Annotated in this window: 40 protein-coding genes and 2 pseudogenes; 9 read left to right on the top strand and 33 right to left on the bottom strand. The window is 48.7% G+C overall.

Annotated elements, in window-relative coordinates; translation table 11 throughout:
* Window positions 1–11: 11 nt before the first annotated feature.
* From ROJ03_RS12655 to ROJ03_RS12610, 10 genes are all read right to left on the bottom strand, one after another.
* The gene (locus ROJ03_RS12655) at window positions 12–1,202 is read right to left on the bottom strand and encodes a glycosyltransferase (protein WP_313727427.1); all 1,191 of its coding nucleotides are present in this window, start codon (window positions 1,200–1,202) and stop codon (window positions 12–14) included.
* A 73-nt stretch (window positions 1,203–1,275) separates the two neighbouring features.
* The gene (locus tag ROJ03_RS12650) at window positions 1,276–2,412 is read right to left on the bottom strand and encodes an N-acetyl sugar amidotransferase (RefSeq protein ID WP_313727426.1); all 1,137 of its coding nucleotides are present in this window, start codon (window positions 2,410–2,412) and stop codon (window positions 1,276–1,278) included.
* Window positions 2,409–3,536, bottom strand: a complete 1,128-nt coding sequence (gene wecB / locus ROJ03_RS12645; protein ID WP_313727425.1) for a non-hydrolyzing UDP-N-acetylglucosamine 2-epimerase — start codon at window positions 3,534–3,536, stop codon at window positions 2,409–2,411. Before wecB ends, ROJ03_RS12650 begins: the two co-directional genes overlap by 4 nt.
* A 4-nt stretch (window positions 3,537–3,540) precedes the next feature.
* Window positions 3,541–3,984 carry a helix-turn-helix domain-containing protein gene (locus ROJ03_RS12640; RefSeq protein WP_313727424.1) on the bottom strand — a complete coding sequence of 148 codons (444 nt, stop codon included), beginning with the start codon at window positions 3,982–3,984 and terminating at the stop codon, window positions 3,541–3,543.
* A 1-nt stretch (window position 3,985) separates the two neighbouring features.
* Window positions 3,986–5,095, bottom strand: coding sequence for a capsular polysaccharide biosynthesis protein CapF (locus ROJ03_RS12635; protein ID WP_313727423.1), 1,110 nt, complete (start codon window positions 5,093–5,095; stop codon window positions 3,986–3,988).
* Between the two features lies 1 nt (window position 5,096).
* On the bottom strand, window positions 5,097–6,119 hold the full coding sequence (locus ROJ03_RS12630; protein WP_313727422.1) for a polysaccharide biosynthesis protein: 1,023 nt from the start codon (window positions 6,117–6,119) through the stop codon (window positions 5,097–5,099).
* Complete coding sequence (locus tag ROJ03_RS12625) at window positions 6,112–7,344, bottom strand: glycosyltransferase family 4 protein (protein ID WP_313727421.1); 1,233 nt, start codon at window positions 7,342–7,344, stop codon at window positions 6,112–6,114. The genes ROJ03_RS12630 and ROJ03_RS12625 overlap by 8 nt, the downstream gene beginning before the upstream one ends.
* Before the next feature lie 28 nt (window positions 7,345–7,372).
* Entirely contained in the window at window positions 7,373–8,638 is a 1,266-nt protein-coding gene (locus ROJ03_RS12620; RefSeq protein WP_313727420.1) for a sugar transferase, read from the bottom strand.
* 878 nt (window positions 8,639–9,516) lie between these two features.
* The gene (locus tag ROJ03_RS12615) at window positions 9,517–10,896 is read right to left on the bottom strand and encodes a hypothetical protein (RefSeq protein WP_313727419.1); all 1,380 of its coding nucleotides are present in this window, start codon (window positions 10,894–10,896) and stop codon (window positions 9,517–9,519) included.
* A 166-nt stretch (window positions 10,897–11,062) separates the two neighbouring features.
* On the bottom strand, window positions 11,063–11,932 hold the full coding sequence (locus ROJ03_RS12610; RefSeq protein WP_313727430.1) for a transposase: 870 nt from the start codon (window positions 11,930–11,932) through the stop codon (window positions 11,063–11,065).
* An 83-nt stretch (window positions 11,933–12,015) separates the two neighbouring features.
* On the opposite strand from ROJ03_RS12610, the gene ROJ03_RS12605 reads away from it, so the two are divergent.
* Both ROJ03_RS12605 and ROJ03_RS12600 read left to right on the top strand, forming a co-directional pair.
* Window positions 12,016–12,483 (top strand): helix-turn-helix domain-containing protein, encoded by a 468-nt coding sequence (locus ROJ03_RS12605; RefSeq protein ID WP_313727418.1) that lies wholly within the window; start codon window positions 12,016–12,018, stop codon window positions 12,481–12,483.
* A complete protein-coding gene (locus ROJ03_RS12600) occupies window positions 12,480–13,172 on the top strand; it encodes an IS630 family transposase (protein WP_313727429.1) in 693 nt (230 codons plus the stop codon). The genes ROJ03_RS12605 and ROJ03_RS12600 overlap by 4 nt, the downstream gene beginning before the upstream one ends.
* Here the strand turns inward: ROJ03_RS12600 and ROJ03_RS12595 are convergent.
* The gene (locus ROJ03_RS12595; protein ID WP_313727417.1) at window positions 13,169–13,678 is read right to left on the bottom strand and encodes a transposase family protein; all 510 of its coding nucleotides are present in this window, start codon (window positions 13,676–13,678) and stop codon (window positions 13,169–13,171) included. The genes ROJ03_RS12600 and ROJ03_RS12595 overlap by 4 nt on opposite strands.
* A 259-nt stretch (window positions 13,679–13,937) precedes the next feature.
* Between ROJ03_RS12595 and ROJ03_RS13075 the strand changes: the two genes are divergently transcribed.
* The 3 genes from ROJ03_RS13075 (at window position 13,938) to ROJ03_RS12585 (ending at window position 15,191) form a co-directional block, all read left to right on the top strand.
* Window positions 13,938–14,258 carry a helix-turn-helix domain-containing protein gene (locus ROJ03_RS13075; RefSeq protein WP_409530500.1) on the top strand — a complete coding sequence of 107 codons (321 nt, stop codon included), beginning with the start codon at window positions 13,938–13,940 and terminating at the stop codon, window positions 14,256–14,258.
* Between the two features lie 213 nt (window positions 14,259–14,471).
* Window positions 14,472–14,768, top strand: coding sequence for a hypothetical protein (locus tag ROJ03_RS12590; protein WP_313727416.1), 297 nt, complete (start codon window positions 14,472–14,474; stop codon window positions 14,766–14,768).
* A gap of 192 nt (window positions 14,769–14,960) precedes the next feature.
* Window positions 14,961–15,191 (top strand): hypothetical protein, encoded by a 231-nt coding sequence (locus ROJ03_RS12585; RefSeq protein ID WP_313727415.1) that lies wholly within the window; start codon window positions 14,961–14,963, stop codon window positions 15,189–15,191.
* 156 nt (window positions 15,192–15,347) lie between these two features.
* On the opposite strand, the gene ROJ03_RS12580 is transcribed toward ROJ03_RS12585, so the two are convergent.
* The 3 genes from ROJ03_RS12580 to aroE all read right to left on the bottom strand — a co-directional run bounded on the left by ROJ03_RS12580 (window position 15,348) and on the right by aroE (window position 18,940).
* Entirely contained in the window at window positions 15,348–17,168 is a 1,821-nt protein-coding gene (locus ROJ03_RS12580) for a nucleoside-diphosphate sugar epimerase/dehydratase (protein WP_313727414.1), read from the bottom strand.
* Between the two features lie 323 nt (window positions 17,169–17,491).
* A complete protein-coding gene (locus ROJ03_RS12575) occupies window positions 17,492–18,022 on the bottom strand; it encodes a transcription termination/antitermination NusG family protein (RefSeq protein WP_313727413.1) in 531 nt (176 codons plus the stop codon).
* A 33-nt stretch (window positions 18,023–18,055) separates the two neighbouring features.
* Complete coding sequence (gene aroE / locus ROJ03_RS12570; RefSeq protein ID WP_313727412.1) at window positions 18,056–18,940, bottom strand: shikimate dehydrogenase; 885 nt, start codon at window positions 18,938–18,940, stop codon at window positions 18,056–18,058.
* Window positions 18,941–19,184: 244 nt separating this feature from the next.
* Between aroE and ROJ03_RS12565 the strand changes: the two genes are divergently transcribed.
* Window positions 19,185–19,919: a transglutaminase domain-containing protein gene (locus ROJ03_RS12565; RefSeq protein WP_313727411.1), complete on the top strand. Its 735-nt coding sequence runs from the start codon at window positions 19,185–19,187 to the stop codon at window positions 19,917–19,919.
* 566 nt (window positions 19,920–20,485) lie between these two features.
* On the opposite strand, the gene ROJ03_RS12560 is transcribed toward ROJ03_RS12565, so the two are convergent.
* The 13 genes from ROJ03_RS12560 to ROJ03_RS12500 form a co-directional block, all read right to left on the bottom strand.
* The gene (locus ROJ03_RS12560; RefSeq protein WP_313727410.1) at window positions 20,486–21,262 is read right to left on the bottom strand and encodes a glucosamine-6-phosphate deaminase; all 777 of its coding nucleotides are present in this window, start codon (window positions 21,260–21,262) and stop codon (window positions 20,486–20,488) included.
* 72 nt (window positions 21,263–21,334) lie between these two features.
* Window positions 21,335–22,093 carry an SIS domain-containing protein gene (locus ROJ03_RS12555; protein ID WP_313727409.1) on the bottom strand — a complete coding sequence of 253 codons (759 nt, stop codon included), beginning with the start codon at window positions 22,091–22,093 and terminating at the stop codon, window positions 21,335–21,337.
* Entirely contained in the window at window positions 22,086–22,673 is a 588-nt protein-coding gene (locus tag ROJ03_RS12550; protein WP_313727408.1) for a TRAP transporter small permease subunit, read from the bottom strand. Before ROJ03_RS12550 ends, ROJ03_RS12555 begins: the two co-directional genes overlap by 8 nt.
* Before the next feature lie 14 nt (window positions 22,674–22,687).
* On the bottom strand, window positions 22,688–23,968 hold the full coding sequence (locus tag ROJ03_RS12545; RefSeq protein ID WP_313727407.1) for a TRAP transporter large permease: 1,281 nt from the start codon (window positions 23,966–23,968) through the stop codon (window positions 22,688–22,690).
* A gap of 68 nt (window positions 23,969–24,036) precedes the next feature.
* Entirely contained in the window at window positions 24,037–25,038 is a 1,002-nt protein-coding gene (locus tag ROJ03_RS12540; RefSeq protein ID WP_313727406.1) for a TRAP transporter substrate-binding protein, read from the bottom strand.
* A gap of 30 nt (window positions 25,039–25,068) precedes the next feature.
* Entirely contained in the window at window positions 25,069–25,761 is a 693-nt protein-coding gene (locus ROJ03_RS12535) for an FCD domain-containing protein (RefSeq protein WP_313727405.1), read from the bottom strand.
* A 4-nt stretch (window positions 25,762–25,765) separates the two neighbouring features.
* The gene (locus ROJ03_RS12530) at window positions 25,766–26,932 is read right to left on the bottom strand and encodes an amidohydrolase family protein (RefSeq protein ID WP_313727404.1); all 1,167 of its coding nucleotides are present in this window, start codon (window positions 26,930–26,932) and stop codon (window positions 25,766–25,768) included.
* Window positions 26,933–27,186: 254 nt separating this feature from the next.
* Window positions 27,187–28,080 (bottom strand): hypothetical protein, encoded by an 894-nt coding sequence (locus ROJ03_RS12525; RefSeq protein WP_313727403.1) that lies wholly within the window; start codon window positions 28,078–28,080, stop codon window positions 27,187–27,189.
* A gap of 110 nt (window positions 28,081–28,190) precedes the next feature.
* The gene (locus ROJ03_RS12520; RefSeq protein WP_313727402.1) at window positions 28,191–29,189 is read right to left on the bottom strand and encodes a LacI family DNA-binding transcriptional regulator; all 999 of its coding nucleotides are present in this window, start codon (window positions 29,187–29,189) and stop codon (window positions 28,191–28,193) included.
* A gap of 43 nt (window positions 29,190–29,232) precedes the next feature.
* Window positions 29,233–31,578: a TIM-barrel domain-containing protein gene (locus tag ROJ03_RS12515; RefSeq protein WP_313727401.1), complete on the bottom strand. Its 2,346-nt coding sequence runs from the start codon at window positions 31,576–31,578 to the stop codon at window positions 29,233–29,235.
* Between the two features lie 4 nt (window positions 31,579–31,582).
* Window positions 31,583–32,407 (bottom strand): carbohydrate ABC transporter permease, encoded by an 825-nt coding sequence (locus tag ROJ03_RS12510; RefSeq protein ID WP_313727400.1) that lies wholly within the window; start codon window positions 32,405–32,407, stop codon window positions 31,583–31,585.
* Window positions 32,400–33,290 (bottom strand): sugar ABC transporter permease, encoded by an 891-nt coding sequence (locus ROJ03_RS12505; RefSeq protein WP_313727399.1) that lies wholly within the window; start codon window positions 33,288–33,290, stop codon window positions 32,400–32,402. The genes ROJ03_RS12510 and ROJ03_RS12505 overlap by 8 nt, the downstream gene beginning before the upstream one ends.
* A gap of 90 nt (window positions 33,291–33,380) precedes the next feature.
* Window positions 33,381–34,637 (bottom strand): sugar ABC transporter substrate-binding protein, encoded by a 1,257-nt coding sequence (locus ROJ03_RS12500; RefSeq protein WP_313727398.1) that lies wholly within the window; start codon window positions 34,635–34,637, stop codon window positions 33,381–33,383.
* A 518-nt stretch (window positions 34,638–35,155) separates the two neighbouring features.
* Between ROJ03_RS12500 and ROJ03_RS12495 the strand changes: the two are divergent.
* A pseudogene (locus ROJ03_RS12495) lies at window positions 35,156–35,467 on the top strand (Panacea domain-containing protein); the annotation flags it as partial.
* A gap of 165 nt (window positions 35,468–35,632) precedes the next feature.
* On the opposite strand, the gene ROJ03_RS12490 reads toward ROJ03_RS12495, so the two are convergent.
* A complete protein-coding gene (locus ROJ03_RS12490; RefSeq protein WP_313727397.1) occupies window positions 35,633–37,345 on the bottom strand; it encodes a hypothetical protein in 1,713 nt (570 codons plus the stop codon).
* A 144-nt stretch (window positions 37,346–37,489) separates the two neighbouring features.
* Between ROJ03_RS12490 and ROJ03_RS12485 the strand changes: the two genes are divergently transcribed.
* Window positions 37,490–39,277 carry a hypothetical protein gene (locus tag ROJ03_RS12485; protein ID WP_313727396.1) on the top strand — a complete coding sequence of 596 codons (1,788 nt, stop codon included), beginning with the start codon at window positions 37,490–37,492 and terminating at the stop codon, window positions 39,275–39,277.
* A gap of 235 nt (window positions 39,278–39,512) precedes the next feature.
* Here the strand turns inward: ROJ03_RS12485 and ROJ03_RS12480 are convergent, their stop codons facing one another.
* From ROJ03_RS12480 to ROJ03_RS12465, 4 genes are all read right to left on the bottom strand, one after another.
* A complete protein-coding gene (locus ROJ03_RS12480) occupies window positions 39,513–39,917 on the bottom strand; it encodes an RloB family protein (protein ID WP_313727428.1) in 405 nt (134 codons plus the stop codon).
* A 400-nt stretch (window positions 39,918–40,317) separates the two neighbouring features.
* The gene (locus ROJ03_RS12475) at window positions 40,318–41,505 is read right to left on the bottom strand and encodes a BREX system ATP-binding domain-containing protein (protein ID WP_313727395.1); all 1,188 of its coding nucleotides are present in this window, start codon (window positions 41,503–41,505) and stop codon (window positions 40,318–40,320) included.
* On the bottom strand, window positions 41,502–42,761 hold the full coding sequence (locus tag ROJ03_RS12470) for a BREX system ATP-binding domain-containing protein (RefSeq protein ID WP_313727394.1): 1,260 nt from the start codon (window positions 42,759–42,761) through the stop codon (window positions 41,502–41,504). Before ROJ03_RS12470 ends, ROJ03_RS12475 begins: the two co-directional genes overlap by 4 nt.
* 27 nt (window positions 42,762–42,788) lie before the next feature.
* Window positions 42,789–43,556 carry a hypothetical protein gene (locus ROJ03_RS12465; RefSeq protein ID WP_313727393.1) on the bottom strand — a complete coding sequence of 256 codons (768 nt, stop codon included), beginning with the start codon at window positions 43,554–43,556 and terminating at the stop codon, window positions 42,789–42,791.
* Between the two features lie 243 nt (window positions 43,557–43,799).
* Here ROJ03_RS12465 and ROJ03_RS12460 point away from each other — a divergent pair, with 243 nt between their 5' ends.
* A complete protein-coding gene (locus ROJ03_RS12460) occupies window positions 43,800–45,443 on the top strand; it encodes a DEAD/DEAH box helicase family protein (protein ID WP_313727392.1) in 1,644 nt (547 codons plus the stop codon).
* Window positions 45,444–45,717: 274 nt separating this feature from the next.
* On the opposite strand, the pseudogene ROJ03_RS13070 reads toward ROJ03_RS12460, so the two are convergent.
* A pseudogene (locus tag ROJ03_RS13070) lies at window positions 45,718–45,909 on the bottom strand (AAA family ATPase); the annotation flags it as partial.
* Window positions 45,910–46,453: the final 544 nt, after the last annotated feature.

The following is a 46,453-nucleotide window of genomic DNA, read 5'->3' as shown; positions in this document are numbered from 1 at the left end:
TAAACTATTGGTTAATATTTTTCTTTATAGTTACAATACATAGCAGAAGGGGAATAATTCTCCATTGCAAATTCACGACACTTCAAACTTTGTTTCTCCACCTTGAATAAAAAGTTTTCCACATTTTTCTGTAATGCTTGAATATCTCCATATTCACAAAAAGCGCCATATTCATCTGGAGTTGTTTCTTTTGTGCCTCCTGTGTCAAATCCAACCACAGGAGTTCCACAGGCTAAAGCTTCCAAACAAGTCGTAGGGAAGTTTTCCTTTTTACTGCAGATTAAAAAAACATCTGCTAGGGAGTAATACTGTGCAAGAATATTCTGATCACTTATCCTGCCAATCAAAATCACATTATCCCCGTGCTGAAGTTCCTTGTCGTCAACTCCTACCATCAGAAATTTTATTCTATAGGATTTCATTCTATCCGCTAGCTTTAACACCCAAGCTCCTCCCTTCCTCTCATTCATTAAATCGGGAGCAACTGCTAAAACTATTTTCTCATCATTTATACAATATTCAGTTTTCAAAGCGTTTGTATCCCTTGGGTAAAACACTTGATTAGTATCAATTCCATTGTGTACCACCAAATTGGGGTGTTTTTGAAGGAATGATTGATTAACCCTTTCAAGTAACCATTTTGATGGGGTAACCACTATTAAATTTTCATAATCTTGGAACAATGCTTTCTTTTCTTTATACATCTTCCTTGTATAATCAAAAATCCATGAGGCAGGATACGCATGTAGTTGGGGACACTTAAAGCAAATAGTCTTCCATTTTTCACAATCATTTGCGTAGCCACATTTACCGGTATACATAAACTCACAGTGTAAGGTTAGAACTATCTTAATATTCTTACCTTTCAAATATTCAATAACGGGTTTAATGTTTACAAAATAGGCATGTAACTCATGGATGTGAACTACATCAGGATTAAATTCATCAATGAACTTTAGTAGCCGTTTAGTCGAAAAAAAAGAAAAATATCCTGTCCATCCGGTAATCCGAGTCATCAAAGCATGAAAATAAGTCTCAATATCCAGCCCGAATTTAAATACATTATGCTCAGTTATTTTAGGACCTCTGCCATAACATACAGCAGCTTCATGGCCATCTTGAGTCAAACTCTGATATAAGTCATGAACGATCTTGCCTGTGCTACTATATTTGTAGTTTACATCAATTAATAGTACTTTCATTTGTTTCCTTGTTCCATATTTATACGGGAGCATCTATACATGAGGTTAAAGGACTCTAAGGATTATTTCCTCATTACCTAAAGCTTCTTTTTTCAACCCCAATATACCGGGCAAACCCTAAAGCCATCTTTATCCACCAATAAGAGTTTGGATAATCTCGATATGTTTTATTCTCTCCATCAATGAGGTCCTGGAACTCTTTCTTGGTGATTCCAAGTTTCTTAGCAATAAAAGCCATGTCTTCCTGGGCGAGCTTTTCTGGATATGGGTCTTGTCCTAGCTGTTCAAGTGCTTGGTCTCTGGTTATTTCGCCTGACAAAACATGGTTAGAAAGATAGCACTTTCGTTTATCATATCCAAATTTCTTAATCAGATAATATCCTTCATAAAACCGGGTAAAGATATTTTCGTAATGTTTGTTTGCATAGGGCACCCATCCAAATCGCTCTTGAAGAAAGGCTTGGACTTCATCCTTTTCGTAAGGAACAAAATCAAGGGGAGCTACACGCTTCATCCCTTTGATATATGGATAATAAATTCGGTATTTTAACATTCCACAGAGAGGAAAAGTCTTAAATGGGATTTTCCCAAATTTCTTATGTACTGCCTTCAAGAATTTGAGATCATTGATATATACCCATTCCATAGGTGGCCTAATAGACTCCGAAGCAATATTTGAACCAGTTAAAACATGCTTAATACCATTATTGACTGCATAGTTATAAAGTCCTGAGAATATGGCGTGATCTTGAGGTAAATCTTGGTAAGGCACCTGTGATTTTAACATTGATAATTGAAAGTCTTTCATCTCTTCCCAATCAATGACCTCAGTGAAAACATCCAGTTCAAGAGACTTGACTATCTTTTCAATATTTTCGTCAGCAACAGGAAGGTTCCAACCAGTATCAACAACATAAATAAGAGGACGGAGATTCATGATTTCTTTTGCTACATAACATAGGTAGGAACTATCAACACCCCCACTCATGCCAATTATACAATCGTATTTCTTCCCTTTTCCTTCTTCTCGGATGCGAACTGAGATTTTTTCAAGCTCTTTACCGCCCTCTTCATTGGGGTTCCAGCTAGGGAGAATGTTCTTGTAATAATCAGTACAGAAGTCACAAACACCTTTCTCATCAAAAGTAATTGCGGGGTCAGTAGTGTCCATTACACAGTTTGTACAAATCTGGATTGTCTCGTCTTTCATTTCTTCCCCCACACTGTCTCATTCACAATCTTTGTATAGCTCTGAATCAGCCTAACCACCTTTATCGACACGTTGGTGTCATGGTAGTCATCAGGCATCTCTGTCTTTTCCTTATTGTCCCGCATGGTCACCGCCATTTCAAGGGCCTGTTCAATGTCATTGGTGGTAACACCACCAACGACTACAGTCCCCTTATCCAGGACCTCTGGTCTTTCCGTGCTGGTTCGGATCAGTACACCTGTAAAGTCCAGCATTGCCGACTCTTCACTGAGGGTTCCGCTGTCAGACAGTACACAGTAGGCATTCATCTGCAGCTTGTTATAGTCAAGAAACCCAAAGGGTTTGAGACTCTGCACCAAAGGATGGAACTTGAAGTTTCTCAGGTCGATGAACTTCTTGCTTCTGGGATGGGTACTGTATATGACAGGCATCTGGTACTTCTCTGCTATGTCGTTGATGGCAGTCATCAACGAGATGAAGTGATCCTCATTGTCTATGTTCTCTTCCCTGTGGGCAGAGACCAGGATGTAGTTGTTCTTCTTGAGGTTCAGTGTAGTAAGGACGTCACTTGCTAGGATTTTCTCCATGTGGTCATCCAACACCTCCCTCATGGGGGAACCTGTGACAAAGATGGTCTTGCCATCAAGACCTTCTGACAGCAGGTATCTTCTGGAGTGTTCTGTATAGGGAAGGTTTATGTCACTGATATGGTCCACTATCTTACGGTTTATCATCTCACTGACGTTCCAGTCCCAGCAGCGATTCCCTGCTTCCATATGGAAGATGGGAATCTTCAGTCTCTTGGCGCTGATAGCTGACAGGGCACTGTTGGTGTCACCTAGGATCAGCAGAGCTTCAGGCTTCTCTTTCTGAAGGACTTCATAGCTTTTGGCAATGATGTTGCCCATAGTCTCCCCCAGGTCCTTGCCCACACTCTCAAGATAGTGGTCAGGGGCACGAAGTCCCAGATCTTCAAAGAAAACCTGGTTGAGGGTATAGTCCCAGTTCTGTCCTGTATGGACGAGGATGTGGTCAAAATACTGGTCACATTTCTTTAGGACAGCACTTAGGCGTATTATCTCGGGTCTTGTTCCGAGTATTGTCATTACTTTCATCTTGGCCATAAAATCATCCCCCTAAAAAGTACGGCAGAAACTGGAGATATTGCGGTATATTGTTAAAGGCCCACTTCCCCAATGCAATTCTTTGTTGTTTGGTAAGTTCTTTTTCCATCATTTCTATTCCAGCAGGGGTACATATTCCGTCCTTATCCATATAATCCATTTGAATTAAAAAGCTTCTAGCCTGAGCACTATAATCAAGAGCAATAAATTTTTGTATATATGGGATATTCGTCGTGCGAATATCAAGCCCTGTTTGGATACAGTTATAATACATCAAGAGGAAAGGAATAGACTTTTTCCCTACCGGTTTAATAGATGCATCAGGGATCTGCCATTTCCTTCCAGTCATCCTGCAACCTGGGATTTGCCCATTTCTACAGTATTCTTGTATTTTCCTGACTGGAAGGCCCCATTTCTCAGCAAAAAACTTTGTAGAATAATAGCTCATATTACACCTCCTCAAAATAGGTGTCAGGTTTGTCCTTGTTAAATGGCTCGTTTGCCCACATGAAGGTAACCATATCAGAGGAACCAGTATTTGAGATGTTGTGGGTATAGCCCGGGGGTATATCTACAACCTCAAGATTTTCGGACGAGACAGGGTAGGCAATGATCTCCGAAGTGCCTACTTTCCTGAACCTAATGATCCCTTCGCCACTGACCACCAGAAACTTTTCATTCTTTGTGTGGTGCCAGTGATTGCCTTTGGTAATGCCGGGCTTGGAGATGTTCACTGAAAACTGTCCACGCTCCTCCGTCCGGAGAATTTCCGTGAAAGACCCTCTCTCATTGCTGTTCATTTTTAGAGGATAATTTAATTGGTCTTCTGGGAGATAGCTGAGGTAGGTGCTGTACAGCACCCTCTCGAAGCTGTTTCCCATATTGGGAACAGAGAGGTCAGTTCTACTTTTCTTGAATGTATAGAGAAGTTCGACAATAGTTCCAAGCTTGATGGTATGGACGGTCGGGACCTTGCAGTACCCTCCCTCCTGTACAGTGTCATTATTTAGGGCCTTAATAAAGGAGTTCACCACATCGTCGATGTAGACAAGACTCATCACCACACTGGGGTCATTGACCTGTATGGGAAGGTCGTGGGCTATGTTGTGGCAGAAGGTAGCAACAGCACTGTTGTAGTTGGGCCTGCACCACTTGCCGAAGACATTGGGGAGACGGAATACAAAGACAGGGGAACCTGTCTCCTTCGAATAGGAAAACATCAGGTCTTCCCCTGCCTTCTTGCTCTTGCCATAGGGATTGTCCAGTTCGGCCTGGATGGACGAGGAGATGAGGATGGGACACGTGTTGTTATATCTCTTCAGCGAGTCGAGGAGGAGGCTGGTGAAGCCGTAGTTGCCTTCCATGAACTCCTTAGGGTCCTTGGGTCTATTGACGCCTGCCAGGTGGAATATGAACTCACAGTTTGCACAATAGGTGTCCAGCAAAGAAGGGTCTGTATCAACATCATAGAGATACAGATCATCATAACCCCTGTTCTTGAGTTCATAGATGAGGTTCTTCCCGACAAAGCCGTTTGAGCCGGTTACCAGTATCTTCATACTAGCGGTTCTCCCAAGCTTTGATCTCTTCCTGGATGTACGGCAGGGTAAGCAGCTTCGCCTTGACCTGCTCGACTGTGAGCAGCTCAGTATTGTCCGAGTTAAACTCGGTCAATACGTTTCGCTTGCTGCTTCCATCCTTGAAGTACTTATCATAATTCAAGTCACGGTTATCAGCAGGGACACAGTAGAAGGATCCAAGGTCTCTAGCCACTGCACACTCTTCATTGGTAAGGAGGGTCTCATACATCTTCTCCCCATGGCGGATACCGATGACCTTGGTCTCGGCATCAGAATTGAAGAGTTCCTTCACAGCCTGTGCAAGCACTCCTATGGTGCTTGCAGGGGCCTTCTGCACCAGGATGTCACCGGTGTGGGCATGCTCGTATGCATACAGTACCAAGTCCACAGCCTCATCAAGGGTCATGATGAAGCGGGTCATCGCAGGTTCTGTTATGGTCAGGCTCTTGCCTGCCTTAATCTGTTCGACAAAGAGAGGGACGACGGAACCCCGTGAACACAATACGTTACCGTATCGTGTCCCGCAGATAAGGGTTCTGTCCTCTGCTACTGTCCTAGACTTAGCAACGAAGACCTTCTCCATCATAGCCTTGCTAGTACCCATGGCATTGATGGGATAGGCAGCCTTGTCAGTTGAGAGGCAGATGACCTTACTGACCCCAGCATTGATGCAGGCGGTCAGGACGTTGTCAGTGCCGATTACATTGGTCTTGACGGCTTCCATAGGGAAGAACTCACAGGAGGGTACCTGCTTCAGTGCTGCTGCACTGAAGACATAGTCCACGCCATTAAGGGCATCGCGGATGCTGCGGTAGTCGCGCACATCCCCGATGTAGTACTTGATCTTTTCATTGTTGTAGAGATGACGCATATCATCCTGCTTCTTCTCGTCTCGGCTGAAGATGCGGATCTCAGCTATGTCAGTATCGAGAAAACGGTCCAGGACGGCATTGCCGAAAGAGCCGGTGCCGCCTGTGATGAGGAGGGTCTTGTTTTTAAACATGGGTAGTATCCTTCACGAGAGAATGCAAGACATTCTCCAATTGGTCTATGAGTATTTCTTTTGAGTACATTCTATCGGAGTAAAGCTTCGCCTGCTTTCCCATTTCCAGTCTTTCTGGCTTAGAAAGGCTGGAAAAGGAGACTATGATGTTGAAAAGTCCCTGGGCATCTTCAGCATCGGTGACAAACCCCGCTTTTGCTTCAGAGACAACTTGCTGCACTTCTCCATCAGCAGATACCAAGATGGGTACCCCACAAGCAAGGTATGATTGCACCTTCGCCGGGATGGTCTTGGAGAAGATGGCGCTTTTCTTCAATATGACCAGGCCTGCATCAGAGGCAGAAAGAAGAGCAGGAATTTTCTCGGCTGGTTGTCGTTCGATAAAGACAAACCAATCTTCAAGGTTGTTTGTAACGACAAGATCAAGGAGGCGTTCCTTGTCACTGCCATCGCCTACAAGGACAAAGCGTACAGGGATACCTTGTTCCTTTAACAACAATGCGACAGGTATAAGAATATCCAAGCCTTGTGCCAGCCCTATGTTACCTGTAAAGGTAAAGGTAAGCCTCGATACATGTGCGAGCAAAGTTTGATCGAGGGGATCTCTCTCTAGTGGTTGATAAAACTCCTCTGCATACTGCGGCCAGAACAAAAGCTTCTCAGAAGGTACACCCCGCTCTGCTATAGCCTCTATAAAACTTCTTGATGAAGTCAGAACCTTATCGGTACGGCGGTAGATTCCATCTACCATCCTACCTATCGGTTTGATGACCATAGGAGAAGAGATACCGGTTATAACCTCAAAGCTCTCTGGCCAGAGGTCGAGGATGTAGATTGCACTGGGAATTTTCCTTCGCTTGGCAAACCAGACTCCCACCAGACTCTGGGTCATAGGGGAACTCATGTTCATAAACACAACGTCTGCTTTCTCTCTGGTTAAATGGGCGAAGAACCAACCAGAAACAACGAAGGAGATATAGTTCAGGGTAAGGCCTATAAATCCCTTCCCCCTTGGGATGACAGGAAGATGGATAATGGAAACACCCTGATAGGTCTCCCTTCTCTTGTGAAAGAAGCCATACCCTGAAAAGAACTTCCCTTTTGGGTAGTTTGGTATGCTGGTAACAACAGTAACAATGTGACCACTCGCTGCTAAAGCAACACATATATCGTTGATGCGCATCTGCTCCGGATAAAAGAACTGTGATTCAACCAGTATACGCATACTGCTTACCCTATAACCATGGAAGCGATCACCTACCGCCCTTCATCCCCAAGAAGGTTTCAAATGTCTTCATGATGATCTGGATATCAAATGACAGTGACTTGTGCTTTACATAGTACAAGTCGTATTCGGTCTTCCTGATGTACTCTTCCAAGGTAGTTGTGTGTCCGTAGTTTATCTGGGCCCAACCAGTAAGGCCTGGGCGAACCATATTTCGGAACCCATAGAATGGGATTGTCTCTTTCCACTTGTCATGGTAAATGCCCATTTCGGGCCTAGGTCCGACTACTGACATGGTACCATTGAGAATATTCATGAATTGGGGAAATTCATCAATCCGAGTCTTTCTTAGTATCTTTCCAACAAAAGTAAGTCGTTGGGTAATGGTACCATTAGGATTTCCAGAGTTTTCTAACTGCTTATCTTCCTTCAGGCTCCTAATCTTGTAAAACATAAAAGGTTCTTCATACAGCCCAACCCTTTTTTGCTTAAAAATGACAGGGAAGCCTGAATTTAGGACCACGAGTATGCCAAATAGCAGAATGAATGGGATGGCGATGATGCCCATGACCAAACCAAACACAATATCCATGATCCTCTTCTCTTGGGAGATGGGTGTCTGGTTGAAGAATATCTCGTAGTAGTCTCTGTACTCTTCAGCTATGGTCAAAGGAATACGATACAGCCAGTCTTCCACAACTTCAGTGATGTAGAATTTCTGAACCCCTTTCTTTTCCAATTCATATACTTCCAATGATAGTTCCCTGAACAGTTGAAGATTTGCAATAATAATGACTTTATGGCTAATGTCTTTGAATAGTCCACGTGCCTGTTCAACAGAAGAAGCCCATTGTTCTATAAGGATTTTACCTTGGGCAGACTCTTCTACTTCAGCGAGCAAACTACCATAGATAGATTTATCGCCTATGACAATACAATGCAAAGAGGGGATCTTGCTAATAACAATTCTGTAGTACAACAGCGAAAGGATGGGTATTGCTAGGCTGGCTGCAATGGTAGTTGCAATAAATTCGTGCCGGTATACATCCCTGTTTGCCCCAAAGATGAGAATAGTAAAGAACATCCCAACCAGAACACCTAGGAAGGAACCCAGGACTGTTGATATAAGCACAGCGTTCTTTGATTTCAGCGTATTCAGTTCAAAGCCGTGAAATATGAAGATGAATGAGACAAGGGATATGTCTGTGATAAGGAACTGGATAGTCCGATAGATTGTGAGTCGGTCAGCATAGAGATATTGAAACAAAAAGAGGAGCATGACAAGGAAAGCCATATAAAGTCTCTTCTGGTGCATTATTTTCTTATACATTACATCCTACCTACAAAACCTATGTGCAGTGATGACACAAACCCAACAAATCAACAAAAAAGAAAGACCGAGAAACCAGGACAGAAAGCAGCCCCTTGCCAGTTCACTATACTGATTAGCTAGTATTAGGACAGAACTACCCCAACCCAGATAACGAAAGAAAAAGACTAAAGCATACCGTCTCCATACCAGGACGAACCTACAGTATGGAACCATTATTGCATATATAAGAGTAGCATGGGCAAGGATTTTCTCATTTCCTCTCTCATAGCTAAGGTAGCCTACCACTCTTTGGTGCACTTGTAAATATATTCTTGAATTTCAATAGAGATCCCTAGTCAATATTATAGGCTTTATGTAGGGTTATCCTATCGAAGAGCATATATTTCCTTCGTTTAAGGGGAAAAATATAGCTAACTTCTCCTTTCTTTTTACTAAACACTATCAGCATGTCTCAAGGCTGCAAAGAAAACCAGAACAAGACAAGAATCTTCAATCTTGCAAGATTTATACATCCATGAACAATTGTAATATCTGTAATGGAAGTGGAATATGATACTGCCTACTCGCAATCACAAACAAAGGCAGAAAATCCAAATCAGACGTTCTTGACTTGGATAATTCTTGATGTTCCTCAGACCATCCTATTACTTGCCTGAGATTATCAAGAAACGGTTTGTCTTTCTCAAAGACATAGGCACTCACTTGTTTTGAAGCACCTTGAGCTGACGATAAGAACTCAATTTCGTTCAGAGGCCTTCCACAAGACAAAACTTGGAAGAACACATGAGTACATTGTTCCTGTAACCAAGGTTCAATATGCTGGAACATTTCCACTAAGTTCATTTTATACAGAAAGAAGCCCAAATAGGGAATAACAGCATCTGCATTAGTGTGCTCCTCGTAATATTCTTGTGATCTTTCAGAGGGATGCCTAGGAGAAACGGACACAGCACGGATGGATGAAGCCAAAGTGTAGCAATACCTTTACGGGCCAAGAAAGAATAGTCAAGGTCGGTAAAGCTAGCAAGAGCCTCGCTTATCTCTTGCATCGATGTGTCCAATGCCTGTTGTATGGTATCGCTGTTTGCAGAAATAGTGACCCATGCTCCCTGCAATAGTAACCTAATTGCAAAATCCAAGAACTTACCATTTTTTTTCATAATGATGAGTAATTCATGAAAGTCTTTTACAGTAACTGCTGGATTACATTTCAAGAAAGCAAACATAGTAGCTAATGCCTGTTCAGGATCAAAAAGATACAGATGTTCCATCAAATGGGTAATCGGAAAGGATGACTTCCCAGTATTTAGCGGTGTAACCTTAATCAGATGGCTAACAGTCTCCCACTCTTGTTGGGTCAAAGGCCCCTTGGACTGAAGCTCATTAGCGAAGTATCTAATGACAGAAAATGAAAACTCCACGGGTGCTTCATTCATAAGGAATATCTCTTTCAAAAAAGATTGGAGCAATACCATGGAAGGAGTGTCATCTAATTGGGCTGATAAGTGCATGATGACGCAGAATAGAGCTGCCTTCATGCTCCCTAGCGGTAGCGAAGGGAATCGATGTTGGAATACGCCCAAGAATCGTCGAAAATATTCCTTGTTTTCATCAGAAGACTCTGATATTTCCATATGGGAAATACTCATAGCCAAGGTGTATTGTACAGCTGTGTAGTCCACTTTCAATGAGTCTTGAATGAACAGAGGGATGAGTTCGCTATCATGGGTATAACAGGTTTGGATAATGACTGAGACACAGGATTCCCATCTACCAAGATCTGAAGAAAGTACTTGTAGTACCCGCTCCAGGTTCTCCATAGAATTAAGGCAGTACGTCACCAAACCTGCATACGCTTCTGACGAAAGCAAATCGTTCTTTGCCCTTGTCATCATGAGCTCTGCGCAATCCAGCAGGGCTATCCTATCTAGATTGTTGCATTGAGGTATGACGGCATTGAACAAGAAGATGTAATCAAAAAGAAGATGTGATTGTTCTTCTCTCTGTAAAAGATCTGATTGAAACCAGTGAAGGAATGATTCTGAATACAAAGACAGAAACAGGATACCCAACAGCAATATCCGCTCAGGGGCAGTAACAGCCCTCCCTACTACCAAGAGAGTCATTGCCAAAAGAAGAAGCACACTGAATCCAAAGAGGTAATCCAAAGCAGGTACTATAACGAAGTTCTTATAGACCACAAGCAGAAGGATCATCATGGAAAAGACCTGTAAGGAGCCAGATACGGGGTACCTAGCACCTGGTCCTATTCTTCAAAACGACTAAGAAAAGTGCTGAGTATTTACCAAAAAACCCTGTCCTCTTTCCTTAATAAACTTTACAAACAAAAATGGTTCATCAAAAAAACAGAAAATATCGGCTCAATCACAAACCTTGTGGGATTTTATTTGATTTAGGATTCCTGACATACTCTTTCCTACTTGCATCGAAGAGCTTGAGAAAGAAATAATCGTCATCGGCATAGCCATATCCTTGGCGGCGAATTGTCTTAATTTTTCCGTTTATTCCCTCAATCTTACCAGCAGAGATAGTATACGTAGCATGAGCAATGATGCCTTCAAAATGGTTATCCAGCAACCTTTTGAACCACCTAAGGTGTTTATTACCGGTTGAAACGCAAGCATCCATGATTTCTGAAATCATATCGGCCATCTTCACCTCATCCGTTGCCCTGTAGGCTTCGGAAAGTTTCTCCTTGATCAGATCTAGGGTGAAGAGTAGCTTGTTCTGGCTGAGCAGGTCCTCATACCTCTCCACATAGCCGGACTTTCTGGTCACGGCTTCCTTACTGAAGAGGGAGCTCCCTTTGGATATGACCTTACCTTCCTCCGCTTCTTTATCTTTCCTCATAAGGGTTTGCTTTGAGGATGTGAGGATGTACCTGCTCTTCTTGAGTGACTCGGCAGCCTTGGTGTCCCCCTCAGCAAGGAGCCTTTTCTGCTCATCCTTCCTAACTTCCGCAACTACCTTCTCGTTGAAATTCTTAACGATATGGAAATAATCGTAGACTATCTGGATATGGGGGCACATATGCTCGAAGGCCTCCTCAAAGTCGCTATTCATATCACAGGCAATGGCCTCGACTCCGTCCATCCATTCAAGCCCTACATGCTCGATGAACGAATAGACGGTGGCTTTCTTCTTCCCATGGGCCAGCCAAAGGATATGGCCGGTCTCCATATCAATGATCACCACGGCATACTTGTGCCCGTTATGGAGCTTGAACTCGTCAATCCCTAGTAGTTTGTAAACACTAAAACTTTAATTTTAGTAATATTTGTGTTATCCTCCAAATAGCTGTATATTTGGGGGTAGCCATGAAGTATCAATCCTTGCGCATCACGTTGACGACAGAAGAACGGAATGAACTCGAGAAGATAGTGAGCAACGGTACTGCTCAGGCAAAGGAGATCAGGCGTGCAAACATCCTGCTCTCCGTCGATGAGTCCGAAGGGCGCAAGCGTATGAAGGATGTCGTGGTAGCCCGTATGCTGGGCACCACACCCCAGACGATCTGCCAGGTCAAGAAGGACTACCTGCAAAAGCAGCGGGTTGAGGACTCCATCAAGCGGAAAAAGCGGGTGACCCCGCCGGTTCCTGCCAAGATCGACGGCAGCGTCGAGGCCCACATCATCGCTATCGCCTGCTCAAATCCGCCTTCCGGATATGGGAGATGGACGCTCCGGCTCATTGCCGACAGGATGGTGGAATTGGATTACATTGACGCAATTTCTCACACGGCAGTGGGAAAAACACTAAAAAAAACAGGTTTAAGCCTCAGCTGAAGCGTTGCTGGTGCATTCCTCCCCAGCAAAACAGTGATTTTGTGGCCAAGATGGAGGATGTGCTGGCGGTATATGCAAGACCCTATGATGAGAAACGGCCTCAAGTCTGTATGGATGAAAAGCCGGTCCAATTGTTGGGAGACCTCCGGAATCCGGTACCCCTCTCAGATTCCAACCATACCAGGCTCGAGGACAGTGAATACATAAGGAACGGGACCTGCAGCATCTTCATGTTCACCGAACCGCTCGGCTGCTGGAGGGAAGCACATGCCTGCAAACGCAGGACCAAGAAGGTCTGGGCATCCGAGATCAAATGGCTTCTGGATGAGAAATACCCCCATGCCGAGAAGGTGGTCCTTGTCATGGACAACCTCAATACCCACAGCATTTCGTCCTTGTATGAGACCTTCCCCCCAGAAGAGGCTTTCAGGCTGTCGCAAAGATTGGAGATTCACTTCACCCCCAAACATGGAAGCTGGCTGGATATGGCTGAGATAGAGTTATCGGCATTGACCAACCAATGCCTCTCCCACAGGAGAATTGACAACTTGGAAGACTTGAAAACTGAAATCCTTAGCTGGTCGGTATCAAGGACTGCCAACCAGAAAGGTATCGATTGGCAATTCACTGCACAGGATGCAAGGACAAAACTCAAATCCCTCTATCCTGTCATTGAATTGAAGAATTAGACTTTACAAGCTACTAGGTACCTTGCCTGCCTTTCTGGCTTGATGAGTCTCTTGCCGTCGATGGTGTACTTTTCCCTAAGTCTTTGCATGTCAATGTCTTTGACAGTATTCTTGCCGAGCTTAGTAAGGTATGTTACAGCCTTGTTCGTAAACCCATAGGCAAGTAGATCCCTGGCATACGTGAAAAGCGCAGTGGTAATCCTGTGCCCCTCTGCTTGGAATGGCACTTCCTGCATCTTGGTCTGCTTGCAGGCTGGACAGAAAAACCTAACCTTGGGGAATCTGAGGTTGCTCAGATTCCCCCCAATGCACAGATGTCTCAGATTGACCTCATAGGTGTTGTGGATATGCATCGGCTTTTTACAATGGGGGCAAAGGGAATCCTTTTCGTCCCTATCGACATTTCCATGCAAGAGATAAGCCCCCAGGCCTGAAACCGTCGTTACAGTTTCTGTATGGGTATTGCTGAAGCCTACCAATGTTGAGGGTAAAGTGATATATTCCATGTAGGGCTATTCTCCTGCTGTTAAGTGTGGTAACTAAACAATACAGGGATGGCCCTTTTCTATGCAACCGCCTTCGGTTTCAAATCTCCTTGGAATCTTCTATTCAAAATTGGCTTATCTAGGAATCCCACAAAGAAAGTGATTGAACCAAAATATCTTCAACTCCCCTGAAGCAATACTCCCACCTCTTCTTCTTACTTACTAAACACTAAGTATTGGAGGTAACCAATTGCACTATCAAGCAGCTCTTTCTCGTCTTATGGAAGAACAAAGAATCTCAATTCAAACCCTATCAAAACGAACTAACTTTTCTGTACGTTGGCTCTCTTTAATCCTACAGGATCCCAATTGGAACCCTTGGCTAAATACACTGCTAAAGCTATCAGAAGCTCTCAGAATCAACGTAATAACGCTCGTTGAGTATGCAGAGGTCTGTAGCCGGGCAGGAGAACCCCAGAACCCCAGAACCCCAGAACCCCAGAACCCCAGAACCCCAGAACCCCAGAACCCCAGAACCTCAGAACCTCAGAACCTCAGAACCTATAACTATTACACCAGAACAGATATCCTATGCGCTTAAGACTATTCGCCTAGAATTAGGATTATCCCAATCAAAACTTGTTAAGCTTACCCATTTCCAGCTGACTGCAATAAGCCTACGGGAGCAAGAGCGCTACCAAAGCTATCCAGCAATGAGTACCCTGGAAATATACTGTACAGCCTTCGGCATTACAGTCTCTTCCTTCCTACAGTATGCATCCTCTCTCTTTCTTTCATCAGAGGAGGCCATATCATGAACTTCCTCTCAAGAAAAGAAATCAATGCAACCTATGCGTTTCTTTTCAAGCCCTATACCCAAAGTGGAGAACTACCCTATCTTTCTGTGAAAGACAGTAGACGCCTGCTCAGCCTTACTGAAGTAGCCTTGCTGTTTGGCTTTGAACCAGCAGACCTTGGAGGCTTCATTCTCTCTCACCCAGACTCAATACCCTACCAACAGGAAGGAGAAGACATATTCTTTGAAAGGACAGCCATACTCTCCTGGTATCTGGAAACAGCACTACCGTTGTTGGAGGAAGCTAATTGTTGAATGATTGTAAGTTATGGATATGGATGGTTGATGTATTCAATAAGAGGCTTTGGCTTCAAGGCCTCTTATTGATTCTGAGTTATCATTTCTCTTTTTTCCACGTCTAAGACCAAAGCAAAATTGTCTACCGTGAAGAAAAAACAAATCTGAGGTTGTGGGTTTCCTCACCTGTTGAACAATGCTTCAGCTAGTATGACAAGGATTGCAGCAATAGAAGCAGCCATCGGCTTTGCTATCACGTTTTTTTGCTTCTCTCAGAGCATCCTGGCAGTTATAAAACTCTCCAAGATACAGCCGGTTTTTCATTTCTGGAAGATGATTGCAGGAGGAAACATGTACTTCGTGATCGCCATTGTTCTGAGAATTCAAATTCATGTAATAGCTAGCCATACCAACACCTCCAAGTGTTCATACTCTGGTTAGTCTATTACGCATGTGGAATTAATCAAGGTTGCTATGGCTCTGTTTCAAAGAAACATCACTATAAACCATTATAATCGAGTAATTTAGGCTTTTGGTTCGGATTATGAAGGTGAAAGTTTCGGTTCTTATTCATTGAAAAACTCTCTTTTCTTTCCCCTAAACCCTCGTCCCCTCAAACTCCGGCACCAACTCATGTAGGGTCTTTACCAGCTCTTGTGGGCTCTTCTCTGTTAGGGAATCAATGAGCTCTTTGAGCTTGTCTTCTTCTATAAGTTTTGTGTTATCAACCTTCGCCTTGAATACCAGCTTGTCCTCTGTGGGGATGGTGGTATCCTTGTTGGCAAGGAGCTCCTCATAGAGCTTCTCACCAGGCCGTAGGCCTGTGACAATAACCTGACTTCTTCCATCGCCGTAGTACTTCACCAGCTTCTGGGCAAAGTCGTAGATCTTCACAGGCTGGCCCATGTCAAGGACCATCACCTCTCCACCCTTGGCCATGGAAGCAGCCTTGAAGACGAGGCCTACAGCCTCGGGGATGGCCATGAAGTACCGGATGATCTCCCTATGCGTCACCGTGATCGGAACACCGGCCTTTATCTGGTCCATGAAGAGGGGGAGCATGCTCCCACGGCTTCCCAGGACATTGCCAAACCGCACGGCAACCATCTCGGTCTCAACACTGTTGAGCATGCTAGCCATCAACTCAACAACACGCTTGGTGGCTCCCATCACATTGGTGGGGTTCACCGCCTTGTCGGTGGAGATCACCACCACCTTCCTCGTCTTGTGGGCCTTTGCACTCTGGAGGATGTTGAACGAACCACCGATGTTGGTGTTGATGGCCTCCTCAGGATAGAGTTCCTGAAGCGGAACATGCTTATAGGCAGCAGCATGGAACACAAGCTCAGGCCTGTACTGCTCGAAAATCCTATCTATCTTCTTCCTGTTCTTGATGTCACACACCACAGGAACCACCAGGCTGCTCCACTCCTTCTGGTAGTTGTGTAGCCTGAGCGAAAGGTCATGCAGCTCCGTCTCATCGATATCCAGCAAGACAAGCTGCTTGGGGTCATAGCTGAGCAGCTGCTTGCAGATCTCGCTGCCTATGCTGCCACCGGCTCCGGTAACAAGAATCCTCTTGTCCCTCACCATCGCCCTGATGGGCTCCCTGTCGATCTTGATAAGAGGCCTGCCCAAGAGGTCGGCATAGTCGAGGCTCCTGAGGTCCAGCTCCTTGGCACCAGTTTGCTGCATCTCAAACAACGAGGGGATCACCATGACATTGCAGTTGTTCTCCTTGGCAGCATCGACAGCCAACAGCATCCGCTCCTGCTCAATCTCGGTGATGGCGATGATCAGGGTCTTTGCCTGTGTCTGCTGAAGGGCCTTGCCTAGGACCTCAACAGGCCCAAACACCTTAAGGCCAAGGAGGTAGGTCCCGTGTAGCGCAGGGTCGTCATCGACGAACCCCACGATATGGAAAGGGAGCCTACCCTTCTGGTATTGCCTCACCAAGGTGTTGCCCAACTCCCCAGCCCCATAGACGATGGTCCTGGGGTTTCCGTTGTTGGTATGCCTGAGATGGAAGTTGAGGGCACTGCGGTAGAGATACCTCAGTCCCATCAAGAAGAGGAAGGCGAACCCATCGGCAACGCAGAGAAACGGAATCCAAAGGGAAGCGAAGGAGTCGAAGCGGGCGAATATCAGAACCCCTACCACTAAAGGCAGGGCAAAGCCCGGAAGCCCACGGTTAAGCAGGTCAAGAGAACTCTCGCTGATGCGAATGGCATAGAACCGTACCAGCTTAAGTACGACCAGCAAACTGATGGTATTGATGGCAACCACAGAGTAGAAGGACGGAGGTATGGTACGGAATACGACCCAAGCGGCAAAGAAGCCACTGGCTATCACCCACACTGCATCAAAGCACAAAAGGACCACCAGACGCCTGATGCGTTTTGTTGAAAGTCGTGCCACTACAACCTCGATACTCTCTAGTATTTACTATTAGGACGAAAAAACCCCAACCCAGACGGGGCTGGGAAACATCAAACCGTAGAAACCACTTTGCCAGGACGAACCTACAGCAGAGCAATATGTATGCGACCAGTATAAGAAGCAACTAAAACAATAGCAATTCCTATAAGCCACTGAATCAGCATAGTATCATCAATTTTATTCAAAGTAAACCAAAAAAAGGAAATTAGGCACCACAATAAGTACAGAAAAAACTCTCTAAGGTTTACCCTTTTGCCTTTTCAATACCCCATATATACTTGTGACATGGGGATAGATCCCCGTTATTCGTCCGACCCGACAAACTCCACCGGCATACTGACCTTCCGTACCTCGTTGGCAAACTCAAAGGCCACCAAAACCCTGGAACCCCGCTGGTCAACCCTCAGGATAGTACCCTGCATGTCCATCATCGGCCCTTCGATGACCTTGATGGGCTCCCCTTCCTTGAACACCACCTTCGAGGGTTTTATCGTCCCCTTGTTGCCCATGATCCAGGCTGCATACTGCAGGTCTGCACCCTTTAGGGCGATGGTCTTGTCAAGGTTATGGAGAAACCCATAGGAACCGGGGATACCCCGTACCTCATAGGTAACATTCTGCAGGTCGAGCTCAGTGCTTATCATCAGATACCCAGGAAGGATTGGCTGGTCGGTAACCAGCTTCTTGCCTTTCCGACGCTCGAACATCTTTCGCATCGGATAGAAGACCTTCACATCGTTGAGGTCGCCGAACTCCCTGCCAAAGTACTTGTTGAGGTGGGCACGTACCTTGGCCTCACCGCCTGTCCTACATGCAATACAGTAGTAATTCATAGTCGCCCATAGTATAGAGAAACTGTTGCTTTGTCACCTCTGAGCAAAGGCTTCCTCCAACGCCCTTCTCATAAGAGCCCTATCAGGATCGCTGCCTGTCCATTGCCTCACTGCGAGGGCCCCTTGGTTCACCAACATGCCCAGTCCGTCAACAATGGTGCAGCCAGCAAGTTCTGCTTTCTGTAAAAACAATGTTTGTACCGGATTAAATACAACATCACAAGCAATGAGTGAAGAATTTTTACCTGTAAAGGCAACATCAACACAACTGGTTGGGGAAAACAGCCCCACAGAGGTAGCCTGTACCACGATGTCAACATCATCAGCGATGGTATAGCACCCCACCCAAGGCTCGACAACAAGCTTTGTCTGGCTGATGCCAGAAAGCCTCTTGGCAATGGAGAGTGAACGCTCCTCTGTCCTATTTACCAATACCACCTCACCGCTCTTTGCCAAGACCAGCTCGGTGGCGATGGCGGAGGCGGCTCCTCCGGAGCCCAATACCACGATCTTCTTGTTTTGCACGGTGATGGCCCGATCAGCTAGCGACTGGAGAAAACCCTTGCCATCGGTATTGTCCCCATAGTAGGAACCATCAGGGGTGCGGGTGATGCAGTTCACTGCCTTGCATAGCAGGGCAGACTCACTCAACTCATCAAGGTATTGCAGCACCTCCTGCTTGTGTGGAGCAGTTACATTGCCACCAGCAAACCCAAGGGCACGTAGGCCCCATAGGGCTGAAGCGAGGTCACTCTTGGGAACTCGGCAGGTAAGATAGCGGCCAGAATATGCAAGATCCTGAAAGGCCTTGTCGACCATATGCTCGGTGGGGTTTCCCACGATAGGGTCCCCAATACAGAAAAAGAGAGAAGGCAAGGGCCCCTTCATGAGAGCGTGCAACGCGTTGTATGCTTCCATGTACACCATCCTTGTCTTTTTCTACACACATTTTACTACACAATTTACGACCTGCATAGAAAAACCCCACATATGCAATAATCGTAGCATATATCTGTAATTATCTTGTTATTTGTAGGTTTTACCATTAGGATACGTATATTACAAACCATCATAAGAGCACAGCTAGACGTATCCTACAGGGCACCTCTCTTTGTGGTCTTGCAAGCATCGGCTGAAAACGGTACTAACAAGGATTTTGCCAATGGAAGAGAAGCGAGTGAAACAATCTGAGAACGTTGACCTGCTACAACAGAGCCACCTCTTGGATTACAACCACCCCGCCATGCAGAACCTCATCAGAGAAAGAGGCTGGCTTTCCCTTCAGAATAGGTCAGAGCTCATCGGTTCAGTCTACACCTTCGTACGCGATGAAATCGCGTACGGCTATACCAAGAAATTCCAGATCCCTGCCTCCGTTGTCCTTTCCAAGGGGTATGGCAACTGCCTGACAAAAACCACCCTGCTTTTGGCCCTGCTGAGAGCTGTGGATATTCCCTGCCAACTCCATGGCGCAACGATCAGCAGGGTTTTGTTTCGTGGACTCATTCCAAGGCCCTACCACAAGCTGATCCCCAAATATTTCCATCACAGCTGGGTGGAGGTGCAGTACGACAACACATGGCTTGAGATGGGAGGCCACATCATCGACATGCCCTACCTGCTGAAACTCCAGGAAAAGTTCCCCGACTATATGGGCAGTTTCTACGGGTATGGACTGGCAGCACTGCATTTCAAGAACCCAAAGATCAAATGGGAAGGGGAATCGACCTTCATACAGAAAAAAGCCATCGAGAAGGACCTGGGCGTCTTCAACACCCCTGACGAGTTCTTCACAGCATTCCCGGAGGCAGAGGCCTTCACCCACACCTTCCGCTATAGGGCCCTTTTCAGGAACAATCTGAACAGTACCATCATGGCAATACGAAGAGGCAAGTAGGGCTACGTTTTGTGCTTACATCGTAGTGCATCGTCTCCCTACCTGCCTCTTCAAAAAGAATCAAATCAAAACAAACAACACAAGAAACGCCTCAAGCATCAATACCAGCATCACACCTTCAAGTCCAAAGGCCTCTGGGATCGGCTCTCTCTTGTTCTCCCACACCATCTGCTTACAGCTCCTTTTCACCAAGAGCCTGTGGCAGATACCATGGCAAGAGAAAGAAGCAGGTAGGGTTACGTTTTGTGCTTACATCGTAGTCCATCGTAAGCCCTACCTGCCTCGTCAAATAATCAAAACAAGTGCAAACTGTGCAAGCGCAAACAGTACACATACAAACCAACCAAACATAACCATCAACTCATTCCCAGCCCTGAGCCCAAAGGGCTGCTGTTCTTTCTCGTATGCACCCTCAGCGGTCAATATGGGAGAGGCTTAAGGATGAGGTTATTCTCTTTGCCCATCAAAAAGCAGCTGCCAAATGCATAGCTCCAGGCTCTCAAATCAAGCAACACTCATCCTCTTACTCTCCGATTTACCTTAAGGTTCCGCCTTGTTTTTCACCCTTACCTAGGCAGGAGAGAAGCACTGGCACTATCGAGATAGAGCGTGGCATGGGAATGGGTCCGGAGGACCGATGCCGGGCAACGCTCGTCTATAGGGCCCAGTACCGTTGCCTTTACAGCATCAGCCTTCCTAGTGTTCGGAACCACACAGTGCAAAACCTTGGCCTGCATGAAGGCCGGGATGGTTACCGTTATGGCATACTTGGGCACATCTCCAAGCAGGGCGAAACACCCGTCATGCACCTGCTGGACGCGGGATTTTTCATCCAACGTTATGATCTTGGCTAGCCTGGGTTCACTGAAAGAAGCATCCGGTGGATCGTTGAAGGCGATATGGCCGTTCTCCCCTATCCCAAGAAGCACCATATCCAAAGGCGATTCCTGCAAAAGCGCCTCATAGCGGTCAGCCTCAGCCTGGGCATCAGGGGCATCGCCTTGGATGTAGTGGATGGCACCAAAGTTCTTCTTCGAGAAGAGCGAGCGGTTGAGGAAGTTCCTGAAGGACTGGCTAGCCTCTTCACTGATGCCAAGATACTCATCCATATGGAAGGCAGTTACCGCCTCCCAAGGGATATCATCGAAGGCGAGCAAAGCCTCCAGGGTGGTATCTTGGGAAGGGGCTGCGGCAAACATCATCCGTAGCGTTCCCTTCTCCTCTATGATCGTCTTCATATCCTTTGCAATGGCGAGGGCCGCAGCCCTTCCCATTGCCTTTGCATCTGCAAAAACCTGGACATCTAGCTTGTCAAAGTGGTTCTGGTATATCGGTTCGTTCATCCTGGTCCTTCTTCAATCTTTTTTTTGTTCTTGGTTCTTCTTTCTCGTGCCGTAGCTCTCTCTGTCCTTCTCCTAGAGATGCTTCACCCTGGGGAAGTATCGCTCTTCCAGAGCCTTGTTCTGCTCATCGCCTCCTGGGAGGTTGGCGCTCATCCAAAGAGGAGGGTCAACTCCCAACTCCTTGAGTTTCTTCACCGCTGTCAGCATCAGCATGTTGATGGCAAACACATTGGTAAGGGTGGAGGTGGGGGCGGTCTTCTGGTCCATTCCATCGATATCGACCACAGCATCCCCATAGGGCATGAAGGTGTTGATGAAGTAGTCGACCTCCTGGTAGAGATTCTTCCCGGTAGCATGGCGCGCAGGGTGGTCCTTTGCCACCTTGTCGGCAAAGCCTGTGGAGGTGATGCCGATGGTGACCATCTTGCGCTTCTTTGCTTCCAGGACGGTGTCGATGGTCATCGTGTTGATGCCGTAGGCATTGATGATGACAAGCACTTCCCCTGGCTTCTGGCCGATGCGGTAGCTCTCGAACACCTTCTGGGCATAGCCTGGAGTCCGTTCGATGATGTTCGACCTCTTGGCCCCATGGATGAGGTTGATGCCTGCATCGAGGATGGCATTGACAGGGGCCAAGCCGCCTGCACGCCAGAGTACCTCTTCGGCAGCCATGTTGGAGTGCCCTCCGGGGCCTATGACATGGATCAGCTCATCATTGGCGATGCTCCTTGCAATGGCATCGGCAGCAGCTTCAAGGTCTGGATTCTCATTGGCGATCTTCTGGTAGACATCCGTTACAATGGTGAGATATTGTTGCGTTTCCTTATTCATCATTCTTTGTATCCTTCATCATGGAAGAGAGCTCTTCGATCCCCTTGAGGATCTCCTCTTCCTTCGTTACGAGTTCATCGATGACACCACCCTCTTTCTCCTCGGCAATGCTCCCCTGTTTGTAGAGCTGTTGCAGATGTTCGACGGTAAAGAGCATCATCAAGACGGAGCAGACCGGCAGGCTGGCAAACAAGAATCCTGTCGGAATCGCCTTGTAGGCTTCAAAGGGTATGGACATCCGTACCCTGCTTACCTCCAGGCCGTAGACCAGCATCACCAACAGCAGCAGCATGCTAACAGATGAGAAAATGTAGCCGAACACCTTCTTGACCTTTGGGGAGAAGCGCATGCTGAAGAAATCCATCTTCAGGTGGTCCCCATGGAAGTAGACCACCGAAGAGCCGATGAAGATCATCCAGACAAACATCAGCTTCAGGATAACGTCGAGGATGAGCCACGAGACGGAAAACACATTGCGTAGCAGTATGTTGAGCATCGAGAGGCCCAACACCCCGGTAAGCAAGAGGCCGGTAATATTGGCAAGCAAGGCAGAGAGCCTTTTACAAAACGTATGGTACATAGTCTCCTACCTCCTTATTTGAAGAACAGGTTTGGCAAAAAGGTGACAAACACAGGGACAAAGGTGATGAGCAGCAGCGTCCCCAGGAGAACTGCTATGTGTGGCCAGATCTCCTTCAGCAGGACGTTGATGTCGATGTTTGCTATCTTCGTCTCGATAAACAGCAGGGCCCCTACCGGTGGGGTAATGAGGCCTATCATCAGGTTCAGCACCGTGATGACCCCAAAGTGTACCGGGTCGACTCCCAGCTGGATTGCAATGGGAAGCAACACAGGAAAAAAGATGAGGATGACAGGCACTGCATCGAGGATGCAGCCCATGAAGAGGAAGAACACCGTACAGAACAGCAAGAAGGTGGTCTTCGTCATGTTGAGGCTTACTATCAGGGTCATCAGCTGCTTGCCCAGCTGCTCGGAGGAGACGATGTATTGGAAGACGCCGACTGCAGCGAAGATGATCATGATGGAACAGCAGAACACCGCTGTAGCACGTACCGTCTCAAAGAAATTCTTGAAATTGATGGACCTGTAGACAAAGACGGATATCAGCAGGATGTAGAAGTTTGCCAGCACGGCAACCTCGGTAATGGTAACCACCCCGGATATGACCCCTACGATGATGATGACAGGGGCCAGCAGGGCAAGGGAGGTTTCCTTTAGCAGGGAGAAGAAGATTTTCCAGGAACGTTCAACCTTGGCAATAGGGTAGTTGCGCTTCTTGGCTACCAGGGTAACGAGGATCCAAAGGCCTATGGCCATAAGAAGACCGGGAAAATACCCACCCAGGAAGAGCTTGCCGATCGAGATGCCGCTGATGACCCCGATATTTACCATAGGGATGCTGGGAGGGATGATAGGGCCGATGATGGCCGAGCTTGCATTGATGGATGCACTGAAGGCATCATCATAGCCGCGCTTTCTCATGATGGGGTGCAATACCGCTGAGGTGGAGCTGGCATCGGAGACTGCCGAGCCGGAGACCCCTGCAAGGAATATGCTCGTCATGATGGAGACATAGGCAAGCCCTGCCCTATATTTCCCTACAAAGAAGTTAGAAAACTGCAGGAGCTTGTTGGTTATCCCAGAAGAACCCATCAAGTTACCGGCCAGGATAAAGAAGGGGATGGCCAAGAGGGTATCGGCAGAGACACCTCCAACCATCTGTGAGGCTACCAGGCGTAAGGAGACATCACCGCGAAGCAGGATGTAGAGCACGCCACTGAAGCCCATGGAGACCCAGATGCTGGCTCCTAGCCCAATGAAGACGAACATGATGACAAAGAGAATTACTATCATGTGGATTTCCCATTAGCGTATCCCCAGCCAGGTGGCTGGAGATACGGTCGATACGAATACAGGTAGCCTTACTTGCCCTTGAAGATCTCGAGCATGCCCTTAGGCCAGCGAGTCCCATCCCAGTCAACAAACAGACCATCGAGAGCCTCACGGAAGAGGTCAAGCCTGAGTTCTGGTTCGGAGACGACAGTCATGTGCTTTGCAAGGTCCTGATAGACAGTCTCCAGCTGCTTTGCGGTGAGGGAGGTAACCAGGGCACCAGCTTTTTCGGAAGCATCGAGCAGGATGGCCCTGTCAGCTTCAGAAAGCTTGTTGTAGAGGGCAGGTGACATGTAGAAACACTCGATGTCACGGATGTAGTCGGTGCGCATGTAGTAGGACTGTACTTCAAAGAAGCTGTTGTTGTTGACCGTGATGGCGCCATTTTCCTGGGCATCGACCACGTTGGTCTTCATTGCCATCCAGAGGTCGGCAAGGGCGATCTGCTGGGGGAGGGCACCAAGCTTCTTCATGGTGCGTACGACGGTGTCACTGGCTGCAGTGCGGATCTTCAGGCCCTTGAAATCATTGGGTGTGGTGATCTTCCTGTTTGCAGTGAGGCCCCTGGGAGCGGTGTCGCCTGCGATGTTGAGGATCTTCAGCCCTGTTGCTTCCTCGGCCTTCTGCAAGGCAGGGGCAAACTCGGCAGAGAGCAGACAGGCCCTCATGTGGTCGTAGTCGCGATAGAGGAAGGGGATCGCCGTGATTTCCAAGGCCTCTCCGCCGGAGATGAAGGCCAGGGTGTTGATGCCACCATAGACGAAGTCCAAGTCATTGGTCTTGATCTGGGTAAACATCTCCTGGATGCCTCCGAGCTGGCTGTTGGCATAGACCTGGACCTTGATGCGTCCGTTGGTGTTTTCCTCAACCAGCTTGGCAAACAGTTCAGCTCCCTTGTTGGTTGGGTGTTCGGTGTCCCGGATGTGCCCAAGCTTGAGTGTCATGGGCTTTGCCTCGTCCTTGGCCCCCTGTGCGAAGGCACTGGTGGCCATCAGTAATGCAACCATAAGTACTACCATGGTCTTTTTCATTGTCTAACTCCTTTTTCCCTTTTGCTGGGTTTAAAAAAACATCTCGTAACATTCGAAATCTGAGAAGTGTTCCTTCAGGCATTGCAAGACCTTATCTTCGTCTTCGCCCTTGAGGCTCTCCAACAGATCCTTGTGCTGTTGCAGGAAGGTTTCGTTGTCGCTGGTCTTGACCCTGTTCATCTCCGAGAGCATCCGCTGGAAGGTAGCGAACATCGAGATGAGGCTGTTCAAAAGCTGGTTGTCAAACACCTTGTACAGCCGTTGGTGGAAGAGGGTGTGGGTCTCCACCAGTTCGCTATCTTCCCTGCCCTCCTTGATCTGCTGTTCCAGTACGGTAAGCAGAGCCTCAAGCTCGGCAAAATCCTTATCGGTGAGCTTCCCTACCACCCGGGGAAGGAAGTAGGCTTCCAGGCCTATCCTCACCTGGAGCACCTCCTTGAAGTCCTTGTAGTGGACCCTCAGGTTGTAGGTAAGGCTGTCGATCATCTGGTCGTAGTTGAAGGAGCGGATAAAGCGGCCTTTGCCGTGCATCGTCTCGATGATTCCGCTTCCCTCAAGGGTCTTCATCGCTTCGCGCAGCGATGCCCGGCTTATGCCCAGGCTTTCACCCAGGATGACCTCACTGGGAAGCTGGTCCCCACTGGTGAGGTTGTTGTCGACGATGTACTGCTTGATGCTCTCTACTGCTGTGTCGGAGATGTTGGCATGGGTAATTTTTTGCATGGTTCTACTGGTTCTCCTCTTTGAAAAGAGCTTCTTCAACAAGGCCGTGGCAATAGGAGTGGATCTTCAGCCTGACTTCGTCATCCTGGAATACGATAAGGTCGGCTTTTTCCCCCACCTGGAAGTTTCCCTTGTGTCCTCCCAGACGGAGGGCAACAACCGGGTTGGTAGTGGCAAGCTTGACACTCTCCAAGAGGGACACGCCTGAGGCCTTCCGGAACAGGGGGATATCCCAGTCGAGCAGGTGGCCTGCCCCTGCCAAATAGGGGGAACCGGGGAGGCCAAGGTGGCCATCGGAGAATACCTCTACCTCAATGTTTCCCCAGTTGTAGATGCCGGGCTCATACCCACCAAGCAGGGCGACATCGCTTACCAGGATGATCTTGTCCAGGCCCTTGGCACGGCTATAGACCTTCAGCACACTAGGGGGGATGTGGAAGCCATCGCTGATGACCCCTGCATAGAGGCCATCGTTGGCAAGCTGTTCCCAGATGGGGTTCTTCAGCCGGGGAAGCAGGGCATGGCTGCCGTTGCCCAGGTGGGTGCTGATGGTTGCCCCAGCATCGACGGCGGCCTCTATCTGCTCTTTTGTTGGATTGCAGTGGCCAAGGGCAACAGCGATGCCCATCTTCCGGGCTTCCTGTATGAAGGCGATCGAGCCAGCCCTCTCCGGTGCTATGGTAACCAGCTTCAAAAGGCCGCCTGCGGCCTCCTGCCATCGGGATAGTTCACCAATATCAGGGTCGCGTACAAACAGGGGGTCGTGCGCACCTCGAGGGCCATCATCGGCCGAGATATAGGGCCCTTCCACGTGTATGCCTGCTATGGCCTGTCGGATTCGGGGGTTATGCTCTACAGCCTCCCTGATGATGGTGAGGTTCTCTTCGATCCTCTCTTGGCTGTTGGTTATGATGGTGGGTATATGGCGTAAGGTCCCGCTCTTGGCAAGGGCATCTATGAGGGTGAGGATCTTCTTTTCGGTCAGGTCCTGGCCACTGTAGTCAACCCCCTTATAGCCATTGACCTGGGCATCGACAAAGCCTCGGCTGAGGATGGGGTCCGTTTCCTGGACAGGGCGGTCTTTTATCTCTTCCATGCGGGAGATGATGCCACCACTGGTATGGATGACTGTATAGATGCCTGTATATAGGTTGCAACCGGAAACTATCATGGACAAAACCCTCCAAGTGCAAAGACGTCTGACGACTTACGTGTCTATAGTACCATAGGGGTATATATTGTCAAGCAGGATTTTTACACTTTTGGAAGGTTTGTACTGTAAGCGGTGATTCAACGTTTGAGGATGAAGAAAGGTTCACTGCCAAGAGAGAAGACACTCTATTGTAGGCTCGAAAAGAACAGTGAGGACCACCACCAATGCAGATCTGGCGTGTCTGACACCAAAGAGGTTGTGGGTATGCCCGGTCAGTTCTTTCGGTTTCTCTTGGAAGCCTTTCGCTTCTTCTTGCCCTTTTGTTCACCGCTAGCTGACTCCTGCATGGGTAACTCACCAGAGGGGGCTTCCTTCTTCTCGGTAAGGGTTGGGATGAAGTGCATCACAAACGAGGACTTCTTGCGGTTCTTCACATAGAAGAATCCTGCAGTGGAGAAGACCACTGCCCCTATGAAGTTGACAAACATATCCTTCATGGTATCGTGTAGCCCTATGTCCAGGTAGCCACCAAGGCCAAGGTCACCTCCGTTGAGCTCTACGCTCGTGATGTCCTTTAGGGTCACCACCTTCTGGCTATGGGTCGGGTCAAGCATCACCGAGCGGATGGTGTGCACGATCGTGTCCTTCTGCATGTCGGTCCCGAAGAAGAGGTCCATGAAGTATTCAAAGAACTCCCACACCACCCCGATGGTCATCGAGAAGCAGAAGGCCACGACGGCGACAAAGAAAGGGGACATCTTCAGGGAGAACTTCTCGCTCTGGTTGAGGATATCCACCAGGGAGAACCCTATTGCAGCGGCAAGGAAGCCGTTTATGGTATGGAGCATCGTATCCCAGAAAGGATAGGCGATGTAGTAGGAGCGCATCTCGCCCAAGATCTGGGCAGCAAAGATGAAGAAGAGGATGGCATTTTCCAAAGCCGCAGGGATGTCGATCCTGGTGTGGGTCTCGATGAGAGAGGGGACGGCAAACAGCATGAGGGTCAACAGACAGAAGAAGACGTTCTCATAGTTGCGGTTCAGCACCTGGGAGACAAGGATAAGGATGACTACAAGCCTGAGCAGGTAGTGGACTATCTGGGTACTGTCCCTATCACGGACCATCTGCCTGAAAGGCACTCTCTTCCTCTTCTTTTCTTCTTTCACACCCAACCCTCTTGGGGCCATTCTGCAGGGTAGACGGGAAGAGGTCAAGGAGAAGGGGGAATGGCTTTGTGTACTTGGGCAATGAGTCTTCCTGTATGGACGGGAGAACTCTAGCCTATGCTGCTCCTCCTCGGGATCAGCTTGGACTGCAGCACATGCTCGGCCTTGGAGTAGGTACCTGTGTGGATGACCTGCCTCAGCAGGCTGATGCCAAGCATACCCATCTCCTGCAAAGGGAGCTCAAAGGTAGTGATGGGGACATTCCAGAACTCAGAAAAATCCCGGTTGTCAAATCCAACCACCCTGACCTGGCCAGGAACCTGGTAGCCCATCTTCTGCAGTGCAGCGATCGCCCCGGCAGCGATGTAGTCATTCGCGCAGAAAATCCCATCGGTAAGCGGATGCCCGACCATCAGGCGCTGGGTCGCTTCCATCCCATGGTCAAAATCATAGTTGCCATAATACTTCTCTTCTGGCATCTGCAGATTTAGTTCCCGGATACGGTCGGAGAATCCCTTAAGCCTGTCCTCAACGGACAGACGATCCTCTGGGCCACAAATCATCGCAGGATGACGCATCCCACAACCATAGAGATGCTCTGCCGCCTGATAGCCGCCTTTCATGTTGTCGGAGACGACGCTTATCATGTCAGAGGCCGCCATGTTGATGGAAACGATCGGGATATCAGAATTTTTGGTATCCAGGTTGAAATCCTTCCAGATGGGAATATGGTGGCAAAAGAGGATCCCCTCCACCTTATGGCTCTTCAGAAAGTTATACGCCCTCTCAAGATCGTTGCCAAACTCGATACCCGAAACAAAGAAAAGGGAGTACTGCCCTCCTGAAAGCCCGCTCTCAATACCGCGGACGATCTGGTTGACGAAGGTCTCGGTTATGTCGGCGGCCAAACACCCGATGATGCCCGAATGACCCCGCTTCATACGTGAAGCATTCCACGAAGGGACATAGCCCAGCCTCTCTATAGCCTCCAGGACTTTCTTCTTGGTAGCCTCTCCAACTGGACGCTTGCCATTGAGGGTATGCGTAACGGTAGCAGGGGAAACACCGGCTGCTTTCGCCACATCTACGATTGTTATCGGTTTACGCATACCACCTCCATTTCGCCCAGTGTAAAGCCTCTTACCGTCTTTGTCATCCAGTGATCGCTACCAAGCGACTCTCCCCTTCCCTAAGCGAATCAGGATCGAATTGATACTCAGAAAGCGAGAAGCCCTTGGGTACCACCAACCGGAAAATCCGTTTTTTGGTGACCCTCCCCATCTTCTTGGTAATTCTTAGCGCCTTGTCCGTAACCTCGAACTCCCACAGGTTGTACCGCTCCTTGCCCAGCTCTGTTTTCCCATCGTCCTCAAAGAACATGGAGAAGGTCACCAAGCCTTTGCTCTTGTTCGGGTAGACAAGCAACTCCACCTCATCGAAGAGGCCATTGTCCAAATGGCTGAGCCCTGGGGAGGTAGCGATTACAGCCCCCTCCTTGGCAAACCAGAGGACTTCCCCGTTGCACGGATAGGATAGGGTGAGGTCGGCCCCCCCCTCATATGCATCGCCATCCTTGTCGTACCACCAAAGCCCTTGGGGCAGATGAACAGCAGCTTCCGCCTTCGATTTTTCCGTCACCAAGACCTTCAGGATCGAGGGGCCGAACAGCGAGTTGACCTCATCGGCCTTGATCTCTGGATCATGAGGGAACTCCAGCAAAAGAGAGCGCTCGATCGGCTTTCCCTGGGTCGCTGCCTCATAGGCACAGCTGTAGAGATAGGGCATGAAGCGATAGTGTTCGAGGATGAGAGAGCGGATGTGGGGAAGTGCCGTGGGATAGGACCACGGCTCGGTCGGGTTCCCATCCTCCCGCCAGGAGTGGATGACAAACCTTCCCTGGAAGACTGCTGACTGACAGGAACGTACCAACAGTTCCTCCTCCGGAAACGAACCAAAGAACCCACCAAGGTCATGGCCGAAGTACGGAAGCCCGGAAAGCCCAAGCCCAATGCCTATATATTGGTTGTACTTGAGTGTCTTCCAGTCACTGACATTGTCACCCGACCAGGTCCTGGCAAAGCGTTGGAGTCCGACATACCCGCTCCGGCTGTAAATCCACGGCCTGGCATCAGGCTTCTCCTCCTTGAAGACCTCATACGAAGCCTCGACCATCTTGATGGGGTAGAGGGTCTTGGTCTTGAAGGCCTCCAAGCCTATGTCCTCCAGTTCCAACTCATTGTTGTCATTCCAGATTCCCGTACACCCGTGGTCGATATACTGGGCCTTCAGCTGGCTCTTCCACCACGCTTTTGCCTCAGGGTTGTTGAAATCAATGAACGAGGCCTCACCTCCCCAGAAAAACTCCTGGTAGGGTTTTCCACCCTTGTCCATTATGAAGAGCCCCTTCTGTTTCAACTCCTCATACCACGGATGGGAAATGAGGATCCCTGGCTTGATGTTCATGCACAGGTTATAGCCACGAGCAGAGAGGGAGGTCAGAAAGGCCTTGTGGTCGGGAAACTTCTGCTTGTTCCACAAGAAGGCATACCGTTTGCCCTCGTTGCTTTTCAGATAGCCTGAGGATACATACATCCCTTCACAGGGTATGGCATGCTCCTCTATCGTGGCAAAGTAGTCGAGAATCCTCTGGGCGGCGTCCTGAGGCTCAGCATAGTTCATTGAAGAGCCAAAGAAGCCGAAACTGAAGAGAGGAGGGAGGGCCGGAAAGCCCGTTACCTTGTAGTAGTTCTCCAGTACCCGATGATACTCCTTGCCCAGGAACACAAAGTAGCTGTACGGCCCACCCTCCACCTCAACGGAGAAGAAGAACGGACTCTCCCTACCCAGGTCCAGGAGCCTGATGAGACTCTGGTCAAACAAGAGCCCGCACATCACCCCTTCCTGGAGGTTCCGTTTGATGACAAACGGGATTGACTTGTACAGAGGGTCGGAATTGGAGGCGTCATAGCCAAGGGAGTCGCGATTGAACATGGAAAACCGTCTTCCTCTCCGGTTGGGAAGCCCACTCTTATCCCCCAGTCCATAGAATTCATCCTCCTCAGCGAGGGGGAAGTTGAAACGGCTGAAGGAGTCCTTCGAACCCTCCTTGGTAAAGCAACGCACCTGGTAGGAGGGAACCACCGTATCGGCGGTCCCTACCCGTCCCCCATGCTGCAGGATGCCTTCATGAAAGATGCTGACCAGGGCATAGGCCTTCTCTATCACCACCCTGCTTTGGCCGCAGTTCAGGATGAAAGACCCGCCTTCCTCAGAGAGGTGGATGGGATGGTCGAGTTCTACCCCCCCAGAGGGGCTGGTAAGGTAGTCGCTCGCCTTGAGAAAGGTTTCATCGATGACAATCTGGTCAAAATGATAGGAAACCTTCACTATTTCAGAGGTGTAGAATTGGATATGTACCCTACCCCCTGCCCCTTGTGCAACGACTACAGATGGGCTGAGGAGCGTACAGGTGTGCAATGAGTGAATGATATGTTTCATAGAATTATCCTTTTACCGATCCTGCTGCAATGCCTGAGAAGAAGAATCTCTGGAACGCGAGGAACACGATGATGACGGGAATGATTGCGATGGTGGTCATGGCCAACAGGTTGGACCAGTTGATCTGCAGCTGTCCCACGAAGTTGGCCAACGCCTGTTGGATGGTCTGCCTTCGGTTATCGGTGATGACTATCAGGGGCCAGAGGTAATCGTTCCAACGCCACATGAAGCTGAATATGGCGAGGGTTGCCACGATGGGTTTGCTCATTGGAACTATCAGGCGAAAGAAGATGGTATGTTCCCTTGCCCCATCGATACGGGCTGCCTCAATCAGGGAGTCAGGTAGGTTCACCAGATATTGCCTGGCAAGGAAGACTCCCGTCGGCGTTGCTGCCGGGGGTATGATGATTCCCCACAGGGAGTTCAACATCCCCAAACCCTTGAGTTGCAGGAAGATCGGGATCATGATGACCTGCAAGGGTATCATGAGCGTTGCTATCATGATGGTGAAGATGAGGTCCCTTCCGGTGAAGATGTACTTGGCCAGGGCATATCCCGCCATCAGGTTGATGAGTACGGTAATGAAAGTAGAGACAACTGCAACAAATACCGTATTGGAAAAATATACCGGGAAATTCCCAGCTGCCAGGCTGGATAGATAGTTTTCGAGGGTCCAGGCTTTTGGGATGAAGGTCAACGGAACCCTGAACAGCTCGCTTTGGGGCTTGAAGGAAGAGAGGACTACCCAGAGTACCGGCAGCAGGGTCACCAAGGATAGGACTATGAGTATTGCATAGTGAAGGAAGACTGAAACTTTTCTCTTACTCATGATCCTGCTCCTTTCCGTTGAGCTTGAACTGCAGGAGCGTGAAGAGGGCGATGATGAGCATCAGTGCAATCGACATGGCGCTGGCATAGCCCATCCTGTCCTCCAGGAAGGCAACTTGGTATACCTGTTGGACGATAAGCTTGGTTGCATAGCCAGGTCCGCCCTTCGTCATGACAGAAATCAGTTCATACGCCTTGAAGGAAGCGATGGTTGCAAGCACCATCACCACCAACAGGGTACTTTTCAGAAGGGGCATAGTTATGAAAAAGAAGGTCTTGGGAGGGGAAGCCCCATCAATCCTGGAGGCTTCATACAGCTCGGTGGGAATGGCCTGTAACCCTGCAATGAGGACAACCATGTAGTAGCCGGCCTGAGCCCAAATGGAGACTCCAATGATGGAAACCATCGACAGGGTGGTGTCAGTCAACCACCGGACGCCTTCACCACCTGACTGGCGCAGGAGATAGTTTATGATCCCCATCTCATCGCCTAGGATGAAACGCCATGCGATACCTACGGTTATCATACTCAGGAGGGAGGGAATATAGAAAAGAGAGCGGAACAGTTTTTCGCCCTTCAGGGTATTCCTATACAGCAGCAAGGCCAAGGCCAATGAGTAGACCATGATCAGGCTGACGGTGAAGAAAGAGTATACCAGCGTGTTGCTGAACGTCTTCCAAAAGACCTCATCGGCGATGAGTTCCTTGAAATTGTCCAAACCGATGAAACGGACAGGGGTGAAGACACCCCACTCGGTGAACGACATCCTCAGGCCCTGGATAGCGGGGATGATGATGAAGGTACCGAAAATGAGGATATTGGGAAGCAAGAAGAGCAGCGGAGCTGCCGTCTGGTGAAAATTTCCCTTGCTGTGTGATTTCATGTAGCTCCCGGGAGGCAGGCAGCCCTGCCAAGAAGAGAATCATCGCTCTCTCCCTCCAGAGGAGGAGGAGAGCGATATCCAATAGCATGCTTACTTGAAATAGGGTGCACCCTTAGTGTCAACATTTGCCGCGGCCTGCTCGGCTGTGATGTTTCCAAGAAGGACTTCCACGATCTGCTCACGGATGTAGGTGGTGACCTTGCTCAGGTTGGTATTCTTCCACTCATCGGCGGTAAAGGCTGGGGTTACCTTCAGTTCTTCCAGGAAGACCTTGAAATCTTCACTGTTGGAGGGATAGGTAACTACTGCATCATTGCGTGATGGGATGTTGAAGGTATCTCTGCTGTAGATCTCATTATGGGTCTTGTCGGCAAAGGCTGCCATGAACTTGAACGCTTCAGCCTGATTTTTTGACCCCTTGAAGGAAGCCACAAACTTGCCACCAGGGACAGAGGAGTTGATGAGGCCCTTGGGCATCCTGACGGCCTTCCACTCAAAATCCTTCACGTTCTTGTTGTAGGTGTTGATATTCCAGCTTCCTCCGATATGGCCTGCAACCAGACCGGCCTGGAAGAGCTCGGCAGGGTTCTCGGACCCGAGCCAGACACTCTTGGGAAGAAGGGCGGCATCGTGCACATGCTTGAACCACTTCAAGGTCTCGATGGTACCGGGATTGTTGAAGTTGATGGAGGATTGGTCTGCATTGAGGAAATGACCACCCCACTGGTACATGATGGTGGAGAAGCGGTGTGGGGTAAAGTCAACGGCAAGGCCGTACTTCATCTTCGGATTGGCTGCAAGAACCTTCTTGATGATGGTCTCCCATTCGCCCCATGTCCAAGTCTTGCTGACTTCGTCCACATCTATGCCAGCATTGTTGAACGCTGTCTTGTTGACCAGCATGCCGTTGGCAGTAGCCTCTGTGGGGTAGGCAACAAACTTTCCATCCTTGTTGGAGGCAAAGGCGACCATGGAGGGAAGATATTGCTTTTTGACTGCTTCAATATCCTGTACATGGTTGTCGATAGGCTCGAGGCTGTCCACTACCACAGAAAGGGTGTTGGTGGTGATGCGGGCAAGGTCAGGGGGATTGCCTCCGCTGATCATCAGCTTGAGCTTCTGGTCGTACTCGTTGTACGCCACAATTTGCAAATCGAGTGTGATGTTTGGATTTGCCTTCAGGTAATCATCCATGGTCTTGAGAAAAACCTCAGACTCATTGCCATCGTTGAACCAGAGCACCGAAAGGGTTACATCTTTCTTGGATGCATCTTCTTTGGCTCCTGCTGCAAAGAGGGTCGTGACGGCAAGCATCACGAGCATCAGTGTTACACAAAGTTTCTTCATACAAATTCTCCTTTATTTGAAATAGCAAATTTACGCAAAACGTTTTTACTGCTTATAGTATAAGAACGGTTTTTTCTATATGTCAAGGTTTTCAGCAGGGAAAATCATCGTAGCCCTTCTCTCGTGGGTCCTGTTTTGAAGACATACTGTATATCCAATGAAACTCCTATACTCATCCTAAAGTGGGCTCAAACCCAAGCCTTTTTCAAAGGCATGCATACAACCAGGTAATTACATCCACATCAGCTAAAGAAGGAATGCAATCAATACCTATCACTCTTTCATAGTGTACATTCAGTCTCAATCCAAAGACCACACTAGATATAGCGTATTCCTTTGTATGGTATTTATGATAAAATAAGACAAGTACGAGAATGAAAATTTGGAGGAGTATGATGAAAGCCACTGACGTTGCTAAGTATGTCATAGATTATTGTTTCAAGAATAATCTCCAAATTAGCAATCTAAAATTGCAGAAAATACTCTACTTCCTCTGGGTTGACTAGTACAAAACAACAAAAAAGAGCTTATTCGACGATAAGATCTATGCTTGGCCTTTAGGCCCCGTCATCCCATCAATCTATCGCGAGTATTGTGCATATGGAAGCCTGCCAATCCTTCCATTCGGGAAAGAGATTGAGACGTTGGATATATCACCTGAAGAAACAGATCTGATAAACTCTCTCATCTCAACCTATGCAAGCATGAGCGCATTTGATCTCGTTGAAAAATCTCACGAACGTGATACCCCTTGGGCCAAGGTCTTCAAGGAAGGTAGCGGCAACAAGTCAGAGATCCCTTTTGACCTCATACAAAAACTTGCCAAATAAACGATGACAGAGACTCAAGCCACTTTACAACAAAAACTCATCGAAATTCTCTATGAGCTTTAATTAGGCTATTCCTGTAAAGCGAACACCCTACAGTAACCAATAGGCGCCTCCATAGAAAAAAGAGGTAAAACTCTCAGGTAATCGTTCCCAAACGTTACCCCCCTACAACAACCCCACCTTCCTCAGCTCATCCTTCATCGCCGGCCTCTTCCTGTACACAGGGGTGAGGGTTTCCAGGCACTCGTTGGCAGCGGCTTCCCCACCAAGGGCAACAAGCTCCGTCAGCAAGGAGGCAAGCCTTGCATAATCGCTGCGGTCCTTCACACTCTCGCTCTGGGTTAGGACAAGCTGGATATAGAGGGCGAACACCTCTTCTGCATAGGTGGGAATGAGGCTATTTGCATACCGTTGCACCAAGCTGGGATAGTGTTGCACATAGGAGAGCAGGCGCCTATATTGCTTCTCTTCCTGCAGGACATCGGCATAGAAGTACCGGGTTTTCCCCTGCCGTGTAGAGGTGGCATCGCTGCGTTGTAGGTCATCAAGCAGGCCATCGACAACAGCCTTCCATTCAGCCTTGGAGTAAGAATTTTTGAGTATGGGATAGTACCCAAGGTCCCCTGAAGAGAGGAACTCCCTGGCAAGCTTTCGAACCTGCTCAGTGTTTCCACTGGCCTGGTAGACGGTGAAGCGGAGTTCTTTCCACTGCAAGGCACCTCTGGCATGCTCAAAGGAGTCTTCCCTCTCCTGCACCAGATGCTCGGCCAGGGAGTACTCCTTCTTGTCCAGAGCATGGCGGAATGCAAGCAGGCGCAAGGAATCATAGGTGAGATAGCGCAGGGCAAACGCTTGGGCTTCCTCCTCTTTTTTCTGCCTGAGCAACAGCTGGTGTTGTAACAACAGGTAGCGATCAGAAGATTCACACCCCGACCAGTCTTGTGCCTCATGGGCATGGACCAGATAGGCCTGCAGGCGGTTCTGTTCCTCTTCTTGTTCAGCAAGACCTATACAGAGGGAGAGCAACAAGGCCTGGCTCTTCTGGGCATAGCCTTCGACCTCGGCAAAGAACAAGGAGAAAAGAGGCGAGGTATCTTCTCTTGGTATGGCTTCAAGGTCAAAAAGGTCGACAACCTGCTCTACCACCCCCTCTTTCAACTCCTCAAGGCTTCCACTCTCAACCTCGATACCTGCAATTTCATGGAGCATACCTGCACATATCGAACCGGCAAACTGAAAACGGCCAAAGGATAGGGCAGTACGAGCCATGGCAAGGTATTCATCGATGGTCTTTTGTAGCGTATTGGTGAAAGCCCAATCCCCGTCATCCTCATCTTCATCCTCATCATCTTCATCCCAGTCATTGGAATAGCTAGTACTGACCCAGTGTAGGGAGTCCTCTGCCACTTCCCTGAACCTGGTCCTGAGGCTTTCCAGGATGTGGACATCATCGGAAGAGGGAAACTGTGCAAGAAGTGCAGAAGCCAAAGCCCTGTCCTTTTGGGCATAGGAGAGCAAGAAGGCGATCAGTTCCTCCCTGCTCCGCTCTTGGAGAAGCGGGTTGAGGTCTACTGCTTCGGCCTTTTCCTCTGGTGTGTCTTGGCTTGCATTGAGCAAACAGCGAAGTGCAATGAGCACTGCTGCCTCATGCTTGCAGTGATCGTCCCAGTCGTAGGGACAGGTGCAGCTGATCGCCTCAATTTCCCTGTGCTCATCAATAGTTACCTCTACCTCATAGAGCTGAGAGCCCATCACCTTGGCAAGGTAATGCCCTTTGTCAATGCACTCAAGGCTACGTACAGCCTTTTCATGAAAGTAGGCAAGGCCCCGATAGAGGATGGTTGAGGAAATATATGCTTCAAAGTCGTCTAGGTTCATGGCCCCTCCAAAGAAGCTTATGATAGCATAGGTGCCAATGATGGAAAAGCAAGGGTATTGTGCTTGGTTTGGTTTTGTTTGGTTTGTGTCTTGATGGTTGCTTTCCCCCTTTTACCTCCTCTCTATCTCCTGTACAATGGAGGCATGAATACAGCAACCAAAGAGATATGCAAGGCCTTTTCCAAGGGCTATGAGGAAGTGGACGATCTTATCATGAACTGGGGAAGGGAGAACAAGAGCCTGAACAAGGATCTTAAGAAGATCAAGGCCCTGGATACCAATGCCCGCTATCCTGCAGGATATGGCAACATGAGTGCAGGCAACTACCTGCTAGGTCTTGTCCTTACCGATCCTGCCATGCTGGAGAAACTCTACAAAAAGCATCTTCCAACCCTGGGGGAAAAAGGCAAGCAGGTATGCAGCTACTGGAAGGAGCACCCCGCCTACTGGCAGTACTTCTCCATCAAGGAGATCCTGAAGGACGACTTTCTTACCATAGTCGACCTTCTGGGTGGGCAAGAAAGCCTGCTCTACTCCCCTGGCATCAGCTCGATGCAAAAAAAAGGTGACTCAAGGGGCAAGCACTACCTCTGCCTGATGCTCCCCAATGGAGGGTGCCTACAGACAGCAGGGATCATCAGGTACAACTCCCTCAGTGTTTCTGACTTCCTCTTCTATTGTGATCTCTTTGCCCCTGGCGAGAGCCTCAATACGGTCATCAACACCCATTACAGCGAGTTCTTCGCCCTCGATGAGATCTCCACGCTTCCAGTTGTCATGCACAGGGGCAGCGAGGTGCTCTACACCTGGCAGCCCTTCACCCTGGAGAGTTTTGACCTCGCCCTTTTGGGTGGAGAGTGGTACACCAAAGAGATCGGCAACCAGGTCAGGTATTCCCTCCAGGAACCCGATGCATCGATGATGACCGTCCCTAACGGAAACCTGCTCGCTGAGGACTTCCCCTCCATGGGCTTTTCCCTCTACCGGGATACGAAAACAGGTGCGATGGCCATCAACACCAACGCCCTAGATTCCTATGCCATCATCGCCTCCCTCCTTGAGCGCGCCTACCCTACCCTGGCCTTACCCAAGCAGCCAGAGGTGGCCATCTCGATGGCCCTCTTCTCGCTGCTTGCCAACATGGACCTGGACCTTCCCTGGTCACTCTTCAAGAAGTTCATGAACTACAAAAAGGAAGCTGAAGAAGAGAAAGCCCAGAGCCCTGACATGGCAATGATCAATGCGCTATTGAAAGAGTACATGGAGGCACAGAATTCCGGTAGGATCTTCGACGCAAATGCCTATTGCAAAAAAAGCGGAATGGACCTTGAGATGGCGGAAGGGATCATCCAGTCGATCCAGGAAACCTATGAGAAGAACATGCCGACCTTTGAGGTATCTTCTGAGGACCGGCAGTATGAACTCTCAGGGTGGCCAGTCCCCCCTCCAAAGACCCGACGGCTGTTTGCTGACGGCCTGGAGCACTCCCTCCTCTTTACCTACGATGAAGGGCCGAGGACCCTGGATGCATTTAATGCACTCACTGGGGGAATCTACAAGAAGGCCATCTTTGAAGAGGGGCTACTGGGCGTCATAGAGGATTTCTTCCTTGATTTCTTCCCTGATGAAGGCCTGGCCCTTACCATTGCGAACTGCCTGGTATGGATGCTCTTCTACAAGGGAAGGGAGTGGGTGCCTGTACGAAGCTATGCCATAGAGATGCTCAAGCTCTTCCCCCATCCCATCCAGAGGGCCTATTCTGAGGCTGAGACCTTCATACAGGAGTTCAGCTCCTTTACCAGGAAGGTACTCTGTGGTGGTGGCATCTGCACCCTCAAGGCCCGTCCAAAGGCCTCTGAGGTAGTGAGCGGAACCTATGCCATCAAGGGCAGCGATGCCTTCTTCAGCTTGGTGGAAAGGGTCAATGCCTAGAGGGGAACTCCAGTCCTAACGCTGTTTCAAAGAGCGGTTCGTCCCTCATAGGGGCCAAACCGCTTGAAGCCTTCAGAAAACGCTCCATCTAGAACAGGGCCATGTGCCCTATTTTCCCTTTGGAGAAAGCATAGAGGCCATTGATACTGAAAATCCAACTGTACCCCTCTTTCTGGTTTCAGATTGCAGAATTCATCCTTCGATCTCTCACGACGACAAGGGGGGGGGCTAGATGTCATATCACGCAATCTGCCTGGGGTTTCATGGCAAGGATAGTCTTCACCAATTCATGGACTGAAGTTCCTGGGTTAACCGGTAGCCCATCACTGCCAATTCTACTTTTCTCGGATCTTTCTATCGCCATCAGAACATTCTCCCGATAGTCAGCTTCTCGAAGATTGGTCTTATTGTATGAGCCAAGTTTTTTCCTAATCAAGAATTCCATCTCCTTACTTTGAGAGATTTCTTCAGGAGGCATCTCTGCAAAGTGGAGATATAGCCAGAGTTCAAAGCAAGGAGAACTTACTAAAAGGTGTATTGGTTTGCGTTGAATACTCTTATGGAAAACTTCTTTAATTTGTGTTGGAAAAGGCGACCTATCCCTATCGATGACTAGCCATAACGAATCTCCACTTTGCAGTTGGTAGTTCTCAAGGTTTTTTTCAGGCTATCAAGAACATATATTGGAGCCGAACGGCCCTCTTCTGAAGAAACAAATTCGTCTGCATCTTTATCGAACGCTGTTGCATATGAAAATCTGGATACTACCTAGTACTCAGGATTATATGTACCGATTCTTCTGAGGGTGCAAGTTTTTCTGTGCCCATCAACTCTTGGATGTGGGGTGGTCAGAATTTTCCGCATTGCTTTCTCGTAATTCCCTTTCAATAAACCGCTTGGGTGATACGTCCTGCAAGAAAAGGAGCAAATAGGTTTCGGCTATGCTCCCTCTTTCCAGACCCGGGCAATAAAAGAAAGGCTAGCGTTAGAACCTGTGTAGGTTGTACCACTAGCCCCATTATCCCATGCCAATCCAAGATTTACTCAGCCTCAACAGGCTCCTCAGCAAAGCTCTCCTGGCTCAATTGCACAAAGGAACTCTTGCCTTCCACCCCGTAGAGCAGCAGTTGGTCAAGGTACTCTATCGCAGAGCGAATCTTTGACCGAAGGAGATAGCCCCCACGGTCAACCGTGGAGAACATCTTCTCAAGGTTGACCTGGGGTTGCCAGCCATACGCCTTGCCGTGGAAGAAAACGATCTTCTCCAACACCTCGCTGATCTCCTTTTCACTCAGGGGATCGAGCTGAGGGGCATCCACTATGGCCTCCATCACGCTCTTGATGGGCTCTTCGTCATCTGGATAGACCTCTGCGAGGTTCTGGAACTCCTTCTTTGACTCAATGACATCCTCAACATAGGAGGAAGTAAAGGCAAACATGGAGAAGGTCGACTCCAGTTGTTTTGCAGGAAACAGGAATTTTGCCATATTCTCATAGGCCTTCAACCGGGTCTTCTTGCCCAGCCTACCCACCAGCTCAGACTCATCGAAGAGGATGACCCACCCCTTGTAGCCCAGCTTCTTGAACAGGTGGCTGAGGAAGGCCACATAGTCCTGGGAGTGCTTGCTCTTGGAAAAGTTCACATTGAAGGAGACCTTTTCGTCGAAGATACGGCGATAGATCTTCTTGATCTGCAGGTTGGTGACAAAGTCCCCCTCCAGATCAGTCTGCAACAAGAACTGCTCGTCCTGGTCATCGGTATTCAGCAACGAACGCAGAAGATAGTAGAGCCTGTCAGTCTCAAGCTGGGTAGCGGCAAACAGCAGCAGGTCACTGGTAAGGGGTGCATTGGGGGTAAGGCAGGAAAGTTCCTGGGAGAACCCTGGCTGGAGCCTGTTGGGGAGGTAAGTATTGCTCACCAACTTCTGGTAAACCAGGTAGAGCTTGTCCAAAGGGGTCTCCTTGCTCAAGGAGAGCATGGAGACCACCATGTTGTTCTTGTGTGCAAGGTTGAACACCGTGTTGAGCAGGTGGGTCTTGCCCTCACCATACTTGCCACAAATGACCATGCCCTCGCTCAAGTCGTCGGCAACCACAGAGTCAAGGCGGCTGACTATCTCTTCCAACAACTGTGGCCTGGCTTCACTGAAACACTGCCCAACAGCCCTGGAGGGGATACCCGAACGCAGGGCCTCTATCATATGCCTCGCCTCAAAATCAAAGCTCATACACTGCCTCCTTCATCGCTCTCTTCCCGAAAGCCCAGGGTCGCCTGTCCCACAAGACGGGGCAGGGAAATGCCTCCCAGTTTTGCCTGTCTGATGAGCTGCTCAGCCTTCGCTTCGTCCAGAACAGTGGCGGTAACATCGACCTTGCCGACAACCTGCGCAAGGCGCCTGGACATCTCGACCAACAAGGCTGGGGAGTACTCCTGCTCAGCAACCCGGTCCAGGTCCACAATATCGGTGAACTTGTTGATGCGGCTACCAAGGATCTCATTCTGGATACGCATCCAAAGCGCCTGATAGGACTTCATACCGGTATTCTCATTGTCCAAAAGCTCACGCCCAAAGGCAAAGACAACCATGATGTTCCTGAAATTGTCTATGTCATCTATCAGCTGGCGGATGCTCTCGTAGGTATCCTCACGCTTCATCTTGGTGTAGTTCATCGGGTTCAGACCCGACTTGTCCACCAGTACCTCAAGGTTGTCGATGGTGACCAACAAGCCGGAGTATCCGCTGAGCTTCACCAACTCGGAGAGGGACCGGAGCATGTTGCGTGCATTGTACTTGGTTATCTTGCTTGGGGCCAAACCCAAGGGGCGAAGGGTGGCAAGCCTGATTTTCTTGTCACCATGCATCCAGTCAAGCAGGAGAGCCTTGTTCTGCTCTTCCAAAAAAGGGTGTCCCAGCATGCCGCCGCAGATGAGGCTGCAGGCAAGGGCAAAGTTATTGTCCAGATGTGGATTGTCCAGGAAGAGCCCTTTGAGGAGCATCCTGATCTCCCTTCGGTTGATGGCATCGGCCATGCCTCTCTGGGCCAGCAGGTCAAGGAATGTCATTCCCTCAGGGATGTCCTTGGGCGAGAATGCCATCGCTTCGATCACCTTGTCCCTGCATCTCTGGAGCAGGCCCAGGATATTGCTTTGCGAGAGGATCTCAAGATACACCTCCCGAAAATCATTGAGCCAGATATCCCTTGCAGAAAAGGCGACGGTCACATACCCTTCCTTTCTGGCAAGGTTGGTGACAAGGCTGAGGGTGTGGGTCTTCCCACTGCCCCGTTGCCCTGTCACGAACTTGATCTTGCTGCCGCCCTCCCTGATGAATTCACAAAAATAGCGTTCCCGCCAAAAGTCAGTTATGAACTGAATCCCAACGGTGAGCTCATTGAGCAGCTCCTCGTTTTGCGGAACCTCCCCAAAGGAGAGTTGGGCAACCGTTGTTGTGATCTTAGGGTTTTCACCAAGTGTTTCAGACATGCAGCACCTCGTTTAGTGGTAGTTCTGTTAGAACAGGCGAATGGTGGCCAGGAATTCCTCACGGCCGTTGCCGTCCAGGATACGGATGCCCTTCTTCCCATCACGGCTGGTCCCCCATTGGATTTTCCTTCCATCCTTGATCTCTACAGAGGAGCCAACGGCATAGAGCCTGGCCAGGTCAAAGGCATAGCTTTGTAGGTCATAGTCCTTTCTGAAGCGGCTCATGGGAACCATGTAGTTGTAGAGCTTCTGCAGGTAGAGGTCGGTACCGGGGTTCTTCCCTAGGTCAGCAAGGGCAAGGTCGTAGGCAACAATGAGTTCGGAGGCAAACTTGTTGGCATTGAAGGAAGCCTTCAGCAACTTCTCCTGCCCTTTCTTGATGGCCTGCACCAAGACTACAGGACGGAGGCAGGCTACCTTCTTGCGGTCGAGATAGATATCCTGGTTTTCAACATCGATTCGGACCTTATTGGGAAACATCTCAAAGTTGGGGGATGAGCCTGTAACGTCCACACCGTTTTCAGCACATTGTTCCAGCATCTGGGAGACAAAGTCACCGCTTTCGATATATTCTTTCCCATCGAAGCTGGAAACAAGGCTCTCTATTTCCTGCAGGAGGGAGGTAACCTCTGCACTGACGCTCTTCATTACAGCGGTGTCGGTGATGCATCTGCTGATGTCTCCACCCTCCATCTCCTTGGAGATGGCCTTCTCTAGCTTCGCCAAGAGTTTTGTCTTATCTTTCAAGCTTTTTTCCAGGTTCTGGTACTGGATAAACAGGTCTTCGTAGTTCATGGATTCTCCCTAAAAGGTATGGATGTGATCGTCGAAATGATAGGGCATAGGAAAAGGTATTTCAAGAGGAATAGAAGAAATACTTCTTCTTCCCCTGCATGCAACGCAAACATAAACCTGTGCTGCTTTTCTTGGTTTCACCTTACCCAAAAAGCTGAACACCCCTGCTGTGCTCTTTTCTGGATATTGCACCCTCTTTGTGGTACCTTCTTCATAGCCACTGTACAAAAGGAGCCTTGTGCCATGAAACTGACCCTCTACCCTTGGCAGGAAACATGTCTAGAAGCCTGGAAGGAACACCAGAGCCGAGGCATCATCCAAGTGGTGACCGGTGGGGGAAAGACCATCCTCGCTCTCGCTGCAGCGAAGAAGCTGCAGGAAGACCTGACAGGCAAGCTCCAGGTGAAGATCATCGTCCCAAAGCAGTTCATGGTCGCCCAATGGAAGGCGGCTCTACTCAACCATCAGGAGACCTTTGGGGTCAGGAAGGATGAGATAGGCAGCTACTCAGGGCTTCACAAGGATACCCCTGACAAGCGGTATATGATCTACGTGGTCAATTCGGCACGCTACAAGCTTTCCAGCCATGTGGCTGAGAACCTGAAGAAGGGGGAACCTGTCCTCATCATAGCTGATGAGTGCCACCACTATGCCAGTTCCGAGAACCGCAAGATATTTGATTTCATGCGCCTCCTTGATGAGGACAAACCCCAGCAATACTTTTCCCTGGGCCTTTCAGCAACACCCCAGACTGAGGGATTTTCCACCATCCTGGTACCTGCCCTGGGCCCGCTATTCTATGCATACGGATTCTCCGATGCCATAGAGGCCCAGGTTATAAACAGGTGTGTGCTCTATAATGTTGGGCTCTATCTGAATGGGAAGGAAGAAAGCGAATACTTTGCCCTGACTGACAAGATATCCAATACCATCAAACGGCTGCTGACCATATTCCCCGAATTGAATAAGGTTGCCCAAGAGAAGTTCTTCCCCATGCTGCAGATGTTGGCAAAGAAGCCCGAGAGCATGGCAGGGGGCTTTGCCCTAAAACTCATCTTCCTCTTCTATAGGCGTAGGGAAGTTGTCTATGCTGCCGAAGCCCGGGTGCTCGCGGCCCAGGCTTTGGTTACAAGGCTGGACCACAGGGCAAAGGTCATCATCTTTGGGGAGCGCATCAGCCAGACCGACCTACTCTACCTTGCCCTGGACAAGCAGTATCCCAATAGGGTTGCCCGCTACCACAGCGGGATGGGTGAGGTTGCAAGAAAGCATGCCATTGACCGATACAGGGATGGGGAGGTACGGATACTGGTATCCTGCAAGGCTCTCGATGAGGGCTTTGATATCCCCTCTGCCGATGTGGGCATCGTCCTCTCATCCAACTCGGTGCAACGCCAGAGGGTCCAGAGGTTGGGACGCATCCTCCGCCGTTCCTCCAACAAGGGCGTCTCAAGCCTTTTCTACCTATACATGGAGTGTACGGTGGAGGACAGTGCCCTGCTTGAACATGGCATCGAGGGGGTGGAGGAGTTCCTCCTCAACTACAAGACTGAGTCTGACAGCTTCACCAATCCCGCGTATGACCCAATAGCCCAGGAGATAGTGGACAGGCTTGCCAATAGGGCAGAGACAGACCTTCTTGAGACTACAGAGCACTATCTTGACCTTGGCAGGGTCCGCCCCGACTGGCTCGAAAGTGAAGAAGAGCTAACCCTAAGGCTCAAGGGTGCCAGGGGTCAGGACGAGTTCAACTACTGGATCTGTATGAGGGAAGTGGCAAGGGAGCGAAAGAGACTTGGTATGGTGGGCCATTATGACAAAGACCCGGAGAGTGGGAATGATATTGGCATAAGCCTGAGGAAAATAGCAAGCGAGAACGTAACATAATTAGCGCAAACAGAATCCTAGAAGCAATTCTCATAGCTCTTCTCCGACGGGGGAACACTGTCGTAAAGATAGGTACCCCACCATATCGTCCATCCAAGTACGCCCTATCTACCTTCCTGTCATTTCGTTCATTGAACTCTTCAAGAGAATAGAGTTTAGTCTCTCCCTTACGCTTTTCTACAAACCAGATTTCATCACGCCTAAGCAAATTGAAGTCCAATAGCCGGGATTCATGGCTGGTCACCAACAACTGGATATCATGTTTTCCTGCATGTTCAAGAAATTTACGCACGAACTCATAGGTGACTTGCGGATGTAAGCATCGGTCAAGTTCATCAACCACAAATACCCGACTCTCAGTAGTGAGAAGGATTTCCGCTAAATCCATGATTCTTATGGTCCCATGCGACTCTTCATCGATTGAAAAATCTTGGCCATTGGCATGGCGAAAGAAAATTTTTTTCATTTCATAGTCATCTCTATCAACTTCTTTTGAAATACTCACAAAATTATGCTTATCACGTAGCAGGATAGTAAGATTTCGTAAGGAGGGATTTTCTTGAAATTGTTTTTTTGCTTGATCCTCGAATAGAATCAACTGTTTTTGTAGTAACGAAGAGATTTCTCCAGGTTTCAAAACATCATTTACAATCTCTACTATATCGGTATCAAAGCTTTGCAGCAGAGCAGAAACCTCTTTAAGTTTTTGATCAACAAGAAATGTGGTTCCAGATGTAACAGGAACATTTGGTTCACTAGCAGCAAATTTCTTTGAAAACCATTGATAGACCAACTGAAACACAGAAAATTCAGGATATTCTTTGAACAAATTTATTTTGTTGGTATTCATCCCTGTCAGAAAGAGCGCTGAAGAATCCCCTTGCATATCATCCGCATAAATGTGTAGGCGCTTTTCAGAAAGACTTGAAAACTCTTTCCCAATCTCAGTCTTGCCAGAGACAAGATCCCGTATGAAAATAGGAGAATCTTCTCCATTCGGACCTAGCTTA

The sequence above is a fragment of the Sphaerochaeta sp. PS genome, assembly GCF_032144095.1.
Lineage (GTDB): Bacteria > Spirochaetota > Spirochaetia > Sphaerochaetales > Sphaerochaetaceae > Sphaerochaeta.
This window is presented reverse-complemented; position numbering and strand designations above follow the sequence as displayed.

Excerpts from the sequence above, each read along its gene's own strand:
- ROJ03_RS12655 (WP_313727427.1), bottom strand. The coding sequence starts at position 1,202 with ATGAAAGTACTATTAATTGATGTAAACTACAAATATAGTAGCACAGGC.
- ROJ03_RS12650 (WP_313727426.1), bottom strand. The coding sequence starts at position 2,412 with ATGAAAGACGAGACAATCCAGATTTGTACAAACTGTGTAATGGACACT.
- wecB (WP_313727425.1), bottom strand. The coding sequence starts at position 3,536 with ATGGCCAAGATGAAAGTAATGACAATACTCGGAACAAGACCCGAGATA.
- ROJ03_RS12640 (WP_313727424.1), bottom strand. The coding sequence starts at position 3,984 with ATGAGCTATTATTCTACAAAGTTTTTTGCTGAGAAATGGGGCCTTCCA.
- ROJ03_RS12635 (WP_313727423.1), bottom strand. The coding sequence starts at position 5,095 with ATGAAGATACTGGTAACCGGCTCAAACGGCTTTGTCGGGAAGAACCTC.
- ROJ03_RS12630 (WP_313727422.1), bottom strand. The coding sequence starts at position 6,119 with ATGTTTAAAAACAAGACCCTCCTCATCACAGGCGGCACCGGCTCTTTC.
- ROJ03_RS12625 (WP_313727421.1), bottom strand. The coding sequence starts at position 7,344 with ATGCGTATACTGGTTGAATCACAGTTCTTTTATCCGGAGCAGATGCGC.
- ROJ03_RS12620 (WP_313727420.1), bottom strand. The coding sequence starts at position 8,638 with ATGGCTTTCCTTGTCATGCTCCTCTTTTTGTTTCAATATCTCTATGCT.
- ROJ03_RS12615 (WP_313727419.1), bottom strand. The coding sequence starts at position 10,896 with ATGATGATCCTTCTGCTTGTGGTCTATAAGAACTTCGTTATAGTACCT.
- ROJ03_RS12605 (WP_313727418.1), top strand. The coding sequence starts at position 12,016 with ATGAAGTATCAATCCTTGCGCATCACGTTGACGACAGAAGAACGGAAT.
- ROJ03_RS12595 (WP_313727417.1), bottom strand. The coding sequence starts at position 13,678 with ATGGAATATATCACTTTACCCTCAACATTGGTAGGCTTCAGCAATACC.
- ROJ03_RS13075 (WP_409530500.1), top strand. The coding sequence starts at position 13,938 with ATGGAAGAACAAAGAATCTCAATTCAAACCCTATCAAAACGAACTAAC.
- ROJ03_RS12590 (WP_313727416.1), top strand. The coding sequence starts at position 14,472 with ATGAACTTCCTCTCAAGAAAAGAAATCAATGCAACCTATGCGTTTCTT.
- ROJ03_RS12585 (WP_313727415.1), top strand. The coding sequence starts at position 14,961 with ATGACAAGGATTGCAGCAATAGAAGCAGCCATCGGCTTTGCTATCACG.
- ROJ03_RS12575 (WP_313727413.1), bottom strand. The coding sequence starts at position 18,022 with ATGAATTACTACTGTATTGCATGTAGGACAGGCGGTGAGGCCAAGGTA.
- aroE (WP_313727412.1), bottom strand. The coding sequence starts at position 18,940 with ATGGAAGCATACAACGCGTTGCACGCTCTCATGAAGGGGCCCTTGCCT.
- ROJ03_RS12565 (WP_313727411.1), top strand. The coding sequence starts at position 19,185 with ATGGAAGAGAAGCGAGTGAAACAATCTGAGAACGTTGACCTGCTACAA.
- ROJ03_RS12560 (WP_313727410.1), bottom strand. The coding sequence starts at position 21,262 with ATGAACGAACCGATATACCAGAACCACTTTGACAAGCTAGATGTCCAG.
- ROJ03_RS12555 (WP_313727409.1), bottom strand. The coding sequence starts at position 22,093 with ATGAATAAGGAAACGCAACAATATCTCACCATTGTAACGGATGTCTAC.
- ROJ03_RS12550 (WP_313727408.1), bottom strand. The coding sequence starts at position 22,673 with ATGTACCATACGTTTTGTAAAAGGCTCTCTGCCTTGCTTGCCAATATT.
- ROJ03_RS12545 (WP_313727407.1), bottom strand. The coding sequence starts at position 23,968 with ATGATAGTAATTCTCTTTGTCATCATGTTCGTCTTCATTGGGCTAGGA.
- ROJ03_RS12540 (WP_313727406.1), bottom strand. The coding sequence starts at position 25,038 with ATGAAAAAGACCATGGTAGTACTTATGGTTGCATTACTGATGGCCACC.
- ROJ03_RS12535 (WP_313727405.1), bottom strand. The coding sequence starts at position 25,761 with ATGCAAAAAATTACCCATGCCAACATCTCCGACACAGCAGTAGAGAGC.
- ROJ03_RS12530 (WP_313727404.1), bottom strand. The coding sequence starts at position 26,932 with ATGATAGTTTCCGGTTGCAACCTATATACAGGCATCTATACAGTCATC.
- ROJ03_RS12520 (WP_313727402.1), bottom strand. The coding sequence starts at position 29,189 with ATGCGTAAACCGATAACAATCGTAGATGTGGCGAAAGCAGCCGGTGTT.
- ROJ03_RS12515 (WP_313727401.1), bottom strand. The coding sequence starts at position 31,578 with ATGAAACATATCATTCACTCATTGCACACCTGTACGCTCCTCAGCCCA.
- ROJ03_RS12510 (WP_313727400.1), bottom strand. The coding sequence starts at position 32,407 with ATGAGTAAGAGAAAAGTTTCAGTCTTCCTTCACTATGCAATACTCATA.
- ROJ03_RS12505 (WP_313727399.1), bottom strand. The coding sequence starts at position 33,290 with ATGAAATCACACAGCAAGGGAAATTTTCACCAGACGGCAGCTCCGCTG.
- ROJ03_RS12500 (WP_313727398.1), bottom strand. The coding sequence starts at position 34,637 with ATGAAGAAACTTTGTGTAACACTGATGCTCGTGATGCTTGCCGTCACG.
- ROJ03_RS12490 (WP_313727397.1), bottom strand. The coding sequence starts at position 37,345 with ATGAACCTAGACGACTTTGAAGCATATATTTCCTCAACCATCCTCTAT.
- ROJ03_RS12485 (WP_313727396.1), top strand. The coding sequence starts at position 37,490 with ATGAATACAGCAACCAAAGAGATATGCAAGGCCTTTTCCAAGGGCTAT.
- ROJ03_RS12475 (WP_313727395.1), bottom strand. The coding sequence starts at position 41,505 with ATGAGCTTTGATTTTGAGGCGAGGCATATGATAGAGGCCCTGCGTTCG.
- ROJ03_RS12470 (WP_313727394.1), bottom strand. The coding sequence starts at position 42,761 with ATGTCTGAAACACTTGGTGAAAACCCTAAGATCACAACAACGGTTGCC.
- ROJ03_RS12465 (WP_313727393.1), bottom strand. The coding sequence starts at position 43,556 with ATGAACTACGAAGACCTGTTTATCCAGTACCAGAACCTGGAAAAAAGC.
- ROJ03_RS12460 (WP_313727392.1), top strand. The coding sequence starts at position 43,800 with ATGAAACTGACCCTCTACCCTTGGCAGGAAACATGTCTAGAAGCCTGG.